Origin of the sequence: Glutamicibacter sp. NPDC087583 (assembly GCF_044743685.1) — a bacterium.
Lineage (GTDB): Bacteria > Actinomycetota > Actinomycetes > Actinomycetales > Micrococcaceae > Glutamicibacter.
The window spans coordinates 341315-398444 of record NZ_JBIUWY010000003.1 but is presented as its reverse complement, the minus strand read 5'-3'; the positions used below and the strand labels follow the sequence as shown (position 1 = coordinate 398444).

The window sequence follows — 57130 nt, the reverse complement described above, 5'->3', positions numbered from 1 at the left end:
CAGAGAAGATCGCGCGACTTAAGAAGGAACTGTTTGAGCAGTTCGAGGAATCTGAGAGGTTGGCGACTGTTGTGCGCGAGCAGTTGAGGAGCGTTCAAAGTGCCTGAAACGACACGAGTGTTGCTAAAAGATTTACTGATCGCTACCAAAGACGGTGATTGGGGAAAATCTGAACGCGAAGATGGGTACGTTCCATACAGTGTCATTCGGGCCACAGACTTCGGAAACGTCGCTCTAGGAAATACGGGGAATGTCCCCATCCGTTACTTGTCGGCAAAGACTGTGGAGCGACGAACTCTCCAAATTGATGACATTCTAATCGAAACAGCCGGCGGGTCACCTGGGCGGCCAACTGGGCGCACAATGTTAGTTACCGATCGTGTTCTTTCCGGATTCTCTCTACCAGTTACTTGCGCCAGTTTCGCCCGATATATGCGAGTTGACCGTCGACTGGCGGACCCTCGATATATCTACTGGTATTTACAATCTCTTTACCAGTCTGGAGCAATTGAGCAATATCAAGTACAGCACACGGGTGTTGCTCGCTTTCAGTACACGAATTTTGCGTCGACACACAAGGTTCCGATTATCGAAATGCGTGAACAAAAGGCCATCGCCGAAGTCCTCGGCGCGCTCGACGACAAAATTGCTGTCAACGTCAAACTCGCAAACATTGCCGATGAATGGATTCGGGCCGAATACGACTTGCTAACGACCCTAAGTAGCGAGCATCGAGCCCTCTCGGAAATAGTCATAAATCGCCGAAACACTGCGAACCCCGAAATGCTTGAAGCAAAGGTTCCATATGTAGGCCTTGAACACATTCCAAGACGATTGATGTGGCTCGGGGAACACGGTTCATCCGATGAAGTGAGTAGCAACAAGAGCCATTTCAAGGCAGGAGATATTCTATTCGGAAAACTCCGACCCTACTTCCACAAGATTGTCACGGCGCCTAAAGCAGGGATTTGTTCGACGGATGTTCTAGTACTTACGCCCATGGATGAAGCACTATCGGGCTTTGCTTTGGCATCACTTGCCCATGATGGTGTCGTACAGGCTGTCACGTCTGCCAGCGAGGGCACACGAATGCCCCGCACAAGTTGGAAGGATCTCTCCAGCATTAATGTTCCTTGGCCAGGTCACGAAGCCGCAGAATCCTTCAGTACAAGGGTCTCAGCCATTCGGGATTACGTCATTGGCCTTATGGCCGAGAACCAGACCCTAGCAGCTACTCGCGACGCGTTGCTCCCCCAGCTAATGTCGGGCAAGCTGCGCGTCAAGGAGGCCGAAGCACTCGGTGAGTCCGTGGTGCAACCGGCCGTTAATGCTTCTCGCGTACCGGAGAAATTCTAGTTTGACTTAGTTGCACGACGGAAAGGCAAGTGGTATGAATTCGCAGGACAACACTTCAGCTTCGGACGACGTTGTACTTTTCGCAAGTACGCCGTCTGCCGCTGGCCTTCCCGAGTGGTACCCGTTGCTACTTAGTTCGATCAGTGACCGCATTTCCCAGGGACAACGTAAAGCCGCCCTGGCCGCCAACCAAGAATTGATCATTACCTATTGGCATATCGGTCGCGACATCCTCGATCGCCAATCTCAGCAGGGTTGGGGAACCAAAGTCATTGACCGGCTCTCTGCCGATCTGCGAGATCGGTATCCAGACGTCAAGGGCTTCTCACAGAGAAATCTGAAGTATATGCGAACCTTGGCCGGTGTTTGGACAGCTGAGGCAATTGTGCAAGCGCCGCTTGCACAATTGCCTTGGTATCACCACATCGCCCTGTTGGAGAAGCTCAACGAAGAATCCACGCGCATATGGTACGCCCAAGCAGCGCTTGCCGAAGGCTGGTCACGCAACCATCTGGTACGCCAGATCGAGACACGCATGCATGAACGCAGTGGGCAGGCAACTTCCAACTTCAATACAGTGCTGCCCTCATCGACTTCATCTGTAGTCCAGGAAGCCACGAAGGATCCTTACGTCTTCGATTTCCTGGAGCTGACAGAATCCCATAATGAACGAGAGCTTGAAGGCCAACTGTTGCAGCACGTCGAGCGTTTCCTGCTGGAACTTGGACGGGGATTCGCGTTTGTCGGACGGCAATTGCGGTTGGATGTAGCTGGAGATGAGTTCTTCCCGGATCTAGTCTTCTACAACTTCATCCTCCGCCGATTCGTGGTGGTTGAGTTGAAGGTGGGCAAGTTCGAGCCCGGCCACCTCGGCCAGTTGGGAATGTACATGAGTGCTGTAGATGACCTGCTGGCACAGCCAGGTGATGAACCTACCGTCGGCCTTTTGCTGTGCAAGACCAAGAACTCCGTGGTTGCCGAGTATGCGTTGCGTGGTTTCAAGTCGCCTATTGGCGTTGCCGAATGGGCTACCGAGATCAAGGATTCACTTCCAGATGATGTCTCTCGAAGCTTGCCGAGTGTCGATGAATTGGAAGCGGAACTCGCCGCCACCGATATCGCCAACACGGACCATCCCGGATGAAAACCACAAGGCTTGCAACCCGATGAATCTTCGCTCCGAGAAAAAGGATCTAGCTCAATGACAACGAACACCAGCTTCTCCGAAGCGGACCTCGAAGGCCTCGTACTTGAATGGCTCGGCGACGGATGGCGTCCTGCCCACGGCCAGGACATTGCACCGGGCACTAGCGAGCGTGAATCTTGGGATGAACTACTAATTCGTCCGCGTCTGCTCACCGCGCTGCGTCGCCTGAACCCCGGTATCCCGGAGCAGTACCTGCAGCAGGCCTGCGCGGAAATCGCAGCTCCAGCATCCCAGGATGCGATCACCGAGAACTACCGCATGCACAAAATATTCGTGGACGGCTACCGGCTGACCTACTTGGACCCGGACGGAACCGAGCAGAATCCCACGCTGCGCCTGATCGGTGCCGAAGAGACGGACAATGATTGGTTGGCCGTCAGCCAGGTCACCCTGGTCCAGGGCGACTACAAGCGCCGCTTCGATGTCGTCTTGTACTGCAACGGCATGCCGGTGAGCATCATGGAACTGAAGCGGGCTGGATCCAAGAGCACAGACGTTGCCGCCGCTCACGCCCAGCTGCAGACCTACCTGCGGGAGTTCCCGCTGGCTTTCCGCTTCTGCGTCTTCACCTTCGCCTCCGACGGGTTGGATGCCAAGTACGGGACCCCGTTCACGCCGCTGAACCACTTCTCCCCGTGGAATGTCGATGATGACGGTATCCCCGTCCCCGCCGACTTGGTCATCGACGGCGACGCGGTCCTACCGATCGAGACTGCCATTGCAGGGTTATACAACCCGACCCGCTTCCTCCAGCTGTTGCGTTCCTTCACCGCCTTCGATGCCGGAGCCGAGGGGCTGCTCAAGCGCATCGCCAAGCCGCACCAGTACTTCGCTGTTAACAAAGCCGTCGGATCCACAGTTGATGCCGTGCGCACCAATGGCAAGGCCGGCGTAGTCTGGCACACCCAGGGGTCGGGCAAGTCCATGGAAATGGAGCTCTACACTGCCTCGGTCATGCGCCACCCTGCGCTGAAGAATCCAACGGTCGTGGTGATCACCGACCGCAATGAACTCGACGGGCAGCTCTATTCCGGGTTCGCCCGCTCCCAGCTGCTGCCTGACACTCCCAAGCAGGTCCGCCGCCGCACCGAGCTGCGCTCCGAGCTCTCCGGGCGGGTCACCGGAGGCATCTACTTCACCACCCTGCAGAAATTCGGGCGCACCAAGGACGAGAAGGAAGCGGGCACCGAGCACCCGCTGCTCAGTGATCGGAAGAACATCATCGTCATCGTCGATGAGGCGCACCGCAGCCACTATGACGATCTGGACGGCTATGCCAGGCATCTACGCGATGCCCTGCCCAACGCAACACTCATCGCATTCACCGGCACCCCGATCTCTTTCGAGGACCGCAATACCCGTGATGTCTTCGGCGACTACATCGACGTCTACGACCTTTCCCGGGCCGTGGAAGACGGCGCCACCGTGCCCGTCTATTTCGAGCCACGCCTGATAAAGGTGCAGCTGGCCGATGGGCGCACCCTGGAAGACTTGGACGCGGATGCCGACCGCGTGACACTGGGTCTGGATGACACCGAGCGTGCGCGCATCGAGCAGTCCGTGGCCGTGGTCAATGCGGTCTACGGCGCCCCTGAGCGACTAGCCGAACTAGCCAGGGACCTGGTCTCGCACTGGGAACAACGCCGGGATACCGTGGCACCCTTCATCGCTGACACTTCTGGCGCACCAACTTATGGCAAGGCCATGATCGTTGGAGGAACGCGTGAGATCTGCGCAAATCTCTACTCAGCCATCACTGCCCTGCGTCCAGATTGGCATTCCGATGAGCTGGACAAGGGCAAGATCAAGGTCGTGTACTCCGGGACCGCGTCGGACGTTCCACCAGTATCCGACCACGTCCGCCGCGACTCCGCGAACAACTCCATCAAGGAACGTCTCAAGGATCCCGAAGATGAGCTGGAATTAGTCATCGTCAAAGACATGATGCTCACCGGCTTTGATGCTCCTCCCCTGCATACTTTGTATTTGGACCGTCCGCTCAAGGGTGCTTTGCTCATGCAGACCCTTGCCCGCGTCAACCGCACCTTCCGTGGAAAGTGTGATGGCCTGCTTGTCGCCTATGCCCCGTTGGCTGAAAACCTCACCACCGCGTTGGCTGAATACACGGCAGATGACCGCAAGAACCAGCCCGTGGGCAGGAACATTGATGAAGCCATAGCCCTGGCGGTGGACCTCGTCAGCCAGATCCGCGTTCTGCTCGCTGGTCACGATTGGAAAGCCGTACTCGGCAAGCCCGGGCCGAAGTCGTTCCTGAACGCTGTCACCGGCGCGGTCAACTATTTGCGTGATCCTGCGACCCCGGGAAATAGTGGAGTTGCCGAAGGCGCACAGCCTCTGGCCGTCCAGTACCGGTCCACCGCTGGTCGGCTGGCACGGGCGTGGGCTCTGTGTACCGGTTCTGGCAAGCTGGAAGAGCTCCGCCCGGAGATCCAGGTGTACGAGGAAATTCGCGTATGGATGGGCAAATTCGACGCCCAGGACCGACAAGCGCAAGGACTGCCTGTTCCTGAAGAAATCCAGCGGCAGTTGGCCCAGATCATTGCCACGGCAACCGACGCAACCGGCAAGGTCCTGGATATCTATGAGGCCGCAGGCATGCCGAAACCTTCGCTCAGCGACCTGACACCGGAATTCGTTGCCAAGACGCAGAAGGCGCGAAATCCGCAGTTGGCCATTGAATCCTTGCGCAAACTTGTTGCCGAGGAATCCGCGAAGTCCACCCGGAATAACGTCATCCGCCAGCGTGCGTTCTCTGAACGCATCACCGAACTGATGACCAAATACACCAACCAGCAGTTGACCTCTGCAGAAGTCATTGCCGAGTTGGTGGAACTGGCCAAAGAGGTAGCCGAGGAATCCAACCGCGGCCAGAAGTTCACACCACCCATGGACAACGACGAGCTGGCGTTCTACGACGCGGTGGCTATGAATGAATCCGCCCTGATGGAACAAGGCGAAGACATGTTGGCCACCATTGCACGTCAGCTGGTCCAGGTCATGCGTCGCGATGTGCGTACCGACTGGACCGTCCGCGAGGATGTCCGGGCCAAGCTGCGGTCTTCGGTGAAGCGGCTTCTGATCCTGAACGGATACCCGCCAGACAAGCAGCCCGAAGCCATCAAGCTCGTCATCGAGCAGATGGAAACGATGGCACAACGCTTCACCAACTAAAGCAGATCAAACATTTTGTCAGAAAGGCGAGAAGATGCTTCGGCAAGTAACCTCAGTTGAAAACTTTCGTGGTTTACACCAGGAGTTAATGGGTGACGAAGTAGTGTTCGCGAAGAAGAGCATCATCTTCGGATCAAACGGCTCTGGGAAATCATCGGTTTCTGAACTATTTCGTACTTTATCCATTGAACCTGGATCACCTTGCAGTCTAAAATTTCCACTTCCAGCCTCAACTCGAAGGCGAAGAAAGTAAAGACCGGTGAAAAATTAGACATAGCCAACATACAGGTATTCAACCATTTTTACGTTGAAGAAAAACTTCGAGAATTTCTTGACGCATCAGGAGAATCTGAGACTATATTCAAATTCGGCGACAATGCAGATGCAGCTACGTCACAGCTCGCTGCCGAAGAATTCATTGCCCACTACAAAGCACGTCTGAAGTCAGTTTCTTCGGCAGATAAGGATTGCAAAGAATCGCTCAAACGAAGTCTATCGCTCTTTAAGGAGCAGGTAGTCGAAGCACTAAACGTGGTGGACCCAGATAAATACTCTTCATACAGATTTGACGTTCGGGTAGCGAAAAGACATCTTGACAAGAACGGCCTGAAAAGTCTTAACACAGATGATTATGGCCATCATTTCCGCACCGCGACAATGGATGCCCCGGACACAATCAGTGCGGTTGTCCTACCCGAAACTTCGTCGGCCAAGTTGCTAAAGCAACTTCGACTAGCAACGAGCCAACTGACCACGGCTATTGTCATTCAGGAATTGGCAGCTGATCAAGAAGTTGACGACTGGGTACGTCTTGGACTCAGGCTGCACAATAACGAATCTGTATGCAAGTTCTGCAGTGGCCTTCTCACCGAAGACCGTAAGGTCGACTTGCGAAAACACTTCGATGACTCATCAAATTTGGTAAGGGAAGAGCTGGCTAGAATAGCTGCTACATCAGCAGCGGAACGCTCAAAATTAGAGTCATGGGTGCAAGATTTACCAAAGAAATCAGAATTCTATCCAGATCTCCAACAGGCCGCTGATGAGCACATCTCAAGAATCCTAAACTGGGCAACGCGTAGACGAGATGAACTGGACAACATTATGAAACTGGTCGAAAGGAAAATAGAGAAATTCTATGAACCGCTAGACCTGCCCAATGATTTCCGGCTGGAAGATGCTCCGATTGATGACTTGGAGCAGCTAATTAACGCCCACAATCTTCGTTCAGCGGACCACGCTGAAGCGGCCCTCAATTCTGCTAATGCAATAGTTGAACACCTCGCGGAACGTCACTCGACACAATATAAGATTGCGGACGCGCGTGTCCCGCGCTTAGCGGACTTGCAAGCAAAACTGAGCGCCCGACTGCAGCATCATGAAGACCGAGCTGCTCATTACAAGGCCGCACAAACGGACGCGGCTGTCATGGCTAAATCAATTGATGACGATGTCAAAAATGTCTTCGGTCGCCAAGATATCGATGTGAGGCCGTCCTCCGATGCGACTGGCTACGTGATCGCGCGCCATGGCCTACCAGCAACGAATCTTAGCGAAGGCGAACGCAAGATAATTGCTCTATCTTACTTCGTACGGTCCCTCGAAGCCGACGACGTAGACCAGGACAACTTAGTCGTAGTCGTCGATGACCCCGTCTCAAGCCTCGACCGAGAGAACATGTACGCTGCGTTCGCTTGGCTGAATGAAAAACTTGATCATTACCCACAGTCAATAGTTCTTACTCATGATTTCGAGCTGTTACGACTGTATACGGTTTCGACTTCAAATCAGCGGAAGGCGTCACTAAAGAAAATTGGCGGCGGCAACGCTGCGGAGAAATGGTTCCCTCGTGTGAATTTCTTGGAGCTATCCCGGTGTGAAAATTTCTCTCACCCAGAGCAGAATATTCAGTTGCAGGAGTTTCCCGTTTTCCTTCTCCAGCACAACTCGGAATATCATTACCTATTCAATAAAGTTGTTACTACCGCTCGTTCGGATGGAGACGATTCACTCCTGCCCCTCGTTGGAAATGCAAGTCGTCGTTTGCTCGAAGGATTCGCTACTTTTGAGGGACCCGCCGGGACGAGCTTTCAAGAGAAAATCGATATGGCGTGCAAGGGCAAAGTGGACGACATTGTCAAAAATCGAGTTGTAAAGTTTGCCCACGGTCAATCACACCGAGAAAATCCAAATCCCTCAACTGGGGTAGATCTACCTACAGTTCGAAAAGAACTTCAGACATTATTAGGTCTAATTCGTGGCTGCAACTCCGAGCATTTCGAGAGGATGTGCAAGGCAACTCAGACGACACCAGATTGGTGATATTGCTAAAGATACCCAGGAGAAACCTACGAACCACAAGGGTTCGTACCTTCCGACAATCAACGTTCCTAACGGGTCTGCGAGTAGAACCAGTTGATGTGCTCTTCAAGCAGCTGGGCCGCCCGTTCGCGCTGGTTCGTCGCAAACGCGTGGTGGATGGCCTTGTGCTGACGGCGCAGGACGCGGACCACCGGCTGCCAGGCCTCGTCGCTGGGCACCGATTCGGAGACATAGTCGCTGATCGAGTTGCGCAGCGATTCCATCATCGATTCCACTACCGCGTTGCCGGCCATGGAGGCCAGGAGCACATGGAACTCGGCATCAATGCGGTGGAAGGCCTCGCGCGAGAGCTGCGCGTCGTCCATGCGCATGATCAGCACCGCGGTGCGGTCAATGACCTGCTGGGCATGGATCGGATCGCGCGGCGTCATTTGCGCTGCCCAGGTTTCCAGCAGGATGCGAGATTCGACGATCTCGCGGACGTTGATCCCCTTGGCCGCCAAGTGCAGGCGCAATGCCTGCGAAATGCCTGCCGAGGGGTTGGAGATGATCACCGCTCCGGAGTTGGGCCCGGAGCCGGTTGAAGTCTTGATAATGCCCATCACATCAAGGATGCGGATGGCATCGCGGACCGAGGCCCGCGAGATCCCATGCTGCTCCGCGAGCGCACGCTCGCCGGGAAGCTGGTCTCCAACGGAGAGCTTCTCCTTGCGCAGATCCTCTTCAATTGCTTGGAGAACAATCTGGTACGCACGCGGAGCTGGGTTTACTGGCATCGGATCTATTTTAGCCGTTCACGGCTAAGGCAGCATCCAGGACAGAACCGGGGTGGACTGCAGGTAAACCAAGCAGCACAGCACCAGCAGCATGCCTACGGACCAACCGGCAACCTTCTTGAGGATCACCGACTCCTGGCCTTCCATCTTCACCGAGGTAGCGGCGATGGCCAGGTTCTGCGGGGAGATCAGCTTGCCGACCACGCCGCCGGAGGTGTTGGCGGCAACCAGCAGGTTCGGATCGATGCCGGCATTGATGCCAGCGGTCTGCTGCAGCTTGGCGAACAGCGCGTTGGCCGAGGTATCCGAGCCGGTCACCGCGGTGCCGATCCAGCCCAGGATTGGCGACAGGAAGGCGAAGAATGCGCCGGTGCCTGCCAGCCAGGTGCCAATGGTGATGGTCTGGCCCGAAAGGTTCATTACGTAAGCCAGGCCGAGGACCGACAGGATGGTCAGCGCGGCGTAGCGCATGTTGTAGACGGTCTTGCCGATTTCGGCAGCACCCTCGGCGAAGGTCATCTTGTACTTGCCGTTGCCGTCGTTCTTCGCGTAGACCAGGGCCACGATCAGGCCGGTGATCAGCAGCAAGGTGCCCGGGGAGGATAGCCACTGGAAGTTGTAGATGGTCGAAGATACCGCTTCGCCATCAGCATTCAGGATCTTGCCGTCCAGTCCTGGCCAGCCGAACTTGATGTCCGTGGTTGCCAGCCACGCAGGAATGTCCACGCCCAGCTTCCACAGCTTGGCCACGCCGAAGATGACGATAACCAGCAGGTACGGGAACAAAGCCATCCAGGTGTTGACCGGGTGCAGCTTGGCATTGGCCTCGTATGGAATAGCGGCGGCTTCAGCAGTCAGCACGCGCTGGCGTGCCTCGTCGGCACCCTTTGGAGTCCAGAAGCGCAGCAGGATCACTGCGGCGGCCAGGCCAACCAGCGCAGCAACGATATCGGTCAGCTCATAGGAGAAGTAGGTCGAGCACAGCCACTGGGCGACACCGAAGGAAATGCCGATGGTCAGCGTTGCCGGCAGGGTCTGGCGCATGCCGCGCCAGCCGTCGAGGATCAGCACCAGGATCGACGGGACGAACAGCGCCAGCAGCGGGGACTGGTGGCCAACGATGGCGCCGATGTCGGCAGCCGGGATGCCGGTCAGGGCACCGGCGGTGGTGATCGGGATCGCCACGGCGCCGAAGGCCACCGGGGCGGTGTTGGCGATCAGCACGGCGCAGGCTGCGCGCAGCGGCGACAGGCCCAATGCCAGCAGCATGGTGGCGGTAATCGCCACCGGTGCGCCGAAGCCTGCCAGCGCTTCAAGCAGGCCGCCGAAGCAGAAAGCAATCAGCACGGCCTGGATGCGCACGTCGCCGCCGCCGATGACGTCGAAGACGCGGCGCAGGTCTTCGAAGCGGCCCGACTTGACGGTGACCTGGTAGAGGAAGATCGCCATGACAACGATCCAGACAATAGGGAAGGCACCGAAGACCATGCCCATCAGTCCGGAGTTCAATGCCAATCCAACCGGCATGTTCCAGCCGAAGATCGCCACGAGGATGGCAACAGCGAGCGAGCCGAGGCCGGCCCAGTGGGCCTTGACCTTGACTACCGCCAGAAGTACGAAGAAGGCTACAAGCGGGATCAGTGCGATGAGCGCTGAAACAGCTATGCTCCCCGCGATCGGATCCGTGGAGGGTGTAAACACGGTGTGGGCGTCCTTACTCGAGATGGTCTGACCATATGTGGTCCGACCACCTAGAGTACAAGGTGAGAGCTATCACAACAAGTCTTGACTATTACGAAGTGCGTGGCATAGTATGGTCTGACCACACCCTGAAAGAGTCATTTATTATGCGAATTGCTCTCTTTGCCACGTGCATTGTGGATGCTATGTATCCGGAAACCGCCAAGTCGACAGTGAAAATCCTGGAACGCTTGGGCCATGAAGTCATTTTCCCCAAGGCGCAAGCCTGCTGTGGGCAAATGCACATGAATTCCGGTTATATGCCTGAAGCCCTGCCCGTGGTCGAAAACCACATCAATGCCTTCGACACCGAAGACTATGACGTCGCGGTGGCCCCCTCGGGCTCCTGCGTTGCTTCGGTCAAGCACCAGCACCCTTTCCTGGCAGAGCGCCTGGGCAAGCCGGAGCTCAAGGAACGCGCAGTTGCCGTGGGCAAGCGCACCTATGAACTGAGCCAACTGCTGGTGGATGTCCTGGGGATCACCAACGCCGCCGAGCAGCTGGGCAGCTACTTCCCGCAGACCATCACCTACCACCCTTCCTGCCACGGCATGCGTTCGCTGAAACTCGGCGATCGGCAACTTGATCTGCTCAAGACCGTCGGCGGCATCACCGTCAACGAGCTTCCGGAAGCTGACCAGTGCTGCGGCTTCGGCGGTACCTTCTCGATCAAGAACTCCGATGTCTCCACGGCAATGCTCGAAGACAAGATGAAGAACATCTGCTCCACCGGCGCCTCGGCCTGCGCGGGCGGCGACGCCTCCTGCCTGATGCACATCGGCGGCGGACTTTCGCGCACCGGAGCCAAGCCAAAGACCCTGCACCTGGCAGATATCCTGGCCAGCACCATGGAAGAGACGGTGTCACTGTGACTCAGGTATTCCTCGGCATGCCTGCCGGCGGGCAGGGCAACCTGTTCGAGACCGAGCCATTCCCCAAGGCCGCGCACCGCGAACTGGGCAACACCCAGATGCGCAAGAACCTGCGCCACGCCACCCACACCATTCGCGACAAGCGGCTGAACGTCGTCGGCGAGCTTCCGGACTGGGAAGAGCTGCGCGACGCCGGCAGCGCCATCAAGAACCTGACGATGGCCTACCTCGAAGAGCGTTTGGAAGAGTTCGAGAAGAACTTCACCGCCCGGGGCGGCATTGTCCACTGGGCCCGTGACGCGGACGAAGCCAACAAGATCGTTACCGAGCTGGTCAAGGCGACCGGCTCGAAAGAGGTCGTCAAGGTCAAGTCCATGGCCACCCAGGAAATCGGCCTGAACGAGCACCTGGAGACCGAGGGCATCGAAGCCTTCGAAACCGACCTTGCCGAGCTGATCGTCCAGCTGGGCAACGACAAGCCAAGCCACATCCTGGTTCCGGCGATCCACAAGAACCGCACCGAGGTGCGCGACATCTTCCTCAAGGAAATGCCGGTAGTGGATCCGAACCTGACCGATGAGCCAGCCAAGCTGGCCGAAGCTGCCCGCAAGCACCTGCGCAAGAAGTTCCTTTCCGCCAAGGTCGCCATCTCCGGCGCGAACTTCGCGCTGGCTGATACCGGCACCCTGGGCGTAGTGGAATCCGAGGGCAACGGCCGCATGTGCCTGACCCTGCCCGAAACCCTGATCACGGTCATGGGCATCGAGAAGGTTCTCCCCCACTGGGAGGACATCGAGGTCTTCATGCAGCTGCTGCCGCGGTCTTCCACCGGCGAGCGCATGAATCCCTACACCTCGCTGTGGACCGGCGTGAGCGAAGACGATGGCCCGCAGAACGTGCACATCGTGCTGCTGGATAACGGCCGCACCCGCGCCCTGGCCGACCGCTTCGGCCGCACCGCGCTGAACTGCATCCGCTGCTCGGCGTGCATGAACGTGTGCCCAGTGTACGAGCGCACCGGCGGCCACGCCTACGGTTCGACCTACCCGGGCCCGATCGGCGCAATCCTCTCCCCGCTGCTGACCGGCATCCAGGTCGAGGAAAACGGCTCCTTGCCATATGCTTCCTCGCTGTGCGGCGCCTGCTACGACGCTTGCCCGGTGAAGATCAACATCCCGGAAATCCTCGTGCACCTGCGCGGCGAGGACGTGGATGCCAACCGCGACAAGCACAAGCTCCCGACCCAGATGGATCTGCTGATGAAGGGCGGCTCCTGGGCGTTGGGCAAGGGCAAGAACCTCGGCCTGCTCGAAAAGGCCTTGCCGCTGGGCCGGCTGATGTCCGGCAAGGAAAAGAAGATCAAGAAGCTTCCGGGCATCGCCGCAGGGTGGACCGCCAGCCGTGACATTCCCGCCCCGCCAAACAAGTCCTTCCGCGACTGGTGGAGCGACGAGAAGGAGTCCAAGTGAGCGCAAAAGACGAAATCCTGGGACGGATCCGCTCGGCACTAGCCGATGCTCCCGTCGCGCAAGAGGTACCCCGCGAATACCGCAAGACCTCGGATATGGGTGAAGCTGAGCTCATCGACCTGCTGGTGGACCGCTTGGTGGATTACAAGGCCGGGGTGGACGTCATTGACGCCGCGCAGATCCCGGAATACGTAGCGGCCAAGCTGGCGGGAGCCTCCAGCGTTGTCTACCCGCATGGCTTGGACACCGACTGGCTCTCAGGGCTGGGCGAGAAGGTCGAGCAGCGCATCGATGCCCCGGGCGCACGGCTGAGCATCGCCGAACTGGATGAAACCAGCGCCGTGGTCACCTCGTCGGCCGTTTCGGTCGCCGAGTCCGGCACCATCATCCTCGATGGCGAGCCAAACCAGGGCCGCCGCGCGATTTCGCTGGTACCCGACCACCATGTGTGCATCGTGCCGATCTCGTCGATCGTGCGCCTGCTGCCAGAAGCCATGCCGCGACTGGCCATCACCCGTCCGCAGACCTGGATCTCCGGCCCGTCGGCCACCAGTGATATCGAGCTGGAGCGCGTTGAAGGCGTGCACGGCCCGCGTACCTTGGACGTCCTGATGGTTCGCGGCCTGTAAGGCTGGCGCAATAAGCTTTCGCGGCCGGTTCCCCCCTCCTAAACCTCCAGGGGAACCGGCCGCGAGTGCATTTAAGTGTGCTGTCGGCTTCTTGCCCTAGCCGCCGGCAATAAAACCCTTCAGGTCCGCCTCTATTCGATCGCGCGCGGCAAAAAAGCGAAGCCGGCAGTCCAGCTTCGAACATTTCGCGGAAGCGCACCGGTGGCATGGAAACGCTCAAGCCCGCGATGACTTCCCTGGCTCCATCGTGACGGCAATCCGTTATGCTTCCCTTGCCTCGGATTTTCATCACCGGAGATATCTGGCGCACCCAGCCCGCCAATCCTGTCCAGGCTTGGACGTGTCCATGGCGCTGCCGCTGGACGCGACCGGTGAGTTGGGCGAATTCCTCGCTCAATTCATGACTGAATCACCAGTAACTGCCTAGCTGCCGATGCGTCATCTGCCCGTGGCAGCTGTCATCCAAAACAGCATCAGCGGGCAGATTCTGATTACATGGATAGGCAGGCGGAAGATTCTCACTTGAAGGGCCGGGATGGAGAAACAACAGGACCTTCGGATTTCGGTACGCACCATTCCCGATTCGGCTTTGCGCTTCGTCGGCTTCCTTTCCTTCTTCGACCGCTATGGCACCCCTCCCATGCTGGTCGCACTTTCGCTGGGTACCTCGCTCAGTTTCGCCCAAGCTGTCCAACTGGTAGCTTCCTATGCCTTGTTCTATGCCATTGGCCAGCCGATCTGGGGCGTGCTTAGCGATCGTTTCGGGCGTCTGGCGGTTTTGCGCGCGGCGCTCATCGGCGCTGGCCTCGGCGCGGTCGCCAGCATCATGTTCACCGACTATTTGCCGCTACTCATTGCCCGCTCCCTCACCGGGTTTATGTTCGGCGCGCTGTATCCAACGCTGATGACGCTCCTGGGCGATACGCGTACCGGGGTAGAACGCGCGCGGGGCTTATCTGATTTGCAGATCTATTCCTCGCTGGGCACCACCCTGGCGACATTAGCTTCAGGAGCATTGGCAACATACGCGAACTGGCGGCTGGTGTTCCTGTTGCCTGCACTGGGTTGCGTAGCGGCCCTGTATAGCTTGCGGAAGGCGGCAGAGCCCGAACATTCGCGTTCCGGATTCCAATTCCGTGCAGCTTTGCGTCCCATGAATTTGGCCCTTTATGCCATCGTCTTCCTCGAAGGCGGGCTGCTCATGGGATTGCTGACCTATATCGTTCCCGCCTTGCAAGAATCCGGTGTCGCTATTGGCTTGGCGGGAGCGCTAGGTTGCGCTTTTGCCCTGGGAGTCATTCTGGGTGCACGCTTGATGCGCCGATTGGTGGCACGCATTGGCCGAACGTGGCTTATTGGGGGTGGCGGCCTGGTGCTTTGCGCAGCTTTCCTCCCCTCGGCGTTCGCTCCCTCCCCTGCCTCCTACACCTTCACCGCGTTCTTCCTGGGTGCCACGAACGCGATCATGCACTCATCAATGCAGGGGTGGGCGACCGATATTTCGCCTGACGCGCGGGCCACCACCGTTTCACTGTTCGTTTTTGCCCTGTTCGCGGGGGCATCTGCGGCGACCTACCTAACTGCAGATCTAGCGCAGAATGGCCACTACGGCCAGATCTTCGGAATCGGCTTGGCACTGAGCCTATTACTTGTGGCGGTGGCGACTGGCACTCATGCGCTGTGGCGCAGAATGCATCCAGCCAGCTGACTTCACTGGCAGGTAGGGGGCATTCTGGCATTGCAGAGAGTTCTTCTAGAGATTAGATGTTATTGCCGGTTGCATGTGAGAATCTTGAATTAAGCGAACGAGCCTCACAAGCGGAAAGCAGGTTGCCATGACCAGTCCAGGCGAAGAACCACGAAACCCCTATTCTTCAGGGCACCAGGGTCAGAACCGGCAGTACCAGCAGCCTGGTTCCTACGATCTCAACGGCGTCCCGCAACAGCCTTACTACAATCAACAGGCACATGGCCAACCGGGCCAGTACCCCCAGGGCAACTTCGGCTATCCGACAGCATCCCAATTTCAAGGCACCCAGCTGGCACAGACCTCGATGATTCTTGGCATTGTGTCCATCTTCGTTGCAGGCGTGATCCTTGGCCCGATTGCTATTTTCAAGGCCAATAAAGCCGAAAGGGAATTCAATACGGTATCCACGGTCGGCAAAGTGACCGGTTGGATCGGCACCATTTTGGGCGTGCTCTGGATCGTGTATGTCGCATTCCTTGTCATCGGTGCTATCGCATTTTCCGTGGACCCGTCATTCAGCGGGTCCTAGGCACTTCTTCCCTCGACTTTAACGACAAAGCCTCCGGCTCACTTTCGTGAGCCGGAGGCTTTGCCGGTATCGGCCCTTGTCCCGTCATCCCCATGACGGCCTTCGGGAAACTTTTACTCTGCGGTTGGCAGTACGAACGAAGCGTCGATTTCGATCTTGACCTTGTCGCTGACCAGAACGCCACCGGCTTCCAGTGCTGCGTTCCAGGTGATGCCGAATTCCTTGCGGGAGATGGTCGTGGATGCGAAGAAGCCAACGCGGGTTGCACCGAAAGCGTCTACAGCTTCGCCGCCGAGCTCTGCTTCGAATTCAACTTCCTTGCTCACGCCGCGGATGGTCAGATCGCCAACGAGAATGAACTCGCCAGCCTCGCCCTTGACCGCAGTGGACTTGAAGGTCATGGTTGGGAACTGCTCGGCGTTGAAGAAGTCCTCGCCCTTCAGGTGGCCGTCGCGGTTAGCGTCCTTGGTGTTGACCGATGCGATCTGGACGGTTGCCTCGACCGAGGAATCTGCCAGGGTTGCGCCGGTGGTCAGGGTTGCGTCGAATTCAGTGAAGCTGCCGCGAACCTTGGAGATGCCTGCGTGGCGAACCGAGAAGCCGATCTCGGAGTGCGATGCGTCGAGGTTCCAGGTTCCGGTGGTCAGTGCAGATGCAGTCATGTCTAAATCCTTTCGTCGGGCCATCAAGTAGTTGACGCCTCAATTTGTTTTGCTGATACCAGTATGACACTAATGAAGTTGAAGCGTCAACCACTTTCCATAAAAAAGTTTCATCTGGCTATTCAAGAGATCCGTATTTTGATACTGACTAGGAAAGTTTCTACTGAAGTCATTTTTCATGCACCCCTTTACTCAGACGCGTACATGGCTAGACTGAGGCCATGAACGCAAATGACCCAGTTCCCGATAATGCCCAAGAAGAAGCCGAGTTATCCGCAGAGCTAGAGGAAATTTGGCAGGAAGAATCCATCACTACCGCTGCCACGACCGAAATCGCCGATGAAGTCGACGGCGAGCTAGGCACCCGGAACCAGCAATAGGTAGATGGCCTCCACCTATTTCTATCCTGCAAGCAAATCCATCCGAGAGAAACCAATCCCCAGTGAATCCTCGGCGACATTGAAATGGATCCCCGGCATCGCGATGCCGGGGATCCATTGCCTAATCCATGCAGTTTTCGTTGTCTCGGTTAGGGACTGGAGACCAAGCCTTGGTCAACCATCCACTCGAAGGCAACATCCGCCGGTTCACGGCCAACCACGTCCACCTGGTAATTCAGTTCCATCAAAACCTGATCAGTCAGCAACGGAGCGATCTTGTCCATGATCTGCTGGATTTCCGGGTGCTTTTCAAGGAATTCTCCGTTGAAAGCCGGGGCGGCGTTGTAGCTTGGGAAATACTTCCGGTCATCTTCCAGCACGCTCAAGTTAAGCGCCTTGATGCGTCCGTCAGTGGTGAAGACTTCACCGAAGTTGCACGCGCCATTAGCAGTTGCCTGGTAAATGGCACCCACGTCGTACAGGCCGATATTGTCCTCAGCCACTTCTGAACCACGGTCGATATCGTAGTGTTCCAGCATTGGAGTCAGACCGTCTCGACGGGAATTGAATTCCGGGTCGACGCAGAACGTCAGATCTTCGGGGTCCAGCGTCTGCAGTTCGGAAAGCTTGGTGATACCCAGCCGCTTGGTCGTTTCTTCGTTCATCGCCAATGCGTAGGTGTTGTTCAACGGTGCCGGATTTCCCCAGATAATTCCATTGGCAACATCCTCATCGTGCACCGACTGCCACTGCTCTTCTTCACCCACAACAGGTGATTCGTGGCCCAAGTAGGTCAGCCACGCGGTACCGGTGTACTCCCAGAGCACGCTCGCGTCGCCGGAAAGCAGCAACTGACGTGCCGGCTGGGAGCCAGGAACATTGGTCAGGTCGGTGACGTCATAGCCGGCAGCCTTGAGCGCGATCACGGTGATCTTCCCCAGCAGCAGCTGCTCGGTAAAGGACTTGGACGTGACGGTCACGGTGGTGTCTTCAGCGTTTTCGACCAGCGGCTTGATCTCGGCGGGGCCGGCGTTGGGCACCGTCCCGGTCGATGGGCTAAGTCCGCACCCGGTCATTCCGATCAGCGCGGCCATGGACAGGACAGCTAAATTCAGTTTGCGGTTCACGAAAGTCCTCTCGGTCGTGCCACCTGTTCGACGACGCGGCCAAGCCAATCAATCGTCAAAGCCAGCAAGGCCACTAGCAACGAGCCGGCAATCAGCACCACATTCAGGTTCAGGTTCACTCCCGTAGTGATCAAGATGCCCAGCCCGCCGCCGTTGATAAAGGTTGCCAACGTCGCGGTGCCTACCAGCAGCACCAGGGCTGTGCGGATGCCCGATAGCATCACCGGGACGGCCAACGGCAGCTCGACCTTCAACAGCACGGACATCTGGCTCATGCCGATTCCCCGCCCGGCCTCCACCAGGCGTTCATCAACCTGCTGCAGGCCAACAATGGTGTTGGAGAGCACCGGAAGAATCGCATAGATCACCAGTGAGACAATGGCAGTTTTCGGGCCGAACCCCAACCAGAAGGCCAAGAGCACGATGACGCCAATGGCGGGTGCAGCTTGGCCGAAGTTGGCAATGGCGCGCACCGCCGGGGCTGCCTTGCGCAGTCCGGGGCGAGTGAGCAGCACGCCGAGCGGAATCGCGATCAGCAGAACGATGAGCGCCGAGATGACCGTGATCTTCAGGTGGTCGAGGGTGTAGCCCCAAATCGTTGCCGGATCCAGCGTTTGCTGTTCGGTCTCGGTCAGGTCGGCTGTTACCAGCCAACCCACCAAGATGGCGAAAGCAGCTGCGATTCCGGCGATCTGCCAAATCAAGCTGCGGGTTTCGGATCTCATGCCGATTCACCATCCTGCCCGGTGGCCGCACTATCGATATTCACGACGTTGATGGCACCCGAGTTCAGGCCAACCGGCGCCTCGTGATTAGCATCCGTGGTGTTGTTCGCGGCCGCGATCGCCTCCATGACGGTCTGCACCGTGATGACACCCGTGAGCACATCACGGCGTCCCGTTACCAGGGCCGACTCGGAACTGGCCACCAGCATGGTGTCCAATGCGTCGTTCAAGGTGGCCTGCTCACCGACGACCGGCATGGATTCATCGTAGGTACCCTCGATGATCTGGGCACGCGACAGTTGCCGGCGGTCCATGCGGCGCAGCGGACGTCCCCGCGAATCAAGCACTACCGCGTATTTGCGTCCGGCGCCCTGCAGCTGCGAGAGCACCTCCGAAGCATTCTTGCCCGGTGTGGTGGTGATGGCTTCTCCCAGTTCCACTTCGTTCACCCGCGTCAGGGTCAGCTGCTTCAAGCCGGCACCCGAACCGATGAAGTTCTCCACGAACTCGCTGGCCGGATTGGCCAGGATCCTTTCTGGGGAGTCGTACTGCTCCAGCTGCGCGCCTTCGTTGAAGATCGCAATCCAGTCGCCGAGCTTCACCGCTTCGTCGAAGTCGTGGGTCACGCACACGATCGTCTTCTGGACTTCAGACTGGATGTTCAGCAGCTCATCCTGCAGACGCTGGCGGGTAATTGGGTCAACTGCACCGAATGGCTCATCCATCAGCAAGACCGGTGGATCCGCTGCCAATGCACGGGCGACGCCCACACGCTGCTGCTGGCCGCCGGAGAGCTCCTTGGGGAAACGGTCCCGGTAAAGTTCCGGATCCAGCGAGACGAGTTCCAGCAGCTCGTCGACGCGGGCAGCGATCTTCTCCTTGGGCCAACCCAGCATCTTTGGAACCATGGCGATATTGGTCGCCACGGTCATATGCGGGAACAGGCCGCCAGCCTGGATCACATAGCCAATGCGGCGGCGCAGTTCATCACCGTTCATGCCGGTGACATCTTCGCCGTCAATGACGATCTTGCCGCTGGTCGGCTCGATCAGGCGATTAATCATCTTCAGGGTGGTCGTCTTGCCGCAGCCCGATGGCCCCACGAACATCACGATGGACCCGGCAGGGATCTCCAGGGTCAGGCCGCCTACGGCCGATTTCTTTTGTCCCGGGTAGGTCTTGGTTACTTCTTCAAGCATGATCGAAGCGCCAGTGACATTCTGGGCCACGGCATTTTCAGGGATCTTATGTTCAGACACGGATACCTCGCGGGGTAGTCAGTCGGCCAATGCCGAGCAAAATCAAATCAAGGATGAGCGCCAGGATCACGACGCCAACTACGCCGGTGATCACGGATTCCAGGGAGTTCGCGCCGCCCAGACGCGAGAGTCCTTGGAAGATGAACCCGCCGAGGCCAGGACCAAGGGCGTAGGAGACCACTGCGGCGACGCCCATCACCATCTGGGCTGAAATTCGTACGCCAGTCAGGATCACAGGCCAAGCTATGGGAATTTCTACTGATATCAGAGTCTTCAGCCGGCTCATGCCGATGCCGCGCGCTGACTCGATAATGGTTGGTTCGATGTTGTTCAGCCCAACGATCGCGTTGCGCAGAATTGGCAGGGCGGCGAAGAACGTCACCACGATGACTGCCGGAGTAACCCCGAAGCCCACGGGGACAATAAGCAAACCGATCAGGGCAAAGGACGGAATAGTCAGGCCGATGGCGCTAATGCCGTTAGCCAAGCCTGATAGGGGCTTGTTGCGGTATACCAATACGGCAATCAGCACAGCAATAATTGTCGCCAGGATCAAGCACTGCGCGACTAGCGAGAAGTGCTGCCACGAGGCGAAGAGGATATGGCGAGATCGCTCGCCAAAAAAGTCACCCACATTAAAACCTGCTTCACTTTAGTTTCGTATCTAGATCGTTATTTCAAGACTGGTCTCTGGGACCGTAGCTTGCCATGAGTTTAGCCGGGTCAGCGGCGCATGGCCAAGCCACGTTTTCCAGATCAAAACTCTGGCTCGGCCGTATTTAAGGCCAATTGATATCAATTGCCGATCACGAAATATGGTGCACTTTCAGCGAGAAGTGTAGTGAGATAGATTCATGAAACTTGCAACGCTCCGCCTCGCCAGCGAACCAGGCCATACCACCGCTGCTGTCATTGAAGATGGCCGCGCCTACTACTTGGACAATCTCGATTCAGTGCAGCGTTTCCTGCGTCTTGATGACGCAACTCAGCAAGAAGTAGTTGCTCGCGCTTTAGTGGGTGATTCCATCGCCGAGGGCGAAGCCGACTACGCTCCGCTGATCCCCAAGCCGGAGAAAATCTACTGCATCGGGTTGAACTACAAGACGCATGCGGCCGAGGTCGGCGAAGAGCTGCCGAAGTATCCGACGGTGTTCGCGAAGTTCGCTTCCACCCTATGCGGCGCCAAGGACACCATCGAAATTCCAGTGGAAGACCATCGGGTGGACTACGAAGCAGAGCTGGCCATCATTATCGGCAAGCCGGGTCGCCGCATCAGCCAGGAGGATGCAGCCGCGCATATTGCCGGCTACGCCGTGGCCAGCGACGTGTCGATGCGCGGTTACCAGGGCCGCACCCAAGAGTGGCTGCAGGGCAAGATCTGGGATCGCTCCACTCCCCTGGGCCCGTGGCTCGTGACCCCGGATGAGCTGGACCCCGCCGCCCGCATTACCAGCACGGTCAATGGCACCGTGGTGCAGGACGAACAGATCGATGATCTGATTTTCTCTGCTGACGCCTTGGTTTCCTACCTCTCGACATTCAATGAATTGCAGCCAGGCGACGTCATCCTGACGGGTACGCCATCTGGTGTTGCGTTGGGCCGCCGCGACGAGAATGGGCGTCACCCGTGGCTCAAGCACGGCGATTCACTTGAAACTTCGATCGAAGGCCTGGGTACCTCTGCGGTAGTTTTCAACGCGCCGCAGAACTGATATTCCTTGTCGCTTCCGGGGGCCTGTCCGCATTGGCGGGCGGGCCCCCGAGGCGTTAAGCCCCGTTCCCAATTTTGCTATTGAGACTCATTCTCATATAAGCTTGAACGCGTGAATCTCATCCTTCTCTCCGCACTTGATACTTCCAGCCGCGACTCCGGCCTCAGCCACCTGGGACACCACCATCCTGACGCCGTCACCTTGCGCTATGACTTCGTCGACGGCAATCGGCTGGTGCGCCACGTCTCCGGATCTGCAGCCGCAGAACATGCCGAAACCGTTCTTGGGCACCCCTGCATCGGCTGTGCCACGAAGTTCGAGATCCTGCCGACGATCCAACGCCTGGCCCCCGAAGATTCCGAGGCCACAATGATCCTGGCGTTGCCCGCCACATGGCATAGCGGAACAGTGCTGGACATGCTCGAGACAAAGCTCGAACCACTGGAAATCCGGATCAGCAGCATCGTCTTGTCCCTGGATCCCGCCGAATTGGAAAACCAGATGTGGGACCGGCACACCCTCTGGGAATCGGGATTCAACGCCATGGAACGCGATGCGAGGACGTCGGGAGAGTTCTTCTTCACCGAATTGATGCAGGCAGATACCCTCATTCCGGTCGAAGGCCTGGAAACCCAGCTGCTCGAAAGCGCTACCGGTCCACGACGCGCTGGCGGCGCCGACTATGAAGCCGGCCTAGAATTAGCTCGACAGATGGCACCGCATGCGCATATCTGCGTGCACGAAGAAGGACTCGGCTCCTTCCACCCCGGAGCAGCGCGCCAACGCACCAGGGCCGGGCACCTGCCGCGAACAGCAACCAATGCCCGCACTGCGCCGATCCGCCTGCATGCCGAACGTCCGCTTCATCCCGAGCGCTTCCGCAAAGCCCTGCCGTCCCTGGCTGAATCCTGCACCTGCATCCGCGGAATCCTCTGGGTGGCTAGTGCCCTCAGCGAGCGCGTCGCCATCGGCGGAGCCGGTCCGCGCATCTGGATGGAAAACACCGGCGCGTGGAATTCGAATATCGCCGTCTCGGAATTGCTGCTCTACGGATCCGAACACGAAGCTTCGCAGATCGAGACGGTCTTCGAGCAATGCCAGGTCACCGAAGAAGAACTCAAGGACCTGTTCAGCTCCGCACATCATGAAGGAGGTGAATGGCATGAAAGTTAGGAATTCCATCCGCGCATTGAAGAAGGCGCCCGGCTCCCAGGTGGTCAGACGACGAGGTCGCGTCTTCGTGATCAACAAGCAAAATCCGCGCATGAAAGCGCGGCAAGGCTGAAGCCCGGAAATTGCCGGCGTCCACTTCGGTGGATGCCGGCAATGCGGCAGCCAGCCCGAGCCCCTGGCCTGATCGTGAAATAAAGTTAACAAACCGGACATGGCATCCGCCAGCGCGCTTTGTGACACAGTTCTCCCCTTGCCATATGATGGCACTCACATAAGGGGATCGGCTTCTCGCCTGAAACTCTTCATCATCAGTCACTCGCACATAAGGATATTGAGTCCATGGACGCTTTGGGCGATCTCTTCGGGGACATCTCCTCCGTCATTTGGGGACCGTTTGTCCTCATCCCGCTACTTTTGGGTACTGGCCTGTACCTGACCATCCGCTTGGGTGGCCTGCAATTCTTCAAGCTCGCTGCCGCATTGCGCCTGGGCCTGCTCAAGCGCAAGGATGCCGAGGCAGAAGGCGACATCTCGCAATTCCAGGCACTGACCACAGCGCTGGCGGCCACTGTCGGAACCGGTAACATCGTCGGTGTCGCAACCGCCATCGGCATCGGCGGCCCAGGTGCCCTGTTCTGGATGTGGGTCACCGGCCTGCTGGGCATGGCATCGAAGTACACCGAGGCCTATCTCGGCGTGCGTTACCGCGGCACCGACGCCGCAGGCGAAAAGTCCGGCGGTCCGCAGTACTACCTGGAACGCGGCATTAAGGGTCCGCTGGGCAAGTTCCTGGCCCTGTTCTTCGCCATCGCCGCCACCCTGGCCTGCTTCGGCATCGGCAACATGACCCAGGGCAACTCCATCGCCCTGAACTTGGAGAATTCGTTCCACGTCACCCCATGGGTTACCGGTGTCGTGCTGACCGTGCTGTCGATCGCTGTCCTGGTCGGCGGCATCAAGTCCATCGGCCGTGTCACCGCTGGATTCGTTCCGGTCATGATCGTCTTCTACGTGGCCGCATCGATCTACATCCTGATCGCTAACGTCGGCGGCATTCCTGCAGCTTTCGGCGAGATCTTCACCGACGCCTTCACCGGCACTTCCGCTGTTGGCGGCTTCGTCGGCTCGGCCATCATCATCGCTGTCCAGTACGGTGTTGCCCGCGGCATCTTCTCCAACGAATCCGGCATGGGTTCGGCTGCTATCGCTGCCGCGTCGGCACAGACCACCCACCCGGTTCGCCAGGGCCTGGTCTCCATGACCCAGACCTTCATCGACACCATCATCGTTGTTACCTGCACCGGCCTGGTCATCATCACCACCGGCACCTGGAAGGTGATCGATGAATCCACCGGCGAGCAGATCTCCGCTGCGCTGATGACCGGCCAGGCATTCACCCACGGCCTGCCTGGTGAATGGGGCCACTGGATCGTGACCATCGGACTGGTCATGTTCGCCTTCTCCACTATCTTGGGCTGGAGCTACTACGGCGAGCGCAACATCGAGCGCCTCTTCGGCCGCAAGCTCGTGATGCCATTCCGCATCGTCTTCTCGCTGGTCGTCTACGTAGGCTGCACCACCGAGCTGACCGCCGTTTGGAACTTCTCGGACATGATGAACGGCCTGATGGCGCTGCCGAACCTGATCGGCCTACTGATCCTCTCGGGCATGGTGGCTCGCGAAACCCACTGGTACCTCAAGCATGACCCGAAGCTGGAAGCCAACAAGGCGCAGATCGAGGACTTCATGAATGATCGTCCGGGTTGGGCTGAATGGAAGGCTGGCGACGTCGTCGGTTCCTCTCGCAACCGCGGTGCCCACGAGGCATAGGCACCGCAAGCTAAAAGAACCCGTTCAGCATCTGATTGATTCCAGATGCTGAACGGGTTCTTTGCTGTTGGAAGACAGCTAAAGGCTTAGGCGTTCCACAGGCCGTAGGAGTCGGCCAGGTCGGCGATCTTCTGGGCACGGGCCAGACGCGGCAGGTATGAGCCATCGCCCACCGAAGCGCCGGCGGCGTGCGCTTCGAGCAGTTCCATGGCCCAAGACAGCTCGTCTTCGCTGGGTGCCAACGCGGCGTTAATGCCATCTACATGATCGGTGGACAACGACAGCTTGCCGGTCATGCCCATGGAGGCGGTGATCCGGGTTTCTTCGGTCACCTTGGCGGCATCGGCGCCTGCTGGTGGAGGTCCGTCGATAGCGCCAGGCAGCTTGCCTACACGCGAAGCGATCACGAGCCGGCCGCGTGCGTAGGCCAGTGCCATCGGGTCGTCGGAGACGCCCGTGTCCTTGCGGAAGTCGTTGATGCCGAACGCCAGGCGGAAGGTACCCGGGGCCGAAGCGATCTGCGTGGCGTTCTCGATACCCAAAGCGGTTTCGATCAAGGCCAGGACCGGAGTGCCCGCGCGCAGCCTCATCGCGCTGTAGGTAACCTGTTCAGGCTGCTCGGTCATGGCCAGCATGATTCCACGCAGGCCGGGAGTTCCCGACAGCGCGGCAAGGTCATCGGCCCAGAAATCAGTGTCAATGCCGTTGACGCGCACCCACGCAGTCATGCCATTGGAGAGTGCTCGCACTACGTTGTCGCGAGCCTGGATCTTCTGGTCGTCAGGAACGGCAGCTTCCATGTCAAAAATCACCGAGTCCGCTTCACAAGCCAGTGAAGGAGCGAAAGTTTCCTCCTTGGCCGCATTGACCAAGAGCCAGGAACGGGACAATTTTGCAGGAAGAGCCGCAGCTCGACGATTTCGGAATGCCATACGTCCTACACTACTCACTCGGCCCTCCAAGCTTCCACTGGCCATGTACAGTATTTGCTTCAAGTGAACCGAAAGGCGCGGAATGCAGCACTGGAGCAGTCCGGATGCACGGCACCAACCTGAACCGGGTAGCCTTCTGCGCAGTGGAGCTGAGCATGGATGCAGTGTTGCCTGCGGCGCTCCACGGGCTCCCGCGTTCTGCCATTTCCGAAGTCCTACCGCAGGCTGGAAACGCGGGAATTGATCATCGGTGGTTCTGATTCTGCAGATCAACTGCCTCCCGCTAACTCCATTCGCCGGAACCGGAGGATTTCCTTCGCATAGTTTCCCGCGGCTTTATTTTCGGGTAGATGCCGCCACCCTGCGGTCCAGCAGCATCCAAATGCCCCATTCAAGTGCAGGTTCTGCCCATCTGGCTACTGCGCGAAGCAGCGGGCTGCCTGCCCGAATCCAGTGGCGTATAACCAATTTCACAACTGTTAAGCTTGCTCGCAGTCCACGGTGACGGCCAAATATAGCTGGTCAATATATCTGCGATAACCTCTTCCAGCGGTCTAGTTCTTCTTCCGAGCAGGCCGTCTCCTTCGAAAAACCGAAGGGATCTGCTCATGAAAGGTGCAGCCGTGGCGAACGATTCCACGCAAGTGAAAACCGTTTCCGACGGAACGAAACTTGAGCGCGGCCTGTCCAGCAGGCACATCCAACTCATGGCGATCTCCGGAGCAGTCGGCACCGGTTTGTTCATGGGCTCCGGCAAGACCATTTCCGCTGCTGGACCGTCCGTCATCTTCGTATACATGATCATCGGTTTCATGCTCTTTTTCGTCATGCGTGCCATGGGCGAGATCCTGCTCAGCAACTTGAACTACAAGACCTTCGCAGATTTTGCCGGCGATCTCTTGGGACCTTGGGCTGCCTTCTTCACCGGCTGGACCTATTGGTTCTGCTGGGTTGTCACCGGCATTGCGGACGTAGTCGCGATTGCCCAGTATGTCGCCTACTGGTGGTCCGAGATCCCGTTGTGGCTCCCCGCGCTTTGCTGCATCCTGCTATTGGTCGGGCTGAACCTGCCCACGGTCAAGGCTTTTGGCGAAACCGAGTTCTGGTTCTCCTTGGTGAAAATCGTTGCAATCCTGGCGTTGATCGTTTGCGGCCTGGCAATGATTGCCACCGGGTTCAGTTCTTCCGAGGGAGACACCGCTTCCTTCGTCCACCTGTGGGCGCACGGCGGCATGTTCCCCACTGGTTTCATGGGCTTCGTCGCAGGCTTCCAGATCGCCGTTTTCGCCTTCGTCGGCATTGAATTGGTAGGTACGGCTGCGGCTGAAACCAAGGATCCTGAAAAGAATCTCCCGAAGGCCATCAATTCCATTCCGCTGCGCGTGATCCTGTTCTACGTCGGTGCCTTGACCGTCCTGATGGCCGTCACCCCCTGGTACAAGTTCTCCGCTGATGCATCGCCATTCGTTGGCATGTTCTCGATGGCTGGCTTGGCCGCAGCTGCAGGTCTGGTCAACTTCGTCGTGCTGACGGCCGCCGCTTCAAGTGCAAATTCCGGAATCTATTCGACATCGCGCATGCTGTACGCCCTGTCGCAGGATGGAGATGCTCCGCAGAAGTTCAGCAAGCTTTCTGCCACGCAGGTGCCACGCAATGCGTTGCTATTCTCCTGCATCTTCCTTCTTGCTGCCGTCGTGCTGTTGTACGCGGGTGACTCCGTAGCCCAGGCCTTCACGTTGGTGACCACGGTGTCTGCCCTGTGCTTCATGTTCGTCTGGTCAATGATCCTTATCAGCTATTTGGCCTTCCGCAAGCGCCGCCCGCAGCTGCATGATGCCTCCAAGTTCAAGGTCCCCGGCGGCATGGGAGCCCCCTACATGGTCCTAGCTTTCTTCGTATTCGTCCTGTGGGCATTGACCACGCAGGCCGATACGCGTGCTGCGTTGCTGGCTACGCCCCTGTGGTTCCTTGTAGTTGGAATGTTCTACCTGAAGGTGCGCAAATCCGACGGCCACCAGGCCCTGCGCGCAGCACATCGGGCAAAAGTCCGCGCGGAGAACGAGGCCGCTGCAATCCATCGGCGAAGCTAGGCGCTTGGCAAAGGATGCCAAGGCCTAATTGTGCCGGGCAACTACATACTCGTAAGGGATATCCCTGCCGACGAGTAGGACCTCTAGCAACCCCAGGCTTTCTCCGTACCTCTGATAAGCCAATGGCACCTGCTTGCGGATCCCGGTACTGATCTTGGAGAAGTACAACAGTGTTCCGTCCTTCCAGCGGCCGGTGTGCCCGTGGGCGAAAACCTCATTCCATTCCAGCACGGACGCAGAAAATCCGTTGAGCATCTGAATGCTGTCATCCATGTCCAGCCCTCGAACAAGGAATTCTGGGTGCCCGATGCGACTCAGGCCAACGGTGTAGGCAAGCGATGGGCTGATCCGGTCCGACTCAACAAAAATCACTTCATGTCCGTAGTCGCGGATCCGCTGGTCGATCAGGGCTTCCAGTTGCTTGCGTGTCATGCCATTGCACATATCGCACATGGTCCAGTTCCTTTCCTCTGCCTGCTCATCTTTTGACGATGCGGCGCAGTTCCTAGTGAGCAGACTGTTGCTGGATCACGGCGAAGTCCCTGGGTTGCATGCAATGTAGGGTTCTTATCGGGATGTCGCCAAGGATCAGACTGGTGAGGGGAAGAGTGTTCAGTTCCGCCTCTGGCTCCGAGAAAATGAGCTCGCTAAATAGCGATGTGTTGTGGGTACCTTCGGAAAAGACTTGTCCATGCTCGACGACTTGTGATGCCAGATGCGTGAGAAGCCCAAAAACATCATCTTCGCCTCCACCGATACTGACGATTTCAGGATGCCCTCGTTTCGCCAATCCCAGCGTGTACCCCAGGACCTGTTGCTGCCTTGCCATAGTGCTGAGCACTACGGCATACCCCTTCTCTGATATTTCGCGCAGTGCAACAACGCCAAGTAGCTGCATTTCGGGCAACGAGCTGCGGACACTGAGATGGACGCCTTCAGGATTACTCATCGCATTCCTCCTTGGTTGATCTGATGCCAGCAAGTGTGGCGCGAATTCATCGCCCCGGCAGGAACTTTCTACGATTGTGGATATCCCGAGACAACGGCCTCAGAATAGGCCGGCGCATGAAAAAAGCACTGCCCGCAACGAGTCGTTGCAGGCAGTGCTTTTTCGCCAGCTTCTTCTACTTGGCTTTTTCTGCTTCCGCAGCCACAGCCGCGGCAACAGCAGGCATCACGCGGTCATCAGTTGCCGAAGGAATGATGTAATCTGCTGCCAGATCATCGCCAACCAGGTTGGCAATGGCATGGGCCGCCGCGACTTTCATGCCCTCGGTGATCTTCTTGGCGCCCGAGTCCAGGGCGCCGCGGAAGATGCCCGGGAAGGCCAGCACGTTATTGATCTGGTTCGGGAAGTCGCTGCGGCCAGTGGCCACCACGGCCGCATACTTCGCGGCAGCATCCGGCATGATTTCCGGGGTCGGGTTGGACAGCGCGAAGATGATGGCGTCCTTGTTCATCTTCGCCACGGCAGCTTCTTCGAAGGTCGACGAGGAAAGTCCTACTACGACATCCGCGCCGCCCAGTGCCTCGGCCAGGCCACCCATGACATCTTCACGGTTGGTGCGGCTGGCCAGGTCGGCCTTGACCGGATTAAGGTCGTCTCGATCGCGGTGGATGGTGCCACGCGAGTCGAGCACGATGACGTCATCCACGCCGGCCGAAAGCAGCAGGTTGGTGACGGCGACGCCAGCCGAACCAGCGCCGGAGATGACGACCTTCAACGAGCTGATGTCGCGCTTGGTCTGGCGGGCAGCGCCGATCAGAGCTGCCAGCACTACCACCGCGGTGCCGTGCTGGTCATCGTGCATAACCGGGATATCCAGCGCCTCGATCAGGCGCTTTTCGATTTCGAAGCAGCGCGGGGCGGAGATGTCTTCCAGGTTCACGGCGCCGAAGCTCGGGCGCAGGCGAATGACGGTTTCGACGATTTCATCGACGTCGGTGGTGTCCAATACCAGCGGGATCGAATCCAGGCCGCCGAATTCCTTGAACAGGGCGCTTTTGCCTTCCATGACCGGAAGCGAGGCAGCGGCGCCGATGTTGCCCAGGCCCAGCACAGCGGTGCCGTCCGAAACCACAGCAACCAGGCGGGAGGCCCAGGTGTGGGTGGCGTGCTTGGCTGGATCATCTGCGATGGCCTGGGATACCTTGGCTACACCCGGAGTGTAGGCGATGGACAGGTCGCGCTTGGTGTTCAGCGGCATTTGCGATGAGACGGAAAGCTTGCCGCCAAGATGGGCGTCGAAAATCTCTTCGTCGGTGATGGCCGACAGGTCTTTAGTGGATTCAACAGACATTGAATAGCTCTTCTTTCAAGAAAGTTCTGATTGACGAAAACGCAGTACCCACGAAATTGGTGGCAGAGCGTAGGAACGCGCATGACCATTCATCCGACCGCAATGGAGCGTGACCCACAGGCAATTAAGGAGGGCGTCAGGCTTCCATGTACACAATTCCCAGAGGGGCTCCGCCGGGTGAGGCTGAAGGATCCGTCATGGTGTGCCGGAAGATGGCTGGTCAGTACTTTCTTTAGACCTACGTTTTCCACCATACGGGAACCGCTTGGCGCTGTACAACCCCCATTCGTCGCATCTGTGTCATAAAGGAGTTGCGACAGGCAGTCCATTTGCAGCGTCATGAGGTGCGCCCGAAGGACATCTCAGGCAAAATAAGGGCCATGGCATCACCGACTTCAGCACTGGGCAGGGTCCGCACCTTCGAGGCGTTAGATGAGAAGACCACCGCGCGGCTACGCCGCGCGCTGGACGAGTCGGATGACACGACCGTGTTCGTCAACGGCACCGCGTTGAAGTTGCCCAAAGAAGCGCACCAGGCGCTGATCGAGGTGCTTTCACGGTTTGCAGATGGCGAGTCCGTCAGCATCGGCACACCCGAGCTGCTCCTTAATACTTCCCAAGCAGCCCAAATGGCCGGAATCTCCAACAGCTACCTGCGCAAGCTGGCCGATGCGGGGATTATTCCGGTGGAATACCGCGGCACCCATCGCCGCATTCGCCCAAGCGCCATCCAGTCTTGGCTGGATTCCCGCACCGAAACCGAGAAATGAGCCAACCAGTCAGCGAATCCGCCAGCGCCCCGCAGGAGGTCGTTTGGTGGGATCGCCTGCTCATCCGGGTCCCGGGCTATTCCCTGTTCGCATGGCTGGGCGCTTACGGCATGTACCAAGCCGGGGACATTACCTTGGGTACCGCAGCGCTGCTCTTTTTCGCCCTCGCCCTTCCCTTGCTGGCCGGTTGGCAGATCTTCCAGGTCCTGCGCAGCCGCCGGCGCATCCAGTTATGGCGAAACGCCCAGCGGATCTCCCAAGGCAGTTTGGGTGTTCCCAACGTGGCCGAAATCCGCACGAAGCTCGACCGGATTATCAGCATCCGGGCTCATGGCCCGGAACCGAAGAAGCCACGTTTCGGCGGCCTTGCACTTTTCGCAATGATCCTCGGGATCGCCGGGATAGCCATCACTGCGGGAATCTTGCTGGCGAAGCTTGGCCTTGCCGGCCTGTCGACGTTCGTCGTTATCGGCTTGCTTGTGGTTGCCCTGCGTCCGTTGCAACTCATGGGCGTCCAGAACCGGGCGTACCGAGCAGTGGTTTCTATTCCCAGGAAGATCGCCGAGGTTCGCAACCTGGTGGTGCGGGAGCGCCAGGTTTCCAGCGGGCAACGCAGCACGCAAGCTGCCGACAGTGCGCTGGATTCGTCCCTGATGATCATCGATGCTGCCATTGCCCAGTTCCGGTCCGGAAATTTCCGGGCCTCGGCGGACTGCGTCGATTTGCTGGTCCTCCTGGCCGGGCAGTGCTGGCTGCCCGGCAGCAAGCCCCGAATTCTAGCCGAGACACTTCATAGCCGCGTCAATGCGGCACTGGGCCAGCTGAGTATCGAGGAACGCAACGCCTCGCGCTGGAGCAGAGAACCACGTTGCTGAAAGCGCAGGTCTTGCCAAGCCTTGAATTTCCTGCTGGAATACCAAAGTATTCTATTTGAAAACAATTCTTGTGCCGCACCCAGCGCAGGAACCCCGCTCCCCCGCCCCGGGAGCCTTGCCGAGGAGAACCATGACCACCGCATCAGAATCACTGACCACTTCGCACGAATCCTTGCTATCCGAGCGCGCGGCCGGAATCAAGCAGTCCGCGGTGCGCGACGTATTCGAGCTCTCCTTGGACCCTTCCCTGGTATCCCTGGCCGGAGGCAACCCCTACCTGCAGCTGCTCCCGCTGGAAAAGGTCGGTGAAATGGCCCGGCGCATCATCGTCGAGCAGGGTCCCGAAGCATTGCAATACGGCTCCGGACTTGGTACTCCTGAACTGCGTGCACAAATTATCGATGTCATGGCAGCTGAAGGCATCACGAACGTGGGGGTCGAAGATGTCGTGGTCACCAACGGCTCCCAGTCAGCACAGGACATGGCCTGCAAGGTCTTCTGCAATCCCGGAGACACTGTGCTCTGCGAAGATCCGACCTATGTCGGGGCCCTGAATACCTTCGAGGCCTACCAGGTGTCCGCCCGCCCCGTGGGCACCGATGCAAATGGCTTGATTCCTGACGCCTTGCGTGCGCGCATCGCCGAATTGCGCGCCGCCGGCGAGCGCATCAAATTCCTCTACACCATCCCGAACTTCAACAACCCATCAGGGATCACTCTGGCGGCCGAACGCCGCCAGGAAATCGTGGACATCTGCCGCGAAGCCGGCATCCTGATCCTGGAAGACAACCCGTACGGAATGCTGCGCTACGAGGGAACCCCTGCGCCTACCCTGCGGAGCCTGGACCCGGAAAACGTCATCTACATGGGTTCCTTCTCCAAGATCTTCGCGCCCGGCCTGCGCATCGGCTGGGCAGCGGTCCCGACCCACCTTTTCCGCCGCTTCTACCTGGCCGGCGAGGCGGTAGCCCTGTGCCCACCGACCTTGAACCAGATGATCATCAGCGCCTACCTCAACGAGCATGATTGGAAGGGGCAGATCACCAAGTACAACGACCTGTACCGTTCCCGCCGCGACGCGATGCTCGAAGCATTGGCCAAGTACCTGCCGGCAGGCGTCACCCATACTCGTCCCGAAGGCGGCTTCTTCGTTTGGTTGACCTTGCCTGAAGGCAATGACACCTACGCGTTGCTGCAGCAGGGCGTGAAGGCCGGGGTCATCTTCATCCCTGGCGCGGCATTCAGCCCGAGCGGCCAAGCCGACAACAAGCTGCGATTGGCTTTCTGCTCCGTTGACGAGAAGACCATCGACGAAGGCGTCCAGCGACTGTCGGGCCTGCTCAACAACGAGATCTTCAAACTCTAAGTCCGGAGGCTTGTACCGGGAGCTCACGGCCCGGTACAAATGGCCGCCCTTGCATCCTTGATGGGAAGCTTGCTGTCCGCCTCCTGGCCAAGTCCGCACAGTTCCAAGCCGGGGCCTGGATCTCCGGCTAGCCCTGCGCAATCCGTGATTCCACGGAAATCTCAAGCAGCTTCTGCTCGGACGCTTTCAAGACACGGTGCGCAGGCCATATCGCCCGCAGCTCGCGCAACAGCGCCGGCCCATCAAACGGGATCTCGACGAGCAGCCCCTGCTCCAACTGGCTCTCTACCGCCAAATGGCTGAGCACAGCGGGCCCCACTCCGCGCGCCACGCACTGGCAAATCGTTGCGTTCGAGTTGAAGACAGCGACCGGATTCGGGCGTTCGGCATGGGCAATGTAATCCAAGAATGCCCGGGTGCCGGAGCCTTCCTCGCGTTCTATCAGCGCCGTGCTTTGCAATTCGTGCAGGCTCAGCGGTTCCTTCCGTTGTGCCCAAGCATGTGAAGGCGACGTGACCACGAGCATTTCATCGTGAAGTACCTGCCGGCTTTTCAGGCCCAGAGGAATGTGCGGGGTTTCCACGAATCCTAGTCCCAATTCCTCCTGCTGCACTGCACGAATAACATCTTGGGAATTCATGATCTTCATTCGAGGGATGACTCGTGGCAGGGCACGATGCAGTAGTCCGATCCAATTTGGCGCCAAGAATTCAGCCACCGTCATGCTGGCTCCGAATTCCAGCTCTCCCTCTCCGGTTTCAGCCAGCGAGCGCGCGCCAGCGGCGAAGGTTTCCAGGCTGTCCAGGACTTCACGAGCCCATTGGACGGTCAGCACTCCCTCTGCGGTCAAGCGCGATCCGGTGGTCTTGCGTGCCACAAGCTGGTATCCCAGCCGGCGCTCCAACGTTTTCAATGCGCGGGTGGCATTTGGCTGCGCCATCCCGGCCGCACGGGCACCGGCGCTCAGGCTCCCGTGATCGGCGATGCCGACCAGCAACTCCAATGAGGAGGGTTGAATCCAGCGGGCAATGTCTTCGAGAGATGACGAGCTGCTTTCCATATCATGATCATATGTCCGCGATAGCAAGAAGTGGCATACCGCAATTCTCCAAACCGGAGAACAATTATTTCCATGCACGACTCCACAAGTCCCGTCAAAGAATCTGCCACCTCCAAACGTGACCAGTCCGGACATCGAAAACCTGCTTCGCGTTTCGCTCCGGCTCTTCCGGGACTGCTCCTCTGCCTTGCCGCCGGCATCTTGTGCATGTTCGCCAGCCGCTACATCCATGGCCTGAGCGCCCTGCTGCTAGCTATCCTGCTCGGTGCGCTGTGGCGCAATCTTGCCCCGGTCCCGCAGGCTTTTGCCCCCGGCACGGCAATTGCCGGCAAGAAGCTGCTGCGCCTGGGCATTGTGCTGCTGGGCTTGCAGCTCTCGCTGGGCACCATCCTCGGCCTGGGCCCCGGGGTACTGCTGGTGGTGGCTCTCTCGGTTGGCATCACGTTCTTGGCCACCTTGTGGATCGGCAAGAAGCTCGGCATGGATCTGCCGCAGCGCCTGCTCATCGCCACCGGCTTCTCCATCTGCGGTGCCGCCGCGGTCGCAGGTGCCGAGAATGTCGTCAAGGCCAAGCAGGATCAGGTCGCCACCGCGATCGGGCTGGTAGTGCTCTTCGGGACATTGATGATTCCGCTCATGCCCGCGGTGGGCTTGCTGCTCGGGCTGGATGAACGCAGCATCGGCATGCTCATCGGCGCGTCCACCCATGAGGTCGCACAAGTCGTCGCCGCCGGCGGTTCGGTAGGTGCCGGCGCCTTGGCCGTGGCGGTGACCGTCAAGCTGGCCCGGGTGGTCCTGCTGGCTCCAATCATTGCCGGCGTCGGCGTCTTCATGCGGCGGCGCCAATCGGTGCAAGGCGGCAAGAACCCGCCACTGGTGCCGCTGTTCGTGCTCGGGTTCCTGGTGGCAATGCTGCTGCGCACCACCGGGCTGGTTCCCGAGGCGTGGCTTGCAGCTGCGGCCAGCGCGCAGACGCTCCTGCTTGCCGCGGCCATGTTCGCCTTGGGGCTCGGGGTCCACCTGCGCAGCATCGTAAAAACCGGCGGACGTTCATTGCTGCTGGGGTTGCTGTCCACCTTGGTGATCATCGCCGTGTCGATCGGCGGAACCCTGCTGTTCCCGCCGGCCTAGGCATGGCAGCCATGCGGGCCCGCCGCACCTATTTCGCGCTCCAGCCGCCATCCATGGTGTAGGACGCTCCGGTCACCATGCCCGCGGCATCCGCACTGAGCCAGGCCGCCAGCGAAGCGACTTCCTCTGGCTCAACCAGGCGCTTGATGGCCGATTCAGCAAGCATGATCTTCTGGATGACATCCGACTCGTCAATGCCATGCGAATTCGCTTGATCGGCAATCTGCCGCTCCACCAACGGGGTACGCACATAGCCCGGGTTGATGCAGTTGCTGGTGATCCCGTAGTCGGCACCTTCCAATGCAGTGACCTTCGACAGTCCCTCCAACCCGTGCTTGGCCGCAACGTAGGCGCTCTTGAACGCACTGGCCCGGAGCCCGTGGATCGAAGAAATATTGATGACGCGGCCGAAGCCGCGCTCGCGCATGCCGGGCAGTGCTGCCCGGATCAACAGGAACGGCGACTCCAGCATGAGCCGATGAATCAGCCTCCAGGCTTCGGGGTCGTACTCATGGATTGGAGCCACCCTTTGCACGCCGGCGTTGTTAATCAGGATGTCGGTATCCACGCTGAGATCTTCCAGCGACGCGGTATCCGAAAGATCCACAGCCCATGCTTTTCCGCCGAGCTCGCGGGCCGCTTCTTCAGCGGCCCGTTCATTGAGGTCGGCAATCGTCACGGTGGCACCGGCGTCGGCCAATGCCCGGGCACTGGCCAGGCCTATGCCGGAGGCGCCACCGGTAACCAAGGCGCGGCGCCCCTTCAGCCCTTGGGGCCATGGGCCAATTTGTTCCGCCATTGCGCTCATCCTCTGCTCGGCTCCCCTGCGGCTTCCAGTTGCGATGCCCGCAGCTTCGCGCAGGTCTCTGTGATTCAAACTAGGCTCCGCCAGGAATCCGGTCAACGGCATTTGCTGTGCAGATTCCGCAGGTCAATGTGCAAGCATGCACAGCGGCTCCTGCCGGTTGCGCGTTTGCTGTGCGCTGGAAGCTAAGCTGGCTCTCGAAGGCTATTTTCACTTCCAAGAGCCAAGGACATGGTAGGCAATGACGACTTCCCCGATACCTGCGACTCCCGCCGAGGTCCCGATCCGCAAAGCGGCCAGTGTTTTGCTGCTGCGCGAGGCAGCTGGCGGGTTTGAGGTTTTCGTCCAGCATCGCGTGAACACCATGGACTTCGCAGCCGGCATGGTGGTTTATCCCGGCGGCCGCGTTGATGCCCAAGACGGCCAAGCGGTGGCGGCAGGAGAGCTGGATCCCGCCTTGCTCAGCGAGCACGCACGGCAATGGGCGCGCACCTCGATCCTTGGGGAAGGGCCAGATCGCGCGGAGCATCTGGCCGGGGAGATCCTGGCCGCAGCACGTCGTGAAGTCTTCGAGGAGACAGGGCTGCTGCTGGATCCTGGCCAACTGCGCCCCTGGGCCAATTGGGTCACCCCAGCCGGTTTCCCGCGGCGGTTCGATACGTACTTCTTTGTCGCGGCCTTGCGCGCCGGCCAGGAACCGGTCCACCAGACCACCGAAGCGGTGATCTCCACATGGATCAGCCCCCAGGAGCTCTTCGCTTCCCTGGAACGCGGCGAGATTAAAATGATGCGCCCTACCCAGCGCACCTTGCGGGATGCGATGGAGCAGGGCGGCATCGAGCAGATCATTGCCAGCGAGCCAGCCATCTCATCGGTTCATCCGGATCCCCGCGATTCCCTCTCGGGAAACGCTGTGCGGAATTCGGAAAAGCAGTTCAACGCCTGATTGCCACCGGTCAGGATTCCAGCAGCGTGCGTCCGACGATGAGCGACATGATCTCGTTGGTGCCTTCCAGGATCTGGTGCACGCGCAGATCCCGGGTGATCTTCTCCATCCCGTAGTCCGCGAGGTAGCCGTAGCCGCCGTGCAGCTGGATGGCGCTGTTGGCGGCGTTGAATCCGGCGTCCGTGGCCATCTTCTTGGCCATCGCGCAGAGGCGGACGCGGTCCGGGCTCTTCGCGTCCAGTGCGGCGGCGGCACGGCGCAGCAAGGAGCGGGCGGCTTCCAGCTCCATGTCCATTTCGGCCAGCTTGAAGACCAGCGCTTCCTGCCTGGTCAGCGGACCGCCGAAGGCCTGGCGCTCCTTCAAATACAGCGCCGACTTCTCCAGCGCGCTCTGCCCGCCACCCAGCGAGCAGGCCCCGATGTTCAGGCGGCCGCCATTGAGTGCCTGCATGGCCATGGAGAATCCCTGGCCTTCCTCGCCCAGCAGGTTGGCGGCGGGAATGCGCACGCCTTCCATGATCACCTGGCGAGTGGGCTGCGCCTTCCAGCCCATCTTCTTTTCGTTCGGCCCGAAGCTCAGGCCCTCGGCATCGCCGGGAACCAGGAAGGCGCTGATGCCGCGCGAACCGGTATCAGCGGTACGGGCCATGACGATGTAGAGCGCCGAGCTTCCAGCTCCCGAGATGAATTGCTTGACGCCGCTGAGCACATACTCGTCACCGTCCTTGCGGGCACGGGTTGACAGGGCCGCCGCATCGGAGCCGACTCCGGGCTCGGTCAGGCAGTAGGAGCCCAGGTCGTCCATGGCGGTCATCGATGGCAGCCATTTGGCGCGCTGCGCGTCGTTGCCGAAGGTGTCGACCATCCACACGACCATGTTGTGGATGGAAATGTAGGCGGCCAAGGTCGGGTCGGCCTTGGCGAGTTCCTCGAAGACCAGCACCGCATCGCTGCGGCTCAGACCGGATCCGCCATGATCTTCAGAAACATAGATTCCGCCCATGCCCAGCTGTCCGGCTTCGGCCAGCACATCCACCGGGAAGTGCTGTTCCTGGTCCCACTTCAGGGCATTGGGAGCAATCCTGGTCTCGGCGAAATCATGGACCATCTCGATCAACGACTTCTGGTCTTCGCTTACTTCAAACAACACCGGCTCCTTTGCCTGCACCTTGCGTCTTTGACCTCAGTCTATGTGACGCAAGATACAATGAGGGCCAATAGGATGAGTTCCGAAGCATTCATTTCGAAAGAGTTGGGCTAAGCGCATGCAAATCCGGACAAGCACCGCCGGGGATTGGCCTGGGATCTTCGGCTTCTACCGCAAAATCATGGATGAGGGACAGACCTACGCCTTCCCCCAAGGCCAAACCCTTGAAGAAGCCCGCCCCTGGTGGATGGAGACGCTACCAGGGCAAACGGTCGTTGCCGTGGCAGATGGCAGGATCATCGGCTCGGCCAAGATGGGGCCAAACAAGCCCGGACGGGGAGCCCACATCGCCACCGCGTCCTTCCTGGTCGATCCGGAATGCCGCAATCGCGGCGTGGGACGAGCACTGGGCGAATACGTGATCGACTGGGCCCGGCAGGAAAATTATCACGGCATCCAGTTCAATGCGGTCGTCGAGACCAATGAGGCTGCAGTGCGTCTATGGCAATCGCTGGGCTTCAAGATCCTGGGCACCATTCCGGGCGCCTTCAACCATCCGACCAAGGGGCTGGTGGGCCAGCACTTCATGTTCCTGCCGCTGCGTCCTGCTGCTCCACCTGGCCATTAGCCGCGCGCGTCGAACCGCTCACGGGCAGCGAGCACTTTGGGCACATGCTCCTCGGACCACAGGCGCAGGATTTCCATGGGTTCCAGGATCCCGCGTCCCAAATCAGTCAGCTCGTAGTCGACCCGCACCGGCACCTGGGCATATACGGTGCGCTGCACCAGCCCGTCACGCTCCAGGTTGCGCAGGGTATTGGTGAGCACCTTCGGGGTGACCGCGCCGATGCGCTGGCGTAATGCAGAGAAACGTTGCGGGCCGCCAGCCAGGGACAAGAGGACCAGCGGAGTCCATTTATCGCCTAGGCGCTGCATGATTTCACGTGAAGGGCATTGCTGCACGAACACGTCAAAAGAGCCATGGCTATCCATGAGGAAACCTAGTTTCGTTGTAGTGGGCGGTATCTAAAAGATACCATTGTGCCGGACCCAATTTCCCAAGGAAAGAGAACACCATGAAGATTGCAGTTTACGGAGCTACCGGCATGGTCGGCTCGGAAGTCGTTGCCGAAGCCATTTCACGCGGCCATGAGGTCACCTCGGTCTCCCGTTCGGGCAAGGGAATCGACGGAACCACCACCGTGGCCGCCGAGCTGGGCGACGGGGCAACCTACCGCGACCTGGGAAAGAACAACGACGTGCTCGTCATTGCCGTACCGCCATCGCGCACCGGTGGCGACCACCAGGAATACCTGGATGCCTTCGAACAGATCACCGAAACCCTGGTCCCAGCCCGCCTGCTGGTTGTCGGCGGCGCCGGCGCTACCGAGGTAGACGGCGTCCGCCTGGTCGACACCCCGGGCTTCCCGGAGGAATACAAGGCCGAAGCCACCACCTGCGCCGAGGTCTACGACATGTTCACCTCGGTTTCCGGCATCACCTGGACCGTCGCGGCTCCAGCCCCGGTGATCATGCCTGCACGCCGCACCGGCAGCTACACCCTGGGCACCGATTCGCCAGCAGGCGACTTCGTTTCCTCCCAGGACTTCGCCGTGGCCATCCTCGATGAAATCGAAACCCCGGTCCACCAGAACCGCCGCATGACCGTGGCCAGCGAAAAGTAGATCCCACGCGCAGAGCCGCTAGCCAGGTTTCGTCGGATCGGAGCGATTCGCTCCGATCTGACGAATGCGTTCCAGATGGCTAGAGTTGGTTTGGTCATCACCACTAGTTCATCGAGGTAAGCCCTTCCCCATGCAACGAAACTCGCGCGCGTCCAAGATCCTTGGCTGCGCTATCGCGCTCCCGCTCCTTGGATCCCTTCTAGCCAGCTGCTCGGCAGGGGCAGGACCCGATGCCCCCGCAGAGGAGGCGAAGCCGGTTGCCGGCGGCACCCTGGTCTATGCTTCGGGCGACGCCGAGCCGGCCTGCCTGGATCCGCATGTGGGCGGCAACTACCCGCAAGCCCTGGTGGCAAGCCAGTACCTCGAATCCCTGTTCACCAAGGATGCCGACGGGAAGATCATCCCGTGGCTGGCCGAAAGCACCGAAATTTCCGATGACGGGCTGACCCGCACCATCACCCTGCGCGATGGGATTTCCTTCACCGACGGCACGAAGCTCACCGCCAAAGCCATCGAAGCCAACATCGAGCACCTGAAGGATCCGAATACCGCGTCCTCCACCGGCTACCTGGCCGTGGGCAAGGTCGTGGATATCGAGATCGCCGATGAGCTCACCGCCAAGCTGACGCTCTCCGCCCCGGATAACGCGCTGCTCGAATCGCTGTCCATGCCATGGACCGCCATCGAATCCCCCAAGGCGCTGGAACGCGACCAGGCGACCAACTGCGCCTCACCGGTAGGCACCGGCCCGTTCAAGGTCGAGTCCTGGGAGCACCAGAAGGCCGTGAACCTGGTCCGCAACGAAGACTATGTGCTGCCGGTCCAGGACGCGGAGCGCTCCGATTCCAAGGCCTACCTGGAGGCCATCACCTGGCGCTTCATCCCTGAGGCCGCCACCCGCTATGCAGCCCTGGTCTCGGGCGAAGTCGATGTCATCGACAACGCGCAGCCGGACACCATCGCCACGGCAAAGCAGGACGGCTCGCTGGGCCATCTGGACGCCCCGCGCCCGGGTGCTTCCAACCGCCTGGAGCTGAACAGCTCCAAGGCGCCATTCGATGACCAGCGCGTTCGCGAGGCGTTCATCCGCTCCGTGGATGCCAGCGCCGGCGTCAAGGCCCTCTATTTCGGCACCACCGAGCGCAGCTACTCGCTGCTGTCTTCAGCCGAGCCGCTGGGCTACTCCGATGAATCGCTGTTCGGCACCGATGCGGCCAAGGCCAACGCGCTGCTCGATGAAGCAGGCTGGAGCGAACGCGACGCCGAGGGCTACCGCGTGAAGGACGGCAAGCGCCTGTCGCTGGACTTCCCGGTCTCCACCAACCAGTCGGTTCCTGCCGAGCAGTCCCTGTTCGAGCAGTTCCAGGCCCAGGCCAAGGCCGTGGGCTTCGAGGTGAAGATCCAGCTGCTGGACCTGTCCAGCTGGTACGGCGCCCTGGCCAAGCACGATTACAACCTGGTCTCGGCTCCCTACACCAAGGTCGGCCCGTCGGTGCTGCGCATCCTGTACCACTCCGACTCGACCGTCCCGGCGCCATCGGGCTACTTCGCCAACAACGCGCAGGTGAAGAACGAGAAGCTCGATGGGATCCTGGCCCAGGCCGAAGAGGCCAACGATGAAGCCCAGCGCGCTGCGCTGTACGAGCAGGCCCAGAAGCTGGTCCTGGAGGGCTACTACGTGCTGCCGCTCTACGACCAGCAGAACCACTTCCTCTACGGCAAGAACGTGCACGGCATCGGCGCCACCACCGCGGTGTCCTCGCCGGTCTACTACGACACCTTCATCACCAAGTAGCACCCCATGGGCACGATTGCTTGGGCCGGGCGCAAGATCGGCGGCGCGCTGGTGGTGCTATGGCTGGTGGCCACCGCCATCTTCATCGCCATCCGGCTGATCCCCGGCGACCCGGCCGAAGCAATCATGGGCGGCCCCGGTTCCCAGGCCTCGGCCGAAGCGCTGGCCGCGGCCCGCGCCGAGTACGGACTGGACCTGCCGCTCATCTCCCAGTACCTGATGTACCTGGGCAAGCTGGCCACCTTGGACTTCGGCACCTCCTATTCGCTCAAGCAGCCGGTCGCCGGCATCATGGGCGATCTCCTGCCCAATACCCTCTGGCTTGCTCTGCTGGCCCTGGCGGCCGCCTGGGTGCTGGCTTTGGGCTTCGCGGCATCGGCCATGCGGGCCAACCGCTTTGGCGCCTGGCTGGGAAATATCGTGGAGATCATTGCCGCCGCCGTGCCGCACTTCTGGCTCGGCGCGGTGCTGATCATGCTCTTCTCCTCGATGCTCGGCTGGCTGCCGGCCGTGGATAACGGCACCGCCCAGGGTTTGGTACTTCCCGTGCTGACCTTGGCATTGCCGCTGGCCGGGTTCCTCACACAGCTGATGCGCGATTCGCTGAGTGCAGCCTTGGGCAGCCAGTTCGCGCTGGCCGCGCGTGCCCGTGGCGAAAGCCGGCTGGCGGTCTTCTGGCGCCATGGCCTGCGCCATGCCGCCTTGCCTGCCCTGGGCCTGACCGGCTGGGCTTTCTCCTCGCTGCTTTCCGGCGCGGTGGTGGTCGAGGCGATCTTCGCCCGTCCGGGCCTGGGCCGCTCACTGCTCTCTGCGGTGCTGGCCCGCGACATCCCCATGGTCACCGGCATCGCATTGTTCTCCGCACTGGTGTACATCGTGGTCATGGCGATTACCGAGGGCATCGAACGCGCCATTGATCCGGCGGGGGCCAGCTCATGAGCCGCGCCGCGAAGATCCTCTCGGTTTCCTTTATTGCCCTGTGGGCGCTCATCGCGCTGGCCCCTTCGGTGCTGGCTCCGGGCGACCCGTTGGCCATCAACCCGGCCGAAGCATTCCAGCAGCCCGGCGCCGCGCACTTCTTCGGCACCGACGAATCCGGCCGTGATATCTATACCCGCGTCATCCATGGTGCCCGCGACTCGCTGGCTATCGGCTTGGCTGCCACCGCGCTGGGTATGGGGCTGGCCATCGTCTTGGGCACCGTTGCGGCACTGTCCCCGCGCTGGCTCGACGAGATCATCCTGCGCGTGCTCGAAGCGCTCTACGCGATTCCCTCCTTGCTGATGGCACTGCTGATCATTGCCTTCACCGGGCCCGGCGTCGGGCCGGCCATCGTTGCGGTGGGCCTGTCCACCGCACCGGGATATGCCCGGTTGGTGCGCAGCCAGATCCGCACATTGAAGAGCTCGGAAATGCTGGAGGCAGCCACCGTGCTGGGCCGTGGCATTTCGCTGAAGGTCCGCAACCACTTGGTTCCCAACGCCCTGAAGCCCCTGCTGGCACTGGTGACGTTGGGGATCGGCCAGGCGGTCATCTGGGCTGCCGCCTTGTCCTTCCTCGGCTTGGGCACTCCCCCGCCAGCTCCCGAATGGGGTGCCATGCTTTCGGCCGGGCGCACCTACCTGCACTTCGCGTGGTGGATGAGCTTGTTCCCCGGCTTGGCGATAGTTGTCGTGGCCGCAGGCGCCACGCTGATTGGCCGCGCGCTGGGCGGAAGGGTAAGGACAGCATGAACGAGCAAGAACTGATTTCCGTCAAGAACCTATCGGTCAGTTTCGGTTCCGCCGTGGCGGTGAAGAACATTTCCTTCACCGTAAAGGCCGGACGTTGCCTCGCATTGGTCGGCGAATCCGGGTCGGGCAAATCCGTCACCGCCCGCAGCCTGCTTGGCCTCTCCGGCGGCACCATCAGCGCCGCCGAGCTAGCTGTCTGCGGGCAGGATGCCTTGGAGCTCGCCGACCGCGGCTGGCAGCAGATCCGCGGGAATTCGGTGTCCATGATCTTGCAGGATGCGCTGATGGCGCTCGATCCGCTGCGCCCGGTTGGCCGGGAAATCGGTGATGCGCTCAAGGCGCACGGCAAGATGTCCAAATCCGAGCGCCAGCAGCGAGTGCTCCAGGTGCTGGAATCCGTGCGCATGCCCGAGCCCGGGCGCCGTGCCAAGCAGCGTTCCACCGAGCTCTCTGGCGGCATGCGCCAGCGTGCCCTGATTGCCCAGGCCCTGGCCGGCAACCCGCAGGTAGTCATCGCCGATGAGGCAACCACCGCCTTGGACTCGGCGCTGACAGCACTGGTCCTTTCGCAGCTGCGCGAGCTCAAGGAGCAGGGCCGCGGCGTGCTGATGATCAGCCACGATCTGGCCCAGGTAGCGCATTTGGCCGACGACATTGCGGTGATGCGCAACGGTGCAATCGTTGAGGCCGGCAGCACCGGGCAGATCCTGGGCGACCCGCAGCACGAGTACACCCGCCAATTGCTGCGGGCCGTGCCTTCGGGGATACCGCGCTTCGCCCCGTTGTCGGCAGCCAGCAAGCCGTTGACGGCACCACCGCCAGAAGCACCCGCCACTACTGCCCCCGCGTTATCAGTCACGCAGCTGTCCAAAACGTTCGGCAAGCACCAGGCCGTGGATGCGATCAGTTTCGAACTGCCCCGGGGCAAGACCCTGGGCGTTGTCGGCGAATCCGGGTCCGGGAAGACCACCACCGCGCGCATGGTGCTGGGCTTGCAGAAGCCTGATGCAGGCAACGTCCAGCTGCTCGGCGAGCACTTTGCCCCGGCCCTCGAATCCCAGCGCCGAAAGCTGCGCGAACAAATGGGCGCGATCTACCAGAACCCGTTGGGGTCTTTCGATCCGCGCTATTCGGTGGGGCAGCTGCTGGCCGATGCGCTGAGCCGCGGCAAGTCCAAGCGCGCCGCTGAGTACCGCAAGCCGGTGGCTGAACTGCTCGAACAAGTCGAGCTGTCCACCGAATTGCTGGGCCGCAACCCGCGCGAGCTTTCCGGCGGGCAGCGCCAGCGCTTGGCAATTGCCCGTGCGCTAGCGCCCAAGCCGCAGGTGCTGGTCCTTGACGAGCCGGTCTCGGCCTTGGATGTATCAATCCAAGCCACGGTGCTGGACCTGCTGGATCGGATCCAGCTGGACAACGGAACCAGCTACCTGTTCATCAGCCATGACCTGTCGGTGATCGAGCACATGAGCGACTCCGTTGCGGTGATGCATGAAGGCAAAATCATCGAGCAGGGCTCTACTGACCAAGTCTTCGGCGCCCCGCAGCATGACTACACGAAACTGCTGCTTTCGGCGATGCCGCGGTTGCGCTAGACCAGATCGACCATCTGGTCCTTGACCTGCTTGCGCAGGATCTTGCCCAGCAGCGAGCGCGGCATCTCATCGATCTGCACAATGCGCTTAGGCACCTTGTAGGCGGCCAGCAGCTCGCGGCAGTGGGCGCGCAGCGCGTCCTCGTTCAGCCCGCAGCCCTCTTCGAGCTGCACCGCGGCAACTACCATTTCGCCGCCGCGGGCCAACGGCTTTCCGAAGACCGCGGCATCGGCCACGTCAGCGTGCTGGCGCAGGGCGATCTCGACCTCGGTCGGTGAAACGTTGAAGCCGCCGGTGATGATCAGCTCCTTGGCGCGGTCCACCACCTGGGCGAAGCCGTCCTCGTCAACGGTGACCACATCGCCCGAACGCAGCCAGCCGTCCTCGGTTTTGGCCTTGGCCGTTTCCTCCGGGTTGTTCCAGTAGCCCTGGAACACCTGCGGGCCCTTGATCAGCAATTCGCCCGGTTCTCCCTGGGCCACTTCCCGGCTCGGGTCCTCCACGTCCACGACCTTCATCAGTGTCGAGGGGAAGGGCACGCCGATGGTGCCTGTGCGGCGGCTGGGGTGGAACGGGTTGCCCAAGGCCACCGGCGAGGACTCGGTCATGCCGTAGCCTTCCACAAGCAGGCCGCCGGACATCGATTCCCACAGCTCCACCACATGGTCGGGCAGGTTCATCGCCCCGGAGATGCAGTACTTGGCGCTCTTCAGCGAGACGCCGCGCTCCTTGGCCGCCAGGGCGGTGCGCTCGTAGATCGGCGGCACCGCGCAGTACACGGTGGCCGGGGACTTCTTCCAGGCATCCAGGATCATCTGCGGATCGAACTTCGGGAAGAGCACCAGCAGGCCCTGCTTCTTCACGCCGAAGGTCAGGTACAGGGTCATGCCGAAGGCATGGAACATCGGCAGGATCGCGTAGAGGATTTCCTCGCGCTCCTGCGCCCCGAGCATCCAGGCCTCGCCCTGCAAGGCGTTGGAATAGAGGTTGAAGTGGGTGAGCATGGCGCCCTTGGGGTGGCCGGTGGTCCCCGAGGTGTACTGGATGACCGCCAGGTCATCGACATCCGGATGCGGGTGGTTCGCATCCAATTGCGCACCGGAGAGCAGGTCCTTCCATGCCACGGTGCCCGAGGTGCGGGCCGTGAGCGACGCCTTGGTCTCGCGCAGCTTCTTGACCGGCAGGTTCAGCGCCAGGCGCTTGACCGCGGGGAAGGCTTCCAGCAGGTTGACCGAGACGATCGAGTCCAGCTGCACGTCCTTGGGGAATTCCTGGACGTTGGCCACGACCTTGTCCCAGGCAATCGCGATGCGCGCCTGGTGGTCCTCGAACTGGTGGCGCAGTTCCCGCGAAGTGTACAGCGGGTTGTGCTCCACCACGACGGCGCCAAGGCGCAGGATCGCGTAGAAGGCGATCACGTGCTGCGGGCAGTTGGGCAGGATCAGCGCAACGCGGTCGCCGGCGCGCACGCCGAGCTTGCGCAGGCCCTCGGCGGCCTTGGCTACCTGCGCGCCCAGATCGGCGTAGCTGGTGCGGCGGCCGAAGAATTCGGTCGCCGGACTATCGCCGGCTTCACGCACGGAGCGCTCGAACATGCGGCTGAGCGGTTCGGTGGGCAGCTCGATTTCGGCCGGGACTCCCGGCTGGTAATTTGCCACCCATGCGGGCGCAGCACTATTTTCCATACCTCCAATCATGCCCTGTAACGAAGCGCGGCGCGATTCCAGGGCTTCCCGGGTGCAAACGACGCGCTGCAGGTGGCGGATCCGCCCGCTGGCGTCAATGCCCCGGCACCACACAGCTGGGATTTTCCTGCGAACACCCGGAGCAGGGCAGCGATCGGCGATAGCGTGTGCGTGATTGCACGGCTACGCAACTACCGGGAGGCATCCATGCCAGCACGCCGAAGCAAACGGCTTCCCATCACCCGCCGGCGAGCGGGAACCGGCTTCTTCTACCTGGAAGGGGCACGCACGGTGAAGGACCAGCACCTGCTGGATCGGATCAGGCAATTGTCGATCCCGCCGGCATGGAAACAGGTCCAGATCGCGGCCAGTGCGCGGGCCAAGGTCCAAGCTCGCGGAATCGATGCGGCAGGACGCACCCAGATGATCTACCACCCCGATTTCCGCGAGCGGCAGGATGCCGCCAAATTCGACCGGTTGCCGGCGTTCGGCCGCGCACTGCCCAATCTCCGCCGCCAGCTGCTGCGGGATCTGCGCCGGGGAAGAAACGACAAGGACAGGGTCACTGCGGCCGTGGTCCTGCTGCTGGATCTGCATCTGCTGCGCATCGGCACGCACGCCTACTCGCGTTCCAACCAATCGTTCGGGGCCGCTTCGCTGCGAGCCAAGCATCTGGAGGTCCAAGGGCATTGCGCCACCCTCGAGTTTCCCGGCAAGAGCGGCCAGCAGCAGCATGTGAAAATCAGGAGCCGGCGACTGGCACGAGTACTGGTCCAATTGCGCGATCAGCCGGGCTACGAGCTTTTCCGCTACCTGGATGACGAGGGGCACTCGCACCTGCTCCAGCCTGCGCAAATCAACCGGTACCTCGAGGAGCATCTGGGTAGCGGATTCACCGCCAAGGACTTCAGGACCTGGGGCGGCAGCTTAGCGGCTTTCAGGGCACTGATCGAGGCTCCCGACTCGGCTATGGCTGCCGATGATGCCAGGAATCTGCGCAAGCTGGCCATCGAGCAGGCCGCCGGAAAACTGGGCAATACTCCCGAAATCGCGGCCGGCTCCTATATCGATCCCCGTGTGCTGGAGCTGGCGGACGATCCGGAAAAATTGGCGGCGCTGCGCCGTTCCAAACGGCAGCTGGGGACCAAGAACCATTTGGATCCGGCTTCGCGCTGCCTGCTGCGGTTCCTTGAAAGGGCCAGCTAGGTTCAGAATCTAGAAGTTCAGTCCGCGGGCCGCTACATCCCATACCTCGCTGGTGCCGTCCTCATGCACTGCCAGCACGTTGTCGACCAGGTTCACCGCGACGCAGACATGGTTCGGGATGACGTGGAGCTGCTCGCCGTGGGCCGGCAGGTCCAAGTGCTCGGGCCACAGCACGGTGGCGTGATGCTCCGATAGTGCGCTGATGCGGGCTTCAGGGCACTGGGCGATGCGCCCGTATCCGGTGGCCCAGGCCGGGCGGTCGCTTCCGAGCACCTTGCTGCCGGCGTCCAGCACGATGCGCCGGGGAATCTGCCCATCGCCTTCATGGCGGCTGATCACGGTGGAGGCGACGGTCAGGGAAATATCCTCCCAGCGCACGCGCCCCAGCTCGAACTGCTGCGCATCGCCGAAGACATACACCCCTGGACGCACCTCGGTCAGCACCGAGTTGTCGCTCAGTTCGGCGGTCGGGGTGGAGCCCCCGCTGATGCGCTTGATGGCATGCCCGGCCTCGCGCAGCAGGCACGCCGCTTCGGCCAGGGCCTTGTGCTCATCGTTGAGTGCCGCGTCGATGCCGTCCGGCGAGTAGCTGTGGCCGGGGAAAGTGAAGATCCCATGCACGCGCATGCCTGCCGCACGGGCGGCATCGGCTATTTCCACCGCGCCTTGCGGGCTGGTGCCGCTCCGGTGATGGCCGCTGTCGATCTCGATGACGAGCTTGATCTTGGAGGCCTTCTCCCCCAGCATCCTGGCCATCTGCTGCACGGCCTGGACAGAGTCCGTGCCGATGCTCAGCTTGGCACGGCGCATCAGCTCCAGGATGCGTGCCGCCTGGGATTCATTGACCCACAAAGGGTAGGCGATGAAGATCTTCGCGACCCCGTGCAGCGCAAACGCGAGGGCTTCGCCGACAGTTGCCACGGTGAGTCCGGCGGCACCGGCGTCCATCTGGCGTTCGGCGATTTCATGCATCTTGTGCGTCTTGGCATGCGGGCGCAGTTTCAGGCCCTGGCTCGCCACCCGGTGGGCCACCCGGTCAATGTTCTGCTGGAGCTTCGCTACGTCAACGATGACCTGCGGGGTGTTGATTCCGGCCGGGATAGTGCCCAAATTTTCCGTCCTTCTGCACTTGGCTGCGTCACGGGGAATCCTGGAAATAGGCATTCCCGCCGATCTGAAAGATTACCGCAGGAAGCTTTGTACAGGGGAAGGAAAAACTAGCGTGGCAGCGTGCTTGACCGGGCCGACAGCTTGGTGGACAACTCATGCGCGTGATGCAGCAGCAGATTGCCCAGCTCTTCGCGGCGGTCCGCTTCAAAACGCGTGTGGATCCCGGTCAGGCTCAGTGCCCAGGCAGGCTGTCCCGAGTTGTCGAAAACCGCAGCACCCATGCCCCAGCTGCCCTCGACGATCAAGCCGGGGTTGACCGAATAGCCCAGCTGGCGGGTTTCGGCGACCTTTTTGCGCAGCTCTTCGCGCGAATGCGCCGGCCCATATCCTGGCTCTAGATCGGCATCGCGCAGGTAGCGCTCAATGCCCTGTTCAGGCAGGAAAGCAAGGATCGCGATTCCGGCCGAAGCGACTCCCAGCGGGAAGCGCCGTCCTTCATACAGCACGAACGAGCGGATGGGAAAGGCTCCATCCTGGCGCAGCAAGCACACGGTTTCGTCCCCTCGCCGCGCCGAGAGGAACGCACTTTCCCCGGTCGCCTCGGCCAGCGCGGCAACATGCTCGCGGGCCAGTTCGCTGATGTCGTAGCGCTCGGCTGCCACCGCTCCCATGAGGTAGAGCTCGGGGCCAAGCAGCCAGCGGCCGGTGCGATGATCGTGGTCGCAGAATCCTTCGGTGGCCAACGCGCTGAGCAGGCGATGCACGGTGGGCCGGGCCAAACCGGTGCTCCGGGCAGTTTGCGTCGTGGTGATGCCCTCGGGCATTGCGGTGCTCACGGTGCGAAGCACGGCGGCCAGCCGCCCTACGACTTGGGTTCCAGCCGGGGAATTGCTCATGACCACATTATGGACGATCGGTTCCGGGCCGGATAATTCCCGCTTCATACTTTGTCGCCGTACCCCTGTTGCTATCGAGCTGATCGGCGGATAATTCAGCACATGGAAAATACATGGCAAATCGTCGTCGACTGCGCCCGCCCGCAAGCAATGGTCCGGTTCTGGGCCGAAGCCTTGCGCTACGTTCCCGAGCCCGCCCCGGAGGGGCATCCCACGTGGCGCGCCTACTGGCAGTCCATGGGCGTGCCGGATGATGAATTGCCGCCCGGAACCGGTGACGAACCGGAGTCGCTGGTCGATCCGCAAGGTGGTGGGCCGAGGATTTGGTTCCAGCAGGTACCGGAGGCCAAGAGCATCAAGAATCGCCTGCATCTGGACTTGCTGGTCAGCGGCGGCCGCGGCGTTCGCTTCGAGGAACGCAGGCAAATCATCACCGACGAGGCGGAGCGCCTGGTGGCTCTGGGGGCCAAAGTCCGCACCGTTCACGACATGCCGGAGATGGGCCATTTCGCTATCTGCATGCTCGATATCGAAGGCAATGAGTTCGACATCGTCTAGCCCTTTCAGATGCGTCCATAATATGGACCGCTTGGCCATTCCTCCTCACCATCCGACCAGTTACCCGGCAATGCACCGGGTCTATTGCATGCTCACCTGCGACTACGTACGTTAGAGGATAAGCAGATCCGCGCTCCACATAGTGGACACATGGAGGAATCGATGACAACGAAGTTTCGGGATGACGCAGCCGCCGCCTTGGCTGCCGTCGTCAAGGATGGCATGACCATCGCAGTAGGCGGTTTCGGCCTCTCCGGCATCCCCAACCGCCTGATCACCGCACTGCGGGATTCGAAGGCAACCAACCTGACCATCGTGTCAAACAACATGGGCGTAGACGGCAAGGGGCTGGGCATCCTGCTGGAAAATAAGCAGGTCTCCAAGGTCCTGGCCTCCTACGTCGGGGAGAACAAGCTGTTCGCACAGCAGTTCCTCGATGGGGACCTGGAAGTTGAATTCTGCCCGCAGGGCACCTTGGCCGAGCGCTTGCGCGCTGGCGGGGTGGGCATTCCCGCCTTCTTCACCCCCACCGGCGTGGGAACTCCGATCGCCGAAGGCAAGGAAGTCATGGAATTCAACGGCAAGCCAGCGATCCTCGAGCGTGGCATCTTTGCCGATATCGCACTGGTCAAGGCGCACCAGGCCGACGCCGAAGGCAACCTGCGCTACCGGATGACCTCGAAGAACTTCAACCCGCTGGCCGCCATGTCCGGCCGCCATACCTTCGCCGAAGCCGAGGAAATTGTCGAGGGCTATCTGGATCCGTCGCTGGTGGAGACCCCCGGCATCTTCGTGCAGACCCTGGTGCAGGCCGATGCGGTCAAGGACATTGAACAGCGCACCGTGCGCAGCCGAAAGGAGGCCTGAGCATGTGGACACGCGATGAAATGGCGGCCATTGCCGCTAGCGAATTAACCGACGGCCAGTATGTGAATCTCGGTATTGGAATCCCCACGATGGTGGCCAACAACCTGCCGGAAGGCGTTTCGGTCAAGCTGCAAAGCGAAAACGGCCTGCTGGGCATGGGTCCCTTCCCCTATGAAGGTGAAGAAGATGCGGATCTGATCAATGCAGGCAAGCAGACCGTGACCATCCTGCCCGGCGGCAGCTTCTTCGATTCGGCGACCTCCTTCGGCATGATCCGCGGCGGCCACGTCCAGACCGCGATCCTCGGCGCCCTGCAAGTGGCTGCCAATGGCGATCTGGCCAATTGGACCATCCCGGGCAAGCTGGTCAAGGGGATGGGCGGCGCCATGGACCTGGTCGCCGGCACCCCGCGCGTGATCGTTCTGACCGATCACGTGGCCAAGGACGGGACATCCAAGATTGTGGAGAAATGCGACCTGCCGCTCACCGGAGTCGGCGTGGTCAACCGCATCATCACCGACCGAGCAGTGTTTGATATAGAAAACTCGACCTTGACCCTGCGTGCAGTAGCCCCGGGTGAAAGCGTGGAAACCATCAAGGAAATCACGGCAGCAGAATTTGCCGTGGATATTGTGGAGGATCTGAAAGCATGACCGCAAAGATTGTGGGCTACGCCCGTACCCCATTCGTGAAATTCAACGGCGCCTTCGCCTCCGTCCCGGCCACCGAGCTCGGCGCCCATGCCGGCAAGGCCGCGCTGGAACGTGCCGGAGTTGATCCCAGCGAAGTCCAGCAAGTCATCGCCGGCCAGGTGCTGCAAGGTGGCGCCGGCCAGAACCCGGCCCGTCAATCCGCTGTGGGTGCCGGTATTGCGCTGGACGTTCCGGCCATCGCCGTGAATGCCGTATGCCTCTCAGGTGCCGAGGCCGTTGTGGCAGGGGCCCGCCTGATCGATAGCGGCGAGGCAGACGTTGTCCTGGCTATCGGCCAGGAATCCATGTCGCTGGCTCCGCACGTGCAGCGCGCCCGTGCCGGAACCAAATACGGTGCCATTGAACTGATTGACACCCTGGAATACGACGGCCTGACCGATGCTGCCGAGAAGCGTTCGATGGGCGCTTCCACCGAGGAGCACAATGCCAAGTTGTCGATGACCCGCGAGGCCCAGGATACGGTCTCGGCCGCATCCCACCAGCGCGCTGCCGCGGCCCGAGATTTCGCAGCCGGCGAGATTGCGCCATTTACCATTTCCAGCCGTCGCGGCGACACCACGATCAGCGAAGATGATGGCATCCGCGAAGCAACCACCGTGGAATCCTTGGGCAAGCTGCGTCCGGCCTTTGCCAAGGAAGGCACCATTACCGCGGGCAACTCCTCGCAGATCACCGACGGCGCAGCAGCCGTGGTGCTGGCCAGCGATGCGGCCATTGAGCGCCTGGGCCTGAAGCCGCTGGCCGAAATTCTCTCGCACGCTTTCGTTGCCGGCCCGGACCGCACCCTGCACGAGCAGCCATCCAATGCCATCAGCGCAGCCCTGGAGAAGGCCGGCGCCAAAGCCCAGGATCTGAAGGCCGTCGAAATCAATGAGGCGTTCGCCGCTGTTTCGGTGCAGTCCACCAAGGCACTGGGTCTCGATGCCTCCATCGTGAATCCGCATGGTGGCGCGATTGCCCTGGGCCACCCGATTGGCGCTTCCGGTGCACGCATCATTGGCACGTTGGCCCGCCAGCTCCACGAGATGCCGGCCGGCTCGCTGGGCGCCATCGGCATCTGCGGTGGCGGCGGCCAGGGCACCGCAATGGTGCTGCGTTCGCTGTAGCCGCTGTCCGATTAGCCGGTGCGGTTGGGTCTGTCGGGATCCAACCGCACCGGCTTTTCCTTTTACCGGTGAAGTGAAAGGCGGAACTCGCTCCTTAACCCGCCGCATATTTCTTAACTGGACTTTGTTCTTCCACTTACTTGTTATGTAATTGGAAGGTCATATTCCAATTGTTCGACTTTAAGTTTCCAAGAACGCCCGGATGTGACGCCATCATCGCACCATGTGAGGACTCACCTTGGAAAATACGCAATTGCCTGATGATCCAAAGGTGCCACCGGCACCTTCGGATCCATTGCCAGCGCGGGCGGCACCGGCGAACCCGTTCGAGAATGCCGGGCAGAACCGGCAGGTCAGGAAATTCACCAACGCGGTCCTGGAACTGAAGTCCCGTGCCAGCCTGCAGCTTCTTGGATTCCAAGCCGGCGCCATTGCGGCCATTGGCATCGTCCTGGCTCTTTGCTACCTGATCCCCCTGGCCTCGATGGCCAAGGAGATCGGTGGCGGCAGCTCCGCTGAATTCAACGTGGCGTCCCAGCTCAATTCCTTCAAGGCCTTCATCATGGTCTTCGGTGCCGTCCTGGGCGGCGGGCTGAAGATCACCGGATCCGGAGGCGGATTCGGCATGTTCGGCGAGCTCAGCCTCGCATTCGCCCTCGTTTCGGTCACCTCCATCGTGGCAATCTGCGCCGCGAACTACCTGATCGTGCGCAAGCTGCGTCGTGGCGCACGCAACGGCGGTTGGAAGAGCGCTGCATTGGCCTCCGGACTGCACGCGCTGGTCCTGGCATTGGTCTTCCTGGTCATTGCGCTCTTCGGGAAGCTCAGCATCCAGGGTGGCGAATTCTTCTCCGCCGCGGTGTCCCCGCGATATGCAGGTGTCTTCTTCACGATTGCCTTGGCCGTTTTCTTCTCGCAGTTCCTTGCCACCGCACCCCAGCGCGCCAACGCCGGATCCCCATTGATTACCGGCGTCCGTGAGGCCGTGGCCCTGGCCGTTTCGACCTTGGCGGCTTTCGCCTTGGTCGGCATCATTGCCGCATTCACCCAGCGTCCAGATGACATGCCCTGGAGCTTGGGCCTGATCCTGCTCCCGCTGCTGGGAACCATCGGTTCATATGTGGCAGCGCTGGGCTTCCTCGGGGCGCTGGCTCCGAATGTCTCCGGCATGGCCAGCTTCCTGGGCGAATACACCGCCGACGCCATGCCCGAATCCGTCCTGCGCATCTGGGATATCGCCGACGGCAAGGGTGCTTGGCTCCTGGTCCTGAGCGTCATCCTGGTACTCCTGGCGGCTATCCGTATTGGCGTGCACCGTGGTCGACTGGCCACTGGCTTCAACCTGCAGCGCGCTTGGCAGCTGCCGGTAGCGGCTTTGGTCCTGTGGATGATTCTTGCCGGGCTGACCAACATCTCCCTGGGTGGCGCTATCACCGCCAACGAGATGGGCAACATGAGCGGCAGCATGTCCTACGGCATCACCTGGTACTCGGTGATCTTCTTGGCACTCGGGGCCGCAGTTGTCTCGCTGCTGGCAGAAATCCTGCCCTTGCAGGTCTACCGCTTCGCCCCATCCCTGCTGGCAGTGATTGCCGGCAAGGACGCCGCAGCGCGATGGATTTCCGGCCAGGCACCCGCCGTTGCTCCGGCTTCGCCGCTTGCAGCCGCTCCCAGCCAGGCTGCTCCAGTTGCCGCCGCAGCCCAATCCACCCCTGCCGCGGCCGCCAACGGCCAGCCGATGGCTGGTGAACCGGCTCCGGTGCTGGCCCCGGCCTCGGAAGAGTCCAAGAAGAAGGCCAAGGCCGTTGGCTTCTCGGTTCTCGCGCTGGCAGTCATTGCCGGTCTGGGCTTCGGTGCCATCGCCTACCTGAACGGGCAGCGCAAGCCGGAAGCTGAAGTTGAGAAATACCTCGCGCTGCTTGCCGAGGGCCAGGCCGGCAATGCGACCGAGATGGTCGACCCGGGGATCGACAACGCCTCGCGCGTCCTGCTCAGCGACGACGTTCTGGGCAACGCCAAGCAGCGCTTGGAACTCGTTGATGTCATCGAGGAATCCAAGGGCAAGGACTCGGCCCGTGTGCGAGCGATCTACTCCATCAACGGCGAGCGCCACGAACGCTCCTTCAATGTCGACGCGGGCGACAAGGACTTCGGCCTGCTCGATACCTGGGTGCTCAATGAATCATTGATTGTTCCGGTGGAGATCACCTCCGATAAGAGCTCGGAAGTCACTGTCGGCAAGGCCAAGGTCAAGCTGCTTGAAAGCGAGGACTACTACGGCGAGGGACGTTCCTTCACCGGCAGCTTCTACGCCTACCCGGGCATCTATGATGTCTCAGCGCCTGGCAACGAATACCTGACGAGCGAAGCCCAGGAATTGCGCGTCAACCATCCTGATTCGCAGCCGGCACAGGCGGCGCTGGTTACGACCACCACCGAGAAGCTCGACGAGCTGGTCCTGGATGAGGTCAAGAAGTTCGCCACTGCCTGCGTGACCGTTCCAACCAACCTCGATGACGGTTGCCCGAGCACCTTGCAGTCCAAGGACATCGCATCGTTCTCTGTGAAGTCGCATGCTGAAAGCGTGGCCATCGAGGAATCGGGCAGCTTCTCAAGCTCCGAGATCGTCTTCAAGTACAAGCTCAATGACACGGAGTTCATTGATTACGACGAAGAAGAGCTCACCCGCAGCTTCACGGGCAGCGTGGATTGGTACGGCGAGAAGCCCCAGGTCACCGTCGAAGGTGCATCCTGGTGGTAAGCCGCTGCTTCAGCTGTTGCTAGCCCGCCGCTGACTAGAACGCAAAGCCGCGTGCCGGCCATGATCCATGGCCGGCACGCGGCTTTGCCCTTTGCTTCCTAATGCCACAGCGGTTCGCGCGAGACGTGGTTGACCAGTAGCTGCGCATCCAGCTCGACATAGGTTCCATTGGCCATGCGCGGATTGCTTTCGCCGGTGAGCGCGGCGATTACCGAGCAGATCAAGGCGCTGTGGCTCACTACCATCACATTCTGCCCGGGATGCTGATGGCAGATCTTGAACAATGCGTTCACTGCACGCCCCACCAGATGCTCTTCGGTTTCTCCGGTGCCAACCAGCAGCTGGCGCTGTTCATCGGCGCCATCGGCCACCAGGGTGCCTTCGAGATCGCCGAAGTCCTGCTCCATCAGTTCCTGGTTTTCGTGCAGGGCACGGATGCCCAGGCTATTGGCGAGGATCTGCGCGGTTTGGCGGGCACGGAACAACGGTGAGGAATACACCGCGTCCCAAGGGCCTTCGGGCGCCAACTGCGCGGCCAGCTGCTGGGCTTGGCGGATGCCGGTATCGTTCAGTGGCAGGTCGCTGCGTCCATGCAGGCGTCCTGCCTTGTTCCATTCGGTCTGTCCGTGGCGGATCAGGATCAGTTTCTTTGCGCTCATCGTCTTCTTCTTTCTGGCATGCACCGAAGCAACAGGTGCCCGGTGCGAAGTAGCGTTCTTGGAGTCAGTTGCCGGTCTGCGAACTCTTGACCGGCGCTGGCAGAGGGGTGCTCGCGTGCAGCGCGGCGTACTGGCCGCTGGATGCAGCGAACGCGTCGACCGATTTCGCCCCGACCTTGATGACATTGAATCCCGCTGCGGGCTCGTCAACGATCTGCGTCGGGGCAAATGGATTCATGTTGTAGGACACTGCAGGAGCCATGAACACCGGGGTGCTCAACAGCTGGCTAGTGGACGCCTGATGGTAGTGGCCGCAAAGGATTGCACGGATATCGCTTCCGGCGGCGATGGCCGCCAGCTCCATCGGGTTCTCCAGCCCGCGGCCGGCGCGGGCTTCATTGGCGGCTTCCACCGGAGGATGGTGCAGCAGCAGCAGGGATCCGCGCGGCGCCGGAACCGCCAGCAGCGAGGCAAGCCAATCGAGCTGCCGCTGTTCCAAGCGTCCCCGGGCCAACTGGAATCCCCCGCTGTCCAAACCAATAATCCGAAGCCCCAGGACCTCGTGCACCGTGTCGGCTGGATGCGGACCGGTGGACAGGCGCCTGGTGTTGAAGGATTCTCCAATCGCGCCC

The 57130-nt window shown here is 60.5% G+C and carries 53 protein-coding genes (2 of these 53 cut by a window edge); 33 read left to right on the top strand and 20 right to left on the bottom strand.

Features of this window, described 5'->3' with window-relative positions:
* The 5 genes from ACIOU9_RS10960 to ACIOU9_RS10940 form a co-directional block, all read left to right on the top strand.
* A protein-coding gene (locus ACIOU9_RS10960; protein WP_402696963.1) for a type I restriction-modification system subunit M crosses the window boundary here: on the top strand, nt 1-107 show its final stretch. The gene continues 1471 nt to the left of window position 1, outside the view; 107 of the gene's 1578 nt are visible here — the last part of the coding sequence; its start codon lies beyond the left edge, outside the window; it ends in the stop codon at nt 105-107.
* Complete coding sequence (locus ACIOU9_RS10955; protein ID WP_402696914.1) at nt 100-1356, top strand: restriction endonuclease subunit S; 1257 nt, start codon at nt 100-102, stop codon at nt 1354-1356. Before ACIOU9_RS10960 ends, ACIOU9_RS10955 begins: the two co-directional genes overlap by 8 nt.
* 34 nt (nt 1357-1390) lie before the next feature.
* On the top strand, nt 1391-2500 hold the full coding sequence (locus tag ACIOU9_RS10950) for a YhcG family protein (RefSeq protein ID WP_402696912.1): 1110 nt from the start codon (nt 1391-1393) through the stop codon (nt 2498-2500).
* Between the two features lie 57 nt (nt 2501-2557).
* Nucleotides 2558-5755: a type I restriction endonuclease subunit R gene (locus tag ACIOU9_RS10945; protein ID WP_402696911.1), complete on the top strand. Its 3198-nt coding sequence runs from the start codon at nt 2558-2560 to the stop codon at nt 5753-5755.
* A gap of 201 nt (nt 5756-5956) precedes the next feature.
* Entirely contained in the window at nt 5957-8077 is a 2121-nt protein-coding gene (locus tag ACIOU9_RS10940) for an AAA family ATPase (RefSeq protein ID WP_402696909.1), read from the top strand.
* A gap of 68 nt (nt 8078-8145) precedes the next feature.
* Here the strand turns inward: ACIOU9_RS10940 and ACIOU9_RS10935 are convergent, their stop codons facing one another.
* A complete protein-coding gene (locus ACIOU9_RS10935) occupies nt 8146-8853 on the bottom strand; it encodes a FadR/GntR family transcriptional regulator (RefSeq protein WP_105656270.1) in 708 nt (235 codons plus the stop codon).
* 24 nt (nt 8854-8877) lie between these two features.
* Nucleotides 8878-10554 carry an L-lactate permease gene (locus ACIOU9_RS10930; protein WP_105656269.1) on the bottom strand — a complete coding sequence of 559 codons (1677 nt, stop codon included), beginning with the start codon at nt 10552-10554 and terminating at the stop codon, nt 8878-8880.
* 146 nt (nt 10555-10700) lie between these two features.
* On the opposite strand from ACIOU9_RS10930, the gene ACIOU9_RS10925 reads away from it, so the two are divergent.
* The 5 genes from ACIOU9_RS10925 to ACIOU9_RS10905 all read left to right on the top strand — a co-directional run bounded on the left by ACIOU9_RS10925 (nt 10701) and on the right by ACIOU9_RS10905 (nt 15842).
* Nucleotides 10701-11465 carry a (Fe-S)-binding protein gene (locus tag ACIOU9_RS10925; protein WP_105656268.1) on the top strand — a complete coding sequence of 255 codons (765 nt, stop codon included), beginning with the start codon at nt 10701-10703 and terminating at the stop codon, nt 11463-11465.
* Between the two features lie 17 nt (nt 11466-11482).
* Complete coding sequence (locus ACIOU9_RS10920) at nt 11483-12934, top strand: LutB/LldF family L-lactate oxidation iron-sulfur protein (protein ID WP_402696961.1); 1452 nt, start codon at nt 11483-11485, stop codon at nt 12932-12934.
* The gene (locus ACIOU9_RS10915; protein ID WP_332594596.1) at nt 12931-13563 is read left to right on the top strand and encodes an LUD domain-containing protein; all 633 of its coding nucleotides are present in this window, start codon (nt 12931-12933) and stop codon (nt 13561-13563) included. Before ACIOU9_RS10920 ends, ACIOU9_RS10915 begins: the two co-directional genes overlap by 4 nt.
* Nucleotides 13564-14098: 535 nt before the next feature.
* A complete protein-coding gene (locus tag ACIOU9_RS10910) occupies nt 14099-15271 on the top strand; it encodes an MFS transporter (RefSeq protein ID WP_332728117.1) in 1173 nt (390 codons plus the stop codon).
* A 127-nt stretch (nt 15272-15398) separates the two neighbouring features.
* On the top strand, nt 15399-15842 hold the full coding sequence (locus tag ACIOU9_RS10905) for a DUF4190 domain-containing protein (RefSeq protein ID WP_105656265.1): 444 nt from the start codon (nt 15399-15401) through the stop codon (nt 15840-15842).
* Nucleotides 15843-15955: 113 nt separating this feature from the next.
* Here the strand turns inward: ACIOU9_RS10905 and ACIOU9_RS10900 are convergent, their stop codons facing one another.
* Nucleotides 15956-16504 carry a YceI family protein gene (locus ACIOU9_RS10900; RefSeq protein ID WP_105656264.1) on the bottom strand — a complete coding sequence of 183 codons (549 nt, stop codon included), beginning with the start codon at nt 16502-16504 and terminating at the stop codon, nt 15956-15958.
* 221 nt (nt 16505-16725) lie between these two features.
* Here ACIOU9_RS10900 and ACIOU9_RS10895 point away from each other — a divergent pair, with 221 nt between their 5' ends.
* Nucleotides 16726-16884 carry a hypothetical protein gene (locus ACIOU9_RS10895; RefSeq protein ID WP_402473574.1) on the top strand — a complete coding sequence of 53 codons (159 nt, stop codon included), beginning with the start codon at nt 16726-16728 and terminating at the stop codon, nt 16882-16884.
* A gap of 149 nt (nt 16885-17033) precedes the next feature.
* Here the strand turns inward: ACIOU9_RS10895 and ACIOU9_RS10890 are convergent, their stop codons facing one another.
* From ACIOU9_RS10890 to ACIOU9_RS10875, 4 genes are read right to left on the bottom strand one after another with little or no spacing between them, the layout of a single operon-like run.
* Nucleotides 17034-18011 (bottom strand): glycine betaine ABC transporter substrate-binding protein, encoded by a 978-nt coding sequence (locus tag ACIOU9_RS10890; protein ID WP_402696906.1) that lies wholly within the window; start codon nt 18009-18011, stop codon nt 17034-17036.
* Nucleotides 18008-18736, bottom strand: coding sequence for an ABC transporter permease (locus ACIOU9_RS10885; protein WP_105661999.1), 729 nt, complete (start codon nt 18734-18736; stop codon nt 18008-18010). Before ACIOU9_RS10885 ends, ACIOU9_RS10890 begins: the two co-directional genes overlap by 4 nt.
* Nucleotides 18733-19995 carry a betaine/proline/choline family ABC transporter ATP-binding protein gene (locus ACIOU9_RS10880; RefSeq protein WP_105656262.1) on the bottom strand — a complete coding sequence of 421 codons (1263 nt, stop codon included), beginning with the start codon at nt 19993-19995 and terminating at the stop codon, nt 18733-18735. The genes ACIOU9_RS10885 and ACIOU9_RS10880 overlap by 4 nt, the downstream gene beginning before the upstream one ends.
* Entirely contained in the window at nt 19988-20629 is a 642-nt protein-coding gene (locus ACIOU9_RS10875; RefSeq protein ID WP_105656261.1) for an ABC transporter permease, read from the bottom strand. The genes ACIOU9_RS10880 and ACIOU9_RS10875 overlap by 8 nt, the downstream gene beginning before the upstream one ends.
* A 220-nt stretch (nt 20630-20849) precedes the next feature.
* Here ACIOU9_RS10875 and ACIOU9_RS10870 point away from each other — a divergent pair, with 220 nt between their 5' ends.
* From ACIOU9_RS10870 to ACIOU9_RS10855, 4 genes are all read left to right on the top strand, one after another.
* Entirely contained in the window at nt 20850-21707 is an 858-nt protein-coding gene (locus ACIOU9_RS10870; RefSeq protein ID WP_332731296.1) for a fumarylacetoacetate hydrolase family protein, read from the top strand.
* A 111-nt stretch (nt 21708-21818) separates the two neighbouring features.
* Nucleotides 21819-22880 (top strand): GTP-binding protein, encoded by a 1062-nt coding sequence (locus ACIOU9_RS10865; RefSeq protein ID WP_402696904.1) that lies wholly within the window; start codon nt 21819-21821, stop codon nt 22878-22880.
* Nucleotides 22870-22992, top strand: coding sequence for a type B 50S ribosomal protein L36 (gene ykgO / locus ACIOU9_RS10860; protein WP_081461171.1), 123 nt, complete (start codon nt 22870-22872; stop codon nt 22990-22992). Before ACIOU9_RS10865 ends, ykgO begins: the two co-directional genes overlap by 11 nt.
* A gap of 227 nt (nt 22993-23219) precedes the next feature.
* On the top strand, nt 23220-24710 hold the full coding sequence (locus tag ACIOU9_RS10855; protein ID WP_105656258.1) for a sodium:alanine symporter family protein: 1491 nt from the start codon (nt 23220-23222) through the stop codon (nt 24708-24710).
* Nucleotides 24711-24796: 86 nt separating this feature from the next.
* Here ACIOU9_RS10855 and ACIOU9_RS10850 read toward each other — a convergent pair whose 3' ends face one another.
* Nucleotides 24797-25642 carry a CoA ester lyase gene (locus ACIOU9_RS10850; RefSeq protein WP_105656257.1) on the bottom strand — a complete coding sequence of 282 codons (846 nt, stop codon included), beginning with the start codon at nt 25640-25642 and terminating at the stop codon, nt 24797-24799.
* Between the two features lie 608 nt (nt 25643-26250).
* On the opposite strand from ACIOU9_RS10850, the gene ACIOU9_RS10845 reads away from it, so the two are divergent.
* Complete coding sequence (locus ACIOU9_RS10845; RefSeq protein ID WP_105662001.1) at nt 26251-27732, top strand: amino acid permease; 1482 nt, start codon at nt 26251-26253, stop codon at nt 27730-27732.
* A 24-nt stretch (nt 27733-27756) separates the two neighbouring features.
* On the opposite strand, the gene ACIOU9_RS10840 is transcribed toward ACIOU9_RS10845, so the two are convergent.
* The 3 genes from ACIOU9_RS10840 to ACIOU9_RS10830 form a co-directional block, all read right to left on the bottom strand.
* On the bottom strand, nt 27757-28164 hold the full coding sequence (locus tag ACIOU9_RS10840) for a DUF4262 domain-containing protein (protein WP_181148764.1): 408 nt from the start codon (nt 28162-28164) through the stop codon (nt 27757-27759).
* 73 nt (nt 28165-28237) lie between these two features.
* Nucleotides 28238-28681, bottom strand: a complete 444-nt coding sequence (locus tag ACIOU9_RS10835) for a DUF4262 domain-containing protein (protein WP_402696903.1) — start codon at nt 28679-28681, stop codon at nt 28238-28240.
* Between the two features lie 175 nt (nt 28682-28856).
* Entirely contained in the window at nt 28857-30032 is a 1176-nt protein-coding gene (locus tag ACIOU9_RS10830) for an NADP-dependent malic enzyme (RefSeq protein ID WP_402696901.1), read from the bottom strand.
* A 380-nt stretch (nt 30033-30412) separates the two neighbouring features.
* Here ACIOU9_RS10830 and ACIOU9_RS10825 point away from each other — a divergent pair, with 380 nt between their 5' ends.
* The 3 genes from ACIOU9_RS10825 (at nt 30413) to ACIOU9_RS10815 (ending at nt 33043) form a co-directional block, all read left to right on the top strand.
* Complete coding sequence (locus ACIOU9_RS10825) at nt 30413-30802, top strand: helix-turn-helix domain-containing protein (protein WP_105662004.1); 390 nt, start codon at nt 30413-30415, stop codon at nt 30800-30802.
* Complete coding sequence (locus ACIOU9_RS10820; RefSeq protein WP_402696899.1) at nt 30799-31677, top strand: hypothetical protein; 879 nt, start codon at nt 30799-30801, stop codon at nt 31675-31677. The genes ACIOU9_RS10825 and ACIOU9_RS10820 overlap by 4 nt, the downstream gene beginning before the upstream one ends.
* A gap of 130 nt (nt 31678-31807) precedes the next feature.
* Nucleotides 31808-33043 carry a PLP-dependent aminotransferase family protein gene (locus ACIOU9_RS10815; protein WP_402696898.1) on the top strand — a complete coding sequence of 412 codons (1236 nt, stop codon included), beginning with the start codon at nt 31808-31810 and terminating at the stop codon, nt 33041-33043.
* A gap of 127 nt (nt 33044-33170) precedes the next feature.
* On the opposite strand, the gene ACIOU9_RS10810 is transcribed toward ACIOU9_RS10815, so the two are convergent.
* A complete protein-coding gene (locus tag ACIOU9_RS10810; protein ID WP_402696896.1) occupies nt 33171-34103 on the bottom strand; it encodes a LysR family transcriptional regulator in 933 nt (310 codons plus the stop codon).
* Nucleotides 34104-34175: 72 nt separating this feature from the next.
* On the opposite strand from ACIOU9_RS10810, the gene ACIOU9_RS10805 reads away from it, so the two are divergent.
* Nucleotides 34176-35234, top strand: a complete 1059-nt coding sequence (locus tag ACIOU9_RS10805) for a putative sulfate exporter family transporter (protein ID WP_332727528.1) — start codon at nt 34176-34178, stop codon at nt 35232-35234.
* 28 nt (nt 35235-35262) lie between these two features.
* Here ACIOU9_RS10805 and ACIOU9_RS10800 read toward each other — a convergent pair whose 3' ends face one another.
* Nucleotides 35263-36033 carry a 3-hydroxybutyrate dehydrogenase gene (locus ACIOU9_RS10800; RefSeq protein WP_402696894.1) on the bottom strand — a complete coding sequence of 257 codons (771 nt, stop codon included), beginning with the start codon at nt 36031-36033 and terminating at the stop codon, nt 35263-35265.
* A gap of 247 nt (nt 36034-36280) precedes the next feature.
* On the opposite strand from ACIOU9_RS10800, the gene ACIOU9_RS10795 reads away from it, so the two are divergent.
* Nucleotides 36281-36985 carry an NUDIX hydrolase gene (locus ACIOU9_RS10795; protein ID WP_402696892.1) on the top strand — a complete coding sequence of 235 codons (705 nt, stop codon included), beginning with the start codon at nt 36281-36283 and terminating at the stop codon, nt 36983-36985.
* 10 nt (nt 36986-36995) lie between these two features.
* Here the strand turns inward: ACIOU9_RS10795 and ACIOU9_RS10790 are convergent, their stop codons facing one another.
* On the bottom strand, nt 36996-38132 hold the full coding sequence (locus ACIOU9_RS10790; protein WP_332488881.1) for an acyl-CoA dehydrogenase family protein: 1137 nt from the start codon (nt 38130-38132) through the stop codon (nt 36996-36998).
* 118 nt (nt 38133-38250) lie between these two features.
* Between ACIOU9_RS10790 and ACIOU9_RS10785 the strand changes: the two genes are divergently transcribed.
* Complete coding sequence (locus ACIOU9_RS10785) at nt 38251-38760, top strand: GNAT family N-acetyltransferase (protein WP_332504326.1); 510 nt, start codon at nt 38251-38253, stop codon at nt 38758-38760.
* Here the strand turns inward: ACIOU9_RS10785 and ACIOU9_RS10780 are convergent.
* On the bottom strand, nt 38757-39125 hold the full coding sequence (locus ACIOU9_RS10780; protein ID WP_105656244.1) for a helix-turn-helix domain-containing protein: 369 nt from the start codon (nt 39123-39125) through the stop codon (nt 38757-38759). The two genes, ACIOU9_RS10785 and ACIOU9_RS10780, sit on opposite strands and share 4 nt — an antisense overlap.
* Nucleotides 39126-39208: 83 nt before the next feature.
* On the opposite strand from ACIOU9_RS10780, the gene ACIOU9_RS10775 reads away from it, so the two are divergent.
* From ACIOU9_RS10775 to ACIOU9_RS10755, 5 genes are all read left to right on the top strand, one after another.
* Nucleotides 39209-39817, top strand: coding sequence for an NAD(P)H-binding protein (locus tag ACIOU9_RS10775; protein WP_332594977.1), 609 nt, complete (start codon nt 39209-39211; stop codon nt 39815-39817).
* A gap of 130 nt (nt 39818-39947) precedes the next feature.
* Nucleotides 39948-41612, top strand: a complete 1665-nt coding sequence (locus ACIOU9_RS10770; RefSeq protein ID WP_402696890.1) for an ABC transporter substrate-binding protein — start codon at nt 39948-39950, stop codon at nt 41610-41612.
* Nucleotides 41613-41618: 6 nt separating this feature from the next.
* Nucleotides 41619-42551, top strand: coding sequence for an ABC transporter permease (locus tag ACIOU9_RS10765; protein WP_402696889.1), 933 nt, complete (start codon nt 41619-41621; stop codon nt 42549-42551).
* Nucleotides 42548-43345 carry an ABC transporter permease gene (locus tag ACIOU9_RS10760; RefSeq protein ID WP_402696887.1) on the top strand — a complete coding sequence of 266 codons (798 nt, stop codon included), beginning with the start codon at nt 42548-42550 and terminating at the stop codon, nt 43343-43345. The genes ACIOU9_RS10765 and ACIOU9_RS10760 overlap by 4 nt, the downstream gene beginning before the upstream one ends.
* Entirely contained in the window at nt 43342-44937 is a 1596-nt protein-coding gene (locus tag ACIOU9_RS10755) for a dipeptide ABC transporter ATP-binding protein (protein WP_402696885.1), read from the top strand. Before ACIOU9_RS10760 ends, ACIOU9_RS10755 begins: the two co-directional genes overlap by 4 nt.
* Here the strand turns inward: ACIOU9_RS10755 and ACIOU9_RS10750 are convergent.
* Nucleotides 44934-46622, bottom strand: coding sequence for a long-chain-fatty-acid--CoA ligase (locus ACIOU9_RS10750; RefSeq protein ID WP_105656238.1), 1689 nt, complete (start codon nt 46620-46622; stop codon nt 44934-44936). The genes ACIOU9_RS10755 and ACIOU9_RS10750 overlap by 4 nt on opposite strands.
* Nucleotides 46623-46829: 207 nt before the next feature.
* Here ACIOU9_RS10750 and ACIOU9_RS10745 point away from each other — a divergent pair, with 207 nt between their 5' ends.
* Nucleotides 46830-47828 carry a DNA topoisomerase IB gene (locus tag ACIOU9_RS10745; protein WP_402696883.1) on the top strand — a complete coding sequence of 333 codons (999 nt, stop codon included), beginning with the start codon at nt 46830-46832 and terminating at the stop codon, nt 47826-47828.
* Between the two features lie 9 nt (nt 47829-47837).
* Here the strand turns inward: ACIOU9_RS10745 and ACIOU9_RS10740 are convergent, their stop codons facing one another.
* Together ACIOU9_RS10740 and ACIOU9_RS10735 are read right to left on the bottom strand one after the other, a co-directional pair.
* Complete coding sequence (locus ACIOU9_RS10740) at nt 47838-48938, bottom strand: alanine racemase (RefSeq protein WP_105656383.1); 1101 nt, start codon at nt 48936-48938, stop codon at nt 47838-47840.
* A gap of 107 nt (nt 48939-49045) precedes the next feature.
* Nucleotides 49046-49834 carry an IclR family transcriptional regulator gene (locus ACIOU9_RS10735; protein ID WP_105656236.1) on the bottom strand — a complete coding sequence of 263 codons (789 nt, stop codon included), beginning with the start codon at nt 49832-49834 and terminating at the stop codon, nt 49046-49048.
* 102 nt (nt 49835-49936) lie between these two features.
* Between ACIOU9_RS10735 and ACIOU9_RS10730 the strand changes: the two genes are divergently transcribed.
* The 5 genes from ACIOU9_RS10730 (at nt 49937) to ACIOU9_RS10710 (ending at nt 55839) form a co-directional block, all read left to right on the top strand.
* Nucleotides 49937-50392 (top strand): VOC family protein, encoded by a 456-nt coding sequence (locus ACIOU9_RS10730; RefSeq protein ID WP_402696881.1) that lies wholly within the window; start codon nt 49937-49939, stop codon nt 50390-50392.
* Between the two features lie 162 nt (nt 50393-50554).
* A complete protein-coding gene (locus ACIOU9_RS10725; RefSeq protein WP_332498840.1) occupies nt 50555-51259 on the top strand; it encodes a CoA transferase subunit A in 705 nt (234 codons plus the stop codon).
* 2 nt (nt 51260-51261) lie between these two features.
* Nucleotides 51262-51912 (top strand): CoA transferase subunit B, encoded by a 651-nt coding sequence (locus ACIOU9_RS10720; protein WP_105656234.1) that lies wholly within the window; start codon nt 51262-51264, stop codon nt 51910-51912.
* Nucleotides 51909-53078, top strand: a complete 1170-nt coding sequence (locus ACIOU9_RS10715) for an acetyl-CoA C-acyltransferase (protein ID WP_402696879.1) — start codon at nt 51909-51911, stop codon at nt 53076-53078. Before ACIOU9_RS10720 ends, ACIOU9_RS10715 begins: the two co-directional genes overlap by 4 nt.
* Before the next feature lie 253 nt (nt 53079-53331).
* Entirely contained in the window at nt 53332-55839 is a 2508-nt protein-coding gene (locus ACIOU9_RS10710) for a hypothetical protein (protein ID WP_402696877.1), read from the top strand.
* Nucleotides 55840-55937: 98 nt separating this feature from the next.
* On the opposite strand, the gene ACIOU9_RS10705 is transcribed toward ACIOU9_RS10710, so the two are convergent.
* Together ACIOU9_RS10705 and ACIOU9_RS10700 are read right to left on the bottom strand one after the other, a co-directional pair.
* A complete protein-coding gene (locus tag ACIOU9_RS10705) occupies nt 55938-56498 on the bottom strand; it encodes a histidine phosphatase family protein (protein ID WP_332727515.1) in 561 nt (186 codons plus the stop codon).
* Between the two features lie 64 nt (nt 56499-56562).
* Nucleotides 56563-57130 carry the 3' portion of a metallophosphoesterase gene (locus ACIOU9_RS10700; protein WP_332498835.1) on the bottom strand. The gene runs 263 nt beyond the window's last position, so only the last 568 of its 831 coding nucleotides appear in the window; the start codon falls outside the window, past its right edge; its stop codon occupies nt 56563-56565.

Bases quoted from the DNA above. Each gene is read 5' to 3' on its own strand.
- ACIOU9_RS10835 (WP_402696903.1), bottom strand. From the start codon at position 28,681: ATGAGTAATCCTGAAGGCGTCCATCTCAGTGTCCGCAGCTCGTTGCCC.
- ACIOU9_RS10945 (WP_402696911.1), top strand. From the start codon at position 2,558: ATGACAACGAACACCAGCTTCTCCGAAGCGGACCTCGAAGGCCTCGTA.
- ACIOU9_RS10830 (WP_402696901.1), bottom strand. From the start codon at position 30,032: ATGTCTGTTGAATCCACTAAAGACCTGTCGGCCATCACCGACGAAGAG.
- ACIOU9_RS10800 (WP_402696894.1), bottom strand. From the start codon at position 36,033: ATGGCGGAACAAATTGGCCCATGGCCCCAAGGGCTGAAGGGGCGCCGC.
- ACIOU9_RS10760 (WP_402696887.1), top strand. From the start codon at position 42,548: ATGAGCCGCGCCGCGAAGATCCTCTCGGTTTCCTTTATTGCCCTGTGG.
- ACIOU9_RS10885 (WP_105661999.1), bottom strand. From the start codon at position 18,736: ATGAGATCCGAAACCCGCAGCTTGATTTGGCAGATCGCCGGAATCGCA.
- ACIOU9_RS10765 (WP_402696889.1), top strand. From the start codon at position 41,619: ATGGGCACGATTGCTTGGGCCGGGCGCAAGATCGGCGGCGCGCTGGTG.
- ACIOU9_RS10780 (WP_105656244.1), bottom strand. From the start codon at position 39,125: ATGGATAGCCATGGCTCTTTTGACGTGTTCGTGCAGCAATGCCCTTCA.
- ACIOU9_RS10935 (WP_105656270.1), bottom strand. From the start codon at position 8,853: ATGCCAGTAAACCCAGCTCCGCGTGCGTACCAGATTGTTCTCCAAGCA.
- ACIOU9_RS10720 (WP_105656234.1), top strand. From the start codon at position 51,262: ATGTGGACACGCGATGAAATGGCGGCCATTGCCGCTAGCGAATTAACC.
- ACIOU9_RS10910 (WP_332728117.1), top strand. From the start codon at position 14,099: ATGGAGAAACAACAGGACCTTCGGATTTCGGTACGCACCATTCCCGAT.
- ACIOU9_RS10775 (WP_332594977.1), top strand. From the start codon at position 39,209: ATGAAGATTGCAGTTTACGGAGCTACCGGCATGGTCGGCTCGGAAGTC.
- ACIOU9_RS10810 (WP_402696896.1), bottom strand. From the start codon at position 34,103: ATGGAAAGCAGCTCGTCATCTCTCGAAGACATTGCCCGCTGGATTCAA.
- ACIOU9_RS10905 (WP_105656265.1), top strand. From the start codon at position 15,399: ATGACCAGTCCAGGCGAAGAACCACGAAACCCCTATTCTTCAGGGCAC.
- ACIOU9_RS10855 (WP_105656258.1), top strand. From the start codon at position 23,220: ATGGACGCTTTGGGCGATCTCTTCGGGGACATCTCCTCCGTCATTTGG.
- ACIOU9_RS10745 (WP_402696883.1), top strand. From the start codon at position 46,830: ATGCCAGCACGCCGAAGCAAACGGCTTCCCATCACCCGCCGGCGAGCG.
- ACIOU9_RS10920 (WP_402696961.1), top strand. From the start codon at position 11,483: ATGCCTGCCGGCGGGCAGGGCAACCTGTTCGAGACCGAGCCATTCCCC.
- ACIOU9_RS10900 (WP_105656264.1), bottom strand. From the start codon at position 16,504: ATGACTGCATCTGCACTGACCACCGGAACCTGGAACCTCGACGCATCG.
- ACIOU9_RS10895 (WP_402473574.1), top strand. From the start codon at position 16,726: ATGAACGCAAATGACCCAGTTCCCGATAATGCCCAAGAAGAAGCCGAG.
- ykgO (WP_081461171.1), top strand. From the start codon at position 22,870: ATGAAAGTTAGGAATTCCATCCGCGCATTGAAGAAGGCGCCCGGCTCC.
- ACIOU9_RS10735 (WP_105656236.1), bottom strand. From the start codon at position 49,834: ATGAGCAATTCCCCGGCTGGAACCCAAGTCGTAGGGCGGCTGGCCGCC.
- ACIOU9_RS10925 (WP_105656268.1), top strand. From the start codon at position 10,701: ATGCGAATTGCTCTCTTTGCCACGTGCATTGTGGATGCTATGTATCCG.
- ACIOU9_RS10840 (WP_181148764.1), bottom strand. From the start codon at position 28,164: ATGACACGCAAGCAACTGGAAGCCCTGATCGACCAGCGGATCCGCGAC.
- ACIOU9_RS10715 (WP_402696879.1), top strand. From the start codon at position 51,909: ATGACCGCAAAGATTGTGGGCTACGCCCGTACCCCATTCGTGAAATTC.
- ACIOU9_RS10705 (WP_332727515.1), bottom strand. From the start codon at position 56,498: ATGAGCGCAAAGAAACTGATCCTGATCCGCCACGGACAGACCGAATGG.
- ACIOU9_RS10755 (WP_402696885.1), top strand. From the start codon at position 43,342: ATGAACGAGCAAGAACTGATTTCCGTCAAGAACCTATCGGTCAGTTTC.
- ACIOU9_RS10785 (WP_332504326.1), top strand. From the start codon at position 38,251: ATGCAAATCCGGACAAGCACCGCCGGGGATTGGCCTGGGATCTTCGGC.
- ACIOU9_RS10805 (WP_332727528.1), top strand. From the start codon at position 34,176: ATGCACGACTCCACAAGTCCCGTCAAAGAATCTGCCACCTCCAAACGT.
- ACIOU9_RS10950 (WP_402696912.1), top strand. From the start codon at position 1,391: ATGAATTCGCAGGACAACACTTCAGCTTCGGACGACGTTGTACTTTTC.
- ACIOU9_RS10730 (WP_402696881.1), top strand. From the start codon at position 49,937: ATGGAAAATACATGGCAAATCGTCGTCGACTGCGCCCGCCCGCAAGCA.
- ACIOU9_RS10850 (WP_105656257.1), bottom strand. From the start codon at position 25,642: ATGGCATTCCGAAATCGTCGAGCTGCGGCTCTTCCTGCAAAATTGTCC.
- ACIOU9_RS10820 (WP_402696899.1), top strand. From the start codon at position 30,799: ATGAGCCAACCAGTCAGCGAATCCGCCAGCGCCCCGCAGGAGGTCGTT.
- ACIOU9_RS10750 (WP_105656238.1), bottom strand. From the start codon at position 46,622: ATGGAAAATAGTGCTGCGCCCGCATGGGTGGCAAATTACCAGCCGGGA.
- ACIOU9_RS10770 (WP_402696890.1), top strand. From the start codon at position 39,948: ATGCAACGAAACTCGCGCGCGTCCAAGATCCTTGGCTGCGCTATCGCG.
- ACIOU9_RS10870 (WP_332731296.1), top strand. From the start codon at position 20,850: ATGAAACTTGCAACGCTCCGCCTCGCCAGCGAACCAGGCCATACCACC.
- ACIOU9_RS10825 (WP_105662004.1), top strand. From the start codon at position 30,413: ATGGCATCACCGACTTCAGCACTGGGCAGGGTCCGCACCTTCGAGGCG.
- ACIOU9_RS10795 (WP_402696892.1), top strand. From the start codon at position 36,281: ATGACGACTTCCCCGATACCTGCGACTCCCGCCGAGGTCCCGATCCGC.
- ACIOU9_RS10815 (WP_402696898.1), top strand. From the start codon at position 31,808: ATGACCACCGCATCAGAATCACTGACCACTTCGCACGAATCCTTGCTA.
- ACIOU9_RS10725 (WP_332498840.1), top strand. From the start codon at position 50,555: ATGACAACGAAGTTTCGGGATGACGCAGCCGCCGCCTTGGCTGCCGTC.
- ACIOU9_RS10845 (WP_105662001.1), top strand. From the start codon at position 26,251: ATGAAAGGTGCAGCCGTGGCGAACGATTCCACGCAAGTGAAAACCGTT.